Raw genomic sequence first — 57,671 nt, forward strand, 5'->3', positions numbered from 1 at the left:
CCGGACCGAGGCCCCGGCGCTGCCGGGACGGTGGGCTCGCCTGTCCCGATCGGGGGACGAATCCGCCGGTCGCCCGGCATGCGCGGGCATACACTCCGTAGGTAGTTGAAATGTGAGGTATGCCACATGCAAGTACCTTCGGCTTTCGAATACGAGCGCGCCACCGGCATCGAGCACGCCATCGCTCTACTGGACGAACGCGGCGAGGAAGCCCGGGTCGTCGCGGGTGGGCACAGCCTTCTGCCGATGATGAAACTCCGGCTCGCCGCCCCCGAGTGTCTGATCGACATCAACGACCTGGCCGGCGAACTCGGCTACATCACCGTCGAGCCCGACGTCGTGCGGATCGGCGCGCTGGCGCGGCACCGCGAACTCCTCGAATCCGAGGCGCTCGCCGAGATCTTCCCGATCTTCCGGGACGCCGAACGGGTTATCGCCGACCCGGTGGTGCGCAACCGCGGCACGATCGGGGGGTCGCTGTGCCAGGCCGATCCGGCCGAGGACCTGTCCACCGTGTGCCAGGTCCTCGACGCATCGGTCGTGCTGCGCGGTCCGGGCGGCGGCCGGACGCTGACGATGGACGAGTTCCACCTGGGCCCGTACGAGACGACCGCCGCCGCCAACGAACTGCTCGTCGAGGTCCGGCTGCCGCGACGGGGACGTGGGTCGAGCGCCTACGCCAAGGTCGAGCGACGAACGGGGGACTGGGCGATCGCCGCCGCCGGTGCCGCGGTGTGGATGAGCGACGGCGCCATCGACGACGCCCGCGTCGGCCTCACCGCGGTCCGGGCAGATCCGCAGGCCCTGGCCGGCATCTCCGACCGGCTGCGCGGCGCGACGCCGTCCGAGGACCTCTACCGCGAGGCCGGCGAACTCGCCGCCGCCGCGAGCGACCCGGTCGCGGATCAGCGCGGGACTGTCGACTACAAACGCCACCTCGCCGCGGAACTCACGGTGCGGACCCTGCGCCGCGCCGTCGAGCGGCTCACCACCTCCGAAAGGGGTTGACCCGATGCGTGTTTCGATGAGCGTGAACGGGGACGAGGTCAGTGCCGAGGTGGAACCGCGGCTGCTGCTCGTCCACTTCCTGCGCGATCACCTCGGCCTGACCGGCACGCACTGGGGCTGCGACACCAGCAACTGCGGCACGTGCGTCGTCGCCGTCGACGGCGAGCCCGTCAAGTCGTGCACCATGCTCGCCGCGATGGCGAGCGGTCACGACGTGCGCACCGTGGAGGGACTCGAGCGCGACGGTGTGCTCGACCCCGTGCAGGAGGGATTCATGCGCTGCCACGGGTTGCAGTGCGGCTTCTGCACCCCTGGCATGATGATCACCGCCCGGGCCCTGCTCGACCGCAACCCGGACCCCGACGAGCAGACCATCCGCGAGGCGATCTCCGGACAGATCTGCCGCTGTACCGGCTACACCACCATCGTGCGGTCCGTCCGCTGGGCCGCCGAGCACCCCGCCACCGAGAAGGCGCCGTCATGACCGCCGTCGACCCGACCCCCGAGTTGCTCGACACCGTCGACAACGACGAGAAGCCCTGCGGCCACGGCCGCATGCTGCGCAAGGAGGACCCGCGGTTCATCCGCGGACACGGGCGCTTCGTCGACGACGTGCAACTGCCCGGCATGCTGCACCTGGCGATCCTGCGCTCCCCGGTCGCGCACGCGAGGATCCTCGGCATCGACACCAGCGCCGCGCAGGCCCACCCGAAGGTGCGGGCCGTCGTCACCGGCGCCGATCTCGCGGACAAGGGCCTGGCCTGGATGCCGACCCTGTCCAACGACGTCCAGGCCGTCCTCGCCACCGACAAGGTCCGCTTCCAGGGCCAGGAGGTCGCCTTCGTCGTCGCCGAGGACCGGTATTCCGCGCGCGACGCCCTCGAACTCATCGACGTGGAGTACGACATCCTCGATCCGGTCGTCGACGTCCGTCGCGCGCTCGCGCCCGAGGCGCCGGTGATCCGCACCGATCTCGAAGGCAAGACCGACAACCACTGCTTCGACTGGGAAACCGGGGACGCCGCCGCCACCGAAGCGGCGTTCGCGAAGGCCGACGTGATCACCCGGCAGGAGATGGTCTATCCCCGGGTGCACCCGGCTCCGATGGAAACCTGCGGTGCCGTGGCCGATTACGACCGGATCACCGGCAAACTCACGCTGTGGTCGACGAGCCAGGCGCCGCACGCCCACCGCACCCTCTACGCCCTCGTCGCGGGCCTGCCCGAACACAAGATCCGCGTGATCGCCCCGGACATCGGCGGCGGGTTCGGCAACAAGGTGCCCATCTATCCCGGATACGTCTGCGCGATCGTCGCCTCCCTCGTGACCGGTAAGCCGGTCAAGTGGATGGAGGACCGCAGCGAGAACCTGGTGAGCACCGGCTTCGCACGCGACTACGTGATGGTCGGTGAGATCGCCGCGACCCGCGAGGGGAAGATCCTCGCGATCCGCACCCAGGTCCTCGCCGACCACGGTGCGTTCAACGGCACCGCCGCCCCGGTGAAGTACCCGGCCGGTTTCTTCGGGGTGTTCACCGGCAGCTACGACATCGAGGCCGCCTACTGCCACATGACCGCCGTCTACACCAACAAGGCGCCCGGCGGCGTGGCCTATGCGTGCTCGTTCCGCATCACCGAGGCCGTCTACCTCGTCGAACGGCTCGTGGACTGCCTGGCCTACGATCTCGAGCTCGATCCGGTGCAGCTGCGGCTGCAGAATCTGCTTCGCCCCGAACAGTTTCCGTACACCAGCAAGACCGGATGGAAGTACGACTCCGGCGACTATGCGACCACGCTGCGCAAGGCGGCGGAGATGGTCGGGTACGAGGAGTTGCGCCGCGAGCAGGCCGAGCGCCGCGCGCGGGGCGAACTGATGGGCATCGGCGTGGCGTTCTTCACCGAGGCAGTCGGCGCCGGCCCCCGTAAGGACATGGACATCCTCGGTCTCGGCATGGCCGACGGCTGCGAGCTGCGCGTGCACCCCACCGGCAAGGCGGTGGTGCGGCTGTCGGTGCAGACCCAGGGCCAGGGCCACGAAACGACGTTCGCGCAGATCGTCGCCGAGGAACTCGGCATCCCACCCGAGGACATCGACGTGGTGCACGGCGACACCGACAACACCCCGTTCGGTCTCGGCACCTACGGCAGCCGGTCCACCCCGGTCTCCGGCGCGGCCGCCGCCCTCGTCGCGCGCAAGGTCCGCGACAAGGCCCGGATCATCGCCTCCGGCATGCTCGAGGTGTCCGTCGCCGACCTCGACTGGACCAAAGGCTCCTTCCACGTCAAGGGTGATCCGACCGCGTCGGTGACCATCCAGGACATCGCGATGCGGGCGCACGGCGCCGGCGATCTGCCCGAGGGTGTCGAGGGCGGACTCGAGGCCCAGATCTGCTACAACCCCGAGAACCTCACCTACCCGTACGGGGCGTACTTCTGCGTCGTCGACATCGACCCCGGTACGGGCGAGGTGACGGTGCGCCGGTTCCTCGCCGTCGACGACTGCGGCACCCGCATCAACCCGATGATCATCGAGGGTCAGGTCCACGGCGGAATCGTCGACGGCATCGGGATGGCGCTGATGGAGATGATCGAGTTCGACGAGGACGGCAACTGCCTCGGCGGCTCGCTCATGGACTACCTCATCCCCACGGCGATGGAGGTGCCGCACTTCGAGACCGGATTCACCGTCACCCCGTCGCCGCACCACCCGATCGGCGCCAAGGGCATCGGCGAGTCCGCGACGGTCGGCTCGCCGCCCGCCGTGGTCAACGCCGTCGTCGACGCCCTGCGCCCCTTCGGGGTGCGGCACGCCGACATGCCGCTGACTCCGTCGCGGGTGTGGGAGGCGATGCAGGGCCGGCCCACCCCGCCGATCTGACCGACCGGCCCCCGAACCAGGGAGAGTCACATGGACCTGACGGTGCGTGCCGCGGAACTGACCCGCCGGCGCCGGGCGTTCGTCCGTGCCACCGTGGTGCGCGCCCAGCGGCCGACGTCCGCGCGGCCCGGCGACTGCGCGCTGGTACTGGACGACGGCACGATCGAAGGCTTCGTCGGTGGCCAGTGCACCGAGACCTCGGTGCGGGACGCCGCGCGGCAGGCCCTGACCACGGGGGAGAGCACCCTGCTGCGGGTCCTGCCCGGCACCGCGCAGACCTTCCCGGACACACCGGGGGCCGTCGTCGCGGTCAATCCGTGCCTGTCCGGCGGTGCGACGGAAATCTTCCTCGAACCGCAGCTACCCGCCCCGATGCTCGTCGTGTCGGGGTCGACGCCGGTGGCCGAGGCCGTCGCGGACTTCGCCGCGCGGCTCGACTTTGCGGTCGACCGCCTCGAGCCCGGTGCCGCGCCCGCCGACGACGCCGTGGCCGTCGTCGTGGCGAGCCTCGGTGGCGAGGAGCCGGGCGTCATCCGGGCCGCCCTCGACGCGGGGATCGGCTACGTCGGACTCGTCGCCAGCCGCCGGCGCGGCGCCGACGTGCTCGCGCAGGCCGAGGTGCGCCCCGACGAACGAGCGCGCGTGCACACCCCCGCGGGTCTCGACATCGGGGCGCGCACCGCCGCGGAGATCGCGCTGTCGATCGTCGCCGAACTGGTGCAGGCGCTCCGCCGCGAGAAGCTGGGATCGCCCACCGCGCCGGTCGCATCCCCGCGCACCGCGGTGGACCCGGTGTGTGGAATGACCGTCACCGTGACCGCCGAGACCCCGCATCTGTCCGACGCGGGCACGGATGTGTGGTTCTGCTGCCCGGGGTGCCGTCGCGCCTACGAGAAGGAACACGCCACGTGTTCGTGACGGGGCCGGCCCCGGGGGCCCGCCGATGAGCGTGTTCGACGGCGTCGACGACGTCGTCCGCCGGTTCGACGACCGGGACTACCTGCTCGACGAGGGCACCGCCACCGCCCTGTATCTCGCGGTGGAACTCGGCCGGCCGCTGCTGCTCGAAGGCGAACCCGGCGTCGGCAAGACCACGGCCGCCAAGGCTCTCGCCGCCGCCCTCGGCACCGAACTGATCCGGTTGCAGTGCTACGAGGGTCTCGCCGCGAGCGAGGCGCTCTACGACTGGAACTATCAGCGGCAGCTGCTCGCGATCCGGCTCGCGCAAACCCGCGGCGAGACGCTGCGCGAAGCCGACCTCTACACCGAGGAGTTCCTGCTCGAACGGCCGGTCCTGCGCTGCGTGCGCCACCGCGGGCCCACCGTCCCGGTGCTGCTCATCGACGAGATCGACCGGGCCGACGACGAATTCGAGGCGCTGCTGCTCGAGTTCCTCGGCGAGTACTCGGTCACGATCCCCGAACTCGGCACCCTCGCCGCCGCGCAGCCGCCGATCGTCGTGCTCACCTCCAACCGCAGCCGCGACCTGCACGATGCGCTGCGCCGGCGGTGCCTGTACCACTGGATCGACTATCCGGACCGGGACCGCGCCGTGGCGATCCTGCGCCGCACCGTCCCCGCCGCGAACCTCGCCCTGGTCGAATCGGCCGCCGACTTCGTCGCCTCCGTGCGCCGGCTGGACCTGGACAAGGCGCCGGGGATCGCCGAGACCATCGACTGGGTGTCCGCGCTCGTGGCGCTCGGCGTGGCAGACCTGGTCCACCCCGGTGCGGTGGCGACGCTGACCGCGCTCGCCAAGACCCCCGACGACCGGACCACCATCCGCGCCGAATACAAGGAGTTCCGCGCGTGAGCAGCGCGCTGCTGCTGCGCGGCGTCGACCTCGCCGCGTTCACCGTCGCGCTCACCGACCGGTTGCGCCGCGGCGGGGTGCCCGTCGCCCCGACCGCCGCCGCGACCCTGGTGCGGGCGCTGCGCCTGCACCCGCCGCGCACCCGCAGTCGCCTGTACTGGACCGCGCGGGTCGCCCTCGTCGACCGGCAGGACGCGCTCGAGGCGTTCGACGCCGTCTTCGCCGAGGTCTTCGACCAGCAGGTGATCGCCGTCGACCCGCACGCCCGGCGCAGCGGCCCCGACGGGACGACGGGCGCGGGGGAGACCACCGTGCCGGGGCCGCACGCGCCACCCGGGGCGCCGCAGGCCGGTGTGCCGTGGCACACCCGCGGCCCGCGCCGCTCCGGCGACCCCGGCGAGACGGCCCGGCCCGGGCCGTGGGCGCCGAGCCCCGTCGAGATCCGCGCCGACCAGCCGTTCGGCGACCTGCGGCCCGACGACCTGCGCCTCCTGGGCCAGTGGCTCGAGCAGGCCCGCGTGCGCTGGCCGCGGCGCCCCGCCCGCCGCCGCACGCCGCACCACCACGGCCGCCTCGACGTGCGGGCCACCCTCGCCGCCTCCCGGCACACCGGATTCGAACTGGTCCGTCTGCGCCGGGCCCGGCCGATCCGCCGGCCGCGCCGGATCGTGGTGCTGTGCGACGTGAGCCGGTCCATGCACGGCTACGCCGACACCTACCTGCACCTGATGCGGGCCGCGGTGCGCGCCGGCGATGCCGAGGTGTTCGCGTTCTCCACGAGCCTGACCCGGCTCACCGCGACCCTGGCGCACCGCTCCGCCGAGCACGCCGTCGCCCGAGCCAACGACACGGTCGTCGACCGCTACGGCGGAACCCACATCGCTCGCAGCTTCGAGGCGTTGCTCGCCTCCCACCACGGCAACCTGCTGCGCGGCGCTGTCGTGTTCGTCGCCTCCGACGGGTGGGACAGCGACGATCCGCAGGCTCTCGGCCGGGCCGTCGCGCGGATACGTCGCCGCGCCCACCGGCTGATCTGGCTCAACCCGCGCGCCGGCCGGCCCGGCTACCGTCCCGAGACCGGGCCCATGGCGGCCGCGCTGCCGCACTGCGACGCGCTGCTCGCGGCCGACACCCTCGCCGCCCTGCGCGCAGTGTTCGATCTCGACCCGGTCGCCGGGCGGGTGGCGCACGTCTCCGACGGCCCGTCGTAGCGGCGCTCGCCGAGGTCCTACCCTGGTAGGTATGGCATCACCCGAGCTCGCGTCGGCCGCGCCGACCTCCTCACCGCCGGCCGGGCGGCGCAACACGTCGGCACTGTACGTCCTCCTCGGGCTCGTCGCCGCGGTCGTCGCGCCGATCGTGGTCGGCCTGTCCGCCGCGCAGGCACTGGTGCTGCTGGGCATCCCGGACCCGGGACCGCTCACCACCTACGGGCTACCCGCGGTGCGGGCGATCGCGGAGATCGCGGCCGTCGCCGCCGTCGGATCGTTGTTCTTCGCCGCGTTCCTGGTGCCGCCGCAGCGCACCGGGGTGCTGGACGTGGGCGGCTACCGAGCCGTGCGCACCGCGGGCACCGCCGCCCTGATCTGGGCGTTGTGCTCGGCGGTGCTGGTGCCGCTGACCCTGTCCGACACCTCCGGGCAGCCGCTGGCCGAGGCCCTGAAGCCGGAGAACCTGTGGGGCGCGATCGGGCAGGTCGACACCGCGCTCGCGTGGGCGTGGACGGCAGCGCTCGCCCTGATCCTGGCGGTGCTGATCCGCGCCGCCGTGCGCTGGTCGTGGGTACCGTACCTGCTGCTGCTGTCGCTGGTGACCCTGATGCCGCTGGCCCTGACGGGGCACTCGTCGTCGGGCGGGTCGCACGACATGGCCACCAACAGTCTCGTGCTGCACCTGGTCGCGGCGTCGGTGTGGGCGGGTGGCCTGTTCGCCCTGCTCGCCCACGGGTGGCGCCGCGGCGCGCACACCGACCTCGCGGCCCGCCGGTTCTCGTTCGTCGCCGGGCTGGCGTTCGCGGTGATGGCCCTGAGCGGCGTCGTCAACGCCGCGGTGCGGTTGCCCGCGGACGAGTTGCTCACCAGCACCTACGGCCGGCTGATCGTGGCCAAGGCGCTGGCATTGATCGTCCTGGGTGTCCTCGGGTGGATGCAGCGGCGCCGCGCGCTGCCCGCGCTCGAGGCGAATCCCGACGATCGGGGCGCGCTCGTCCGGTTCGCGGCCGTCGAGGCCGTCATCCTCGCCGCCACGGTCGGCCTGGCCGTGGGGCTGGGTCGCACCCCGCCGCCCCCGCCGGCGACGGTGCCGTCGCTGCTCGAGGTGGAGCTCGGCTACAACCTGGACGGCCCCCCGACGCTCGGCACCCTCTTCTTCGGTGCGTGGCGCTTCGACCTGATCTTCGGCACGGCCGCCCTCGTCCTCGCGGTGGCCTACGCGATCGGACTGTGGACGCTGCGCCGCCGCGGCGACAGCTGGCCCGTCGGCCGGTCCATCGCCTGGTTCTCCGGCTGCTTCGTGCTGTTCGCCGCCACGTCGTCGGGCGTGGGCATGTACTCGCCGGCGATGTTCAGCGTGCACATGGGCGCCCACATGGCGATGTCGATGCTGGCGCCCGTGCTGCTCGCCCTCGGCGGGGCGATGACCCTGGCGTTGCGGTCCTTCACCCCGGCGGGCCGCGACGGCTACCCCGGTCCGCGGGAGTGGCTGCTGGCGTTTCTGCACAGCCCGCCGTCGCGGTTCTTCACCCATCCGGTCGTGGCGTCGGTGATGTTCGTCGGCGGCTTCTACGCGCTGTACCTGGGCGGGATCTTCGAGGCCAACGCCGACAGCCACGCCGCGCACGTGCTGATGAACCTGCACTTCCTGATCAGCGGCTACCTGTTCTACTGGGTCGTGATCGGCGTGGACCCGTCGCCGCGGGACGTGACGCCGGTGACGAAGCTGGCGATGGTGTTCGGCTCCCTGCCGTTCCACGCGTTCTTCGGCGTGACGTTGATGAGCATGGGCACGGTGATGGCCGAGTCCTACTACCGCGGGCTCGGCCTGGCCTGGAACAGCGACCTGTTCGCCGACCAGAAGGTGGGGGGCAGCATCGCCTGGTCGGCAGGGGAGATCCCGCTGGTGCTGGTCATGCTGGCGCTGCTGGTGCAGTGGTCGCGCAGCGACGAGCGCACCGCGCGACGGGTGGACCGCGCCGCCGAACGCGACGACGACGCCGATCTCGCCGCCCACAACGCGATGTTCGCCGAGCTGGCCCGCCGGGACCACGAGGGCCGCTAGGTGCGCCGCCGCCGCGCGGCTTCGGTGCGCTGCCGCCGCGCGGCCTCCGTGCGCAGCCGCACGATCACCGCGGACAGCACCGCCACGCCCGCCGCGGCGCCTGCCGTGACGGCGGCCGGGGTGGAGGTGAATCCGGTGTCGCCGCTGCGGGCCACCGCGATCCACACCAGGCCCCACGCCATGGCCCCGGCGACGGCGAGCCGCCCGTGCCCGGCGACGGCCAGGAGTACCGACACCGCGGCGACCGCGACCAGGACGATCACCGCCCAGATGTCGGCGCCCAGCGAGAACGGGTCGACGTCCGCGGCGCGCAGCGCCGCCGCCGTGTTCGCGACGGTGGCCACCGCGACCCAGCCCAGGTACAGGAACATCGTGCCGTCCACGACGACGGCTTCCACGCGGGACGACGGCGCGGTGCGGGTCAGGCCGAGGAAGATCCGAACCAGCACGGCCAGCAGCGCGACGATGACCGCGACGCTGAGCGCGAGCAGTTCGAGCTGCACGACCAGGATCCACGCGGCGTTGAGCAGCATCGACGCGGCGATCCACCAGCCGAGCGCCCGCTGGCGGGGATCGGCGTGGTGCGCCGGCAGCGCCTGCCACACCGCCAGCGCCAGGAGACCCGCGTAGATCACCGACCAGATCGCGAACGCCGGACCGCCCGGCGCCACCGCCGTCGTATCGGCCGACAGCGCCCCGTCGGCCACCTCGGAGATCGGTGTGCCCACCACAGCCCCGGAACCGAGGAAGGACAGAGCGACCGCGGCGATCGCCGACACGGCGACGCCTGCGACGCGGAGCCGGTCGAAGGAGGTGGCCTGAGGTCGCGTCGAGCTCGCCGGGAAAGTCGTCATCTCCGGAAGATGCCCGGCGCCACCGTGTCCGAAACGTCCCGTCTGCCAGGGCGGCGCTGCTAGGTTTGAGCGCCTGTAGGTTCGAGCGCCTGCACCGACGACGGGAGGACGCGATGAGGGGAACCGGGTGGCGGCTGCGGGCACTCGCATGCATCGGGGCCGTGGCTGCCGGGCTGGTCGTGCCCGCGACGGCCGGCGCGCAGCCCGGGCCCGGCACGGTGGTCGCGGTCGAGTCACTGCCCGGTGAGCTGTCGGTGCCGGGAGCGGCCACGGCCGAGCGACTGACCTTCCGCACCCAGTGGCGATCGGGTGCTTCGACGACCGCCTCGGGTGTCCTGTACCTGCCCCCGGGTCAGGCGCCCGACGGTGGCTGGCCGGTCGTGTCGTGGGCCCACGGCACCGTCGGCGTCGGCGACGAGTGCGCCCCGTCGCGCAACCCGCGCACCGACCGCGACCGGACGTACCTCGGGCACTGGCTGTCCCGGGGCTACGCCGTGGTCGCCTCCGACTATCCCGGCTTGGGCAGCGACGGGCTGCACACCTACCTCGACGGGCCGAGCGCCGCGAACAGCGTCGTCGACGTCGTCCGGGCCGCCCGCACCGCCGAGCCGTCGCTGTCGAACCGCTGGATCGTGATCGGCCAGTCGCAGGGCGGCCACGCGGCGCTGCACACCGCGCTCCTGGCGACGTCGCGGGCCCCCGAACTCGACTTCCGCGGCATGATCGCCACCGGCGCGCCGTCGAACCTCGAGACGCTGTTCCCGTTCGGCGGTCCCGGCTTTCCGGACCTAGGCCTCGACGGAACCACCGTGTTCCTGTCCTACGTCCTGGCCGGTCTGCGAGTCGCACGGCCCGACGTGGACGTGAACAGCTACCTCACCCCGGTCGGGCGGGACGTCGTCGACGACGCGGAGCGGCTCTGCTACGCCGAACTCAGCGACCGCGTCGACGGCATCGGAGTGGGGGAGATCCTCGCTCGCCCGCTCAGCGACGACCGCATGCGCGCGGCCCTCGCCGACTACATGGGAGTGCCCACCCGTGGCTACGACCGGCCGCTGTTCCTCGGCCAGGGATTGCGCGATCAGGTCGTGCCGGCGCCGCTGTCGTTCAAGCTCGTCGCCGACCTGTGGTCCGGGGGTACGAACGTCGACTACCGCACCTACCCCAACGGGCATTCCGAGACCATGTTCGACGCACTGCCGGCCACCACGCCGTTAGCGGCGACCCTGTTCGGCGGGTAGAGCCGGCTGCTCGGTGCGGGGCCCGGTGACCGTCGAGGCTGCTGCAGGTCGACGCGAAGACTGTGGTCGTCGGCGGGGCCGAGGCGATCGAGGGCTGTGCGCTGCGCCCTGAGGTCCAGCGTCGGGCGTAGCCGATCAGGACTCAGTCCAGAAGGCGACGAAAGTGCTGTTCACGCCAGCTGTACGAGACTGACGTGCAGGACGGCCAACCAGGACGGTTCGCGACCGGATTCTCCAGGACGCGATCGGATGCTGAGGAGGTGCCGGTGTGCTGTATGCGGATCGTCAAACAGGACTGCTCCAAGAGCTGATTGACTGGAGTGCGTGACCGACAGCGAAGGAACGGCGTCAGCAATGCGAACGACTGTGATTCTCGGTGTGGTGGGCTTGGCGTGCGGGGTGGCCGCCGCCGGAATCCACCTGTGGTGGTGGTCCTCCCAACCCAAGATCGACATCGTCTACGACGGTGCGTACGAGCCTTTGCCGGATGTGCCGATGTCTTCGAGGTACACCTCGTGGCCTCTAGAGACACCCGAGACGGGGCTGTGGCTGTATGTCGCCCTCGTTGTTGTTCCCACGGTGCTTGGAGTGCTCGCCGGCCTCCTCGCTGGGTGGTCCGGGTGGGGGTTGGCTCGCCGCAAGTGTTGAATCGCAGGAGATCGTTCAACCACCGACAATCAGCACGGTGAGTAACGGTTCTTCATCACTCTGCGGTGAATTAATACTACACAGCACAGAGATTTCCGATTGAGTACACGGCTAAACGATTATTTGGGGCATTCACATTCCTCTCCTCCGAAACCGACGGAAGCAGCTCCAATTTCTTTCAGTCGCGCAATGGAAGCCGCCGCAAATTGCTCAGGACTCCTGATATCAATTATGTCGCCCGGCAGAAAAAACCCACCAGAATCCATTTGACTTCGAGAAGGAAGAGGCCAGCGCACCAAATAGCATCGACCATTGCGTTTCCGCTTCAGGACCAATTCAACTTGACCCCCACTGGACAATCTCATCGAGACGGGTTGGATGTCGGCACTGATGGCACTTATTCGCGATACTCCCCCTCTGAGTCCGTCAAAGGCGCGCCGAAAGACGGAATCTCCATCCGGCGGAGAAACGATCATGTCGTGCCAGTATCGCCCTCTGCTGTCGAGGTAAGGGAGATAGAAGGGAACATCCAACGAGCGGTACACTGTCGATAGCCCCCCACAACCGTCCAAAATTTGCAGTATTGAAAACTTCGGCTCCCCGTACGAGAATTTCCACCAGTCGAAGTTCGACGGAGCGTATACTCCCCACCCGGAGCGCGAAAGGAAGTAACACACCTGAACCACGCTGTCCGCACCTTCATTGGGATGATATACATATATCGGCGGGTGAAGGTCGGAAATTATTTTGCGTGCGATAGCGATCGCATTCATCGGCCCAATCTTACCGCCCAAGAAACTAACGAGCAGTAGACGGTTTCCTCTCTCGGGATCAAATCCACCATCATCATCAACGGTTTCCCACCGAGCGGACAATGTAAGAAGCTTACCACCAGATTCCACCCGCCGGATGTCGATTGGGCGTTTTATATTCTCGATCTCCGCCAGAGAAATTGGACTCGTGCGATTACGCCAGATTTCATGCATTAAAATCATCTCCACGCACGTGGGGGTGCGTCTGCATGCGTGCCGCACCCCCACGTGTCATACGAACGGATTCGAATTGCAGTCCAAGCCACGCCCCATCAGTCGGCGAGCCCCTCGTCGTACGCGATGTCGAGCAACGCCGCCGTGACCCATTCAGCACAACGGAGTCCTGCGTCGTCTTCCTGGCCATTGTCATTGTAGTCGCAGTAGACCGTCTGAAGGCCGAGGGGAGTTCCGGCTGGCATCCCACCTTGTGGGTCGTAGTCCGCTCCGCCGGTAGTCGATACCCCCACGACATGGAGTTGCTCAGCTCGGTCGCAGCTCGCATCGGGGGCGTCGTATGCGCATCCCTCCCCGAATGCTGACCATGCATGGTAGTTCCATCCGCTTCCTCCCCACGGACTGGAGACTTGGTTGACGTTGGATGAATTCACACCGCCTTTACGGCGAGTACGGCTTCCTCCTGGTGCCATCCAACTTGCGGACGACCGATCCAATGACGGTTCTGCACTTTGTCGAGTCCGAAACCTTTTCCATCGTTCAGCTCGTCCTGAGAACCGGCCGGAACGCAGTACCACCCGCGGCGGATAGGAATTGGTTGACTTCCTGTCCTACTGTTAACGATCGTATCGAGCACCTCATCGCTGGCATAGTTGGGGAATACCGGGTTTTGTGGGGTTCCTGTACAACTCGCCTGATCCGCTAACGCGTACCCTGGACTTACGATGAATCCGAACGGAATTAGTAGAAGCCCAGCCGCGGCGACCAAAATTTTTCTCATTATTGATCGAGTCCTCTCAGTACCACAGAGTCTTGTAGTCAAATGTTCCGTCCGGATTAATCCTCGATATCACGGATCCTCGCGCCAGCTGTGGCCGGCGCGGGCCAGGTCGAATGCGGTGCGGTGCAGCTGCTCGTCGACGCTCATCGCATGCTCTCCTGTCGGTGTACCCGCCCCTGGCGGGACGGCCTCGGCCGGGCGGTGTCGTCGGGGTCGCCCTACTGCATCATGCGCAAGCGCACAAGCGGGTCGGAACATGCCGGGCGACGGCCGGGGCAGCGAGCGCCCCGGCCGAAGCGAGCACGAGGATCGACGACAGTGCGGCAACCCCACTACAGGAAGGGGGCGGGTCCGATCTCGGCGATGGTGCCACGGACTTTTTCTGCCCTCGCTGCCCCGCTTACCGGTGCATTTCGGTGGTGCCGTCGATCTCAGCCAGTGGTCGGGGGTCTGGTAGGTGAGGTTGCGACCCACCGAGGCCGCTTTCGACCAGGGATCGGTAATGCGGGGAGGTGCTCATCAGATCGGTGTGTTGTCCGCAGGCGGCGATTTTTCCGTCCGCGAGGACGATGATCATGTCGGCGCTGCGTACGGTGGCAAGCCGGTGGGCGACGATGATCACGCTGGTGTGCTCCCGGAGCTCGTCCAGCGCCTCGAGGAGCAGCTTTTCGTTTCGGATGTCGAGGTTGGATGTCGGTTCGTCGAGGAGTGCGAGGGGACGGCCGGACAGGATAGCCCGAGCCAGGGCCAGTCGTTGGCGTTCTCCGCCGGACAAGGTGCTGCCGCGGTCGCCGACCGGAGCGTCGAGCCCGCCGGGAAGTCGGGAGACGAGCAGAGACAGGTTCGTTGCTTCGAGTGCTGACCACAGTTCGTCGTCGGTGGCGTCCGGGCGAGCGAGAAGCAGGTTGTCTTTGATGGTGCCGTGCAGGACGGGAGCGTCCTGTTCGACGATCGTCAGCGCCGATCGGACGTCCGCGGGGCTCAGCGCGGAATACTCGCATCCGTTGAGGCGGATCGATCCGGTTGCCGGCGGGTAGAACTTGCCGATCAGGGAGAGGATGGTGGTCTTCCCGGCGCCGGAAGCACCGACGATGGCCAAGGTGGTGCGGTGGTCGAGGGTGAAGGACACCTCCTCGAGGATTCGGCGATCGCGGTAGGCGAAGGAGACGTGGTCGAATTCGAGAACAGGGGTAAGCGGCCGCGGTGGCGGTGGTGCAGCAGCGGATGCGGCGGGCGGCACGGGTTGGTCTTCGGTGGCGAGCGAGAGCGTCGTATGGACGCGATCGAACGAGCCTAGGGCGATCCGCAGCGAGATCACTCCCTGGAACACGTTCGACAGGGGAAACAGCGCGTACATGGTGAACAGGAACAGGGTCACCAAGGTGCCCAGTTCGAGGGATCCGTTGGCCACGCGGATGCTGCCGATCAGCAGGATCAGCAGGAACGATCCCGATGTGGACAGGCGGATGACGGGGGTGGCCAGCGCGGTCAGCGCCGCCGACCGGATACCGGCGTCGTACGCGGTGTGGGCGGCGACGACGATGGCCGCTTCTTCCCGGCGTTCGGCGCCGAAGATGCGGATCGTGCGGATTGCCGAGATGCAGCGTTCGAGGTTGGCGGCCAGCGACCCCACGGCGGACTGTTTGTCGGCGGCGGCCTGCTGGATTCGGGACAACGCCAGGCTGGCCCCACCGAAGGCGATCGTGGTGATCACGAGTGCGACCGTGAACAGCAGAGGGTCGAGATAGCACATCACTGCTGCCGCGACACCGACAGCCAACCCGCCGGTGGCGACCTCGATCAGGTTCTTCGGCACCTGGCTCAGCAACGCCAGGTCGGTGGTGACCTGAGAGAGCAGGTCGCCGACGCGGGTGGCGTGGACGTGTTCGATCCGCAACGCCAGCACCTGGCGGGCAAAGCGCTCCCGAAGCGCGAGCACGAGCTGTTCCCCGACGCGTTCGAGCAGGTAACGTCCCGCGGACTCGGTGGCGCTTTGCAGGAGAAAGACCGTGACGAGCAGCAGGGAGGGAGCGAGGATCGGGGAGGACGTGGAGATGCTGTCGACGATGTGTCCCGCCAGCAGGGGTTGTGCCAGCCCGAGCACCGTCGCTAACAGCGTGACCGCCGTGGCCACGACCATGCGTCCGCGCCATCGGCCGAGGTAGGACAGTAGTTGGGTGTAGCGGGTGAGCGTCACGAGGACTCCTGGCCGAGATCGCTGGGTGGGGTGGCCGGGGGTGGCACGGTCATGAGGGTGCGATACGAGCTGGGCTGGCCCAGCTCGGCGACCAGACGTCCCTCGGTTTCGAGCCAGGCATGGGCACGGAAGGGTGGCGCGGCGGGGATGCCTGTGCACCAGATCGGCCACGAGCCGTCCGTCCGCAGCAACAGGCACGCAGCGATCGAGCGGGGAAGGCAACCGAACCGGCCCGCACAGGTGGGGTCGTGCTGTACCACTGCCAGGACGGCGCGTTCGGCTTCGTCGTAGCGCGCCGGTCGCGCTCGTCGCGCCAGGAAGGTCAGGACCCGGTGCAGTGTCCAGGGGGTCAGTCGCGCCAGCTGCTTGGCGACGAGCACACTGGCGCCGACCTTGACCTTGGACCGCCACGGGAGTTCGAGCCCGGTGTCGGTGGGGTGCAGGGCCACGTCGGACAGGACGGGGCGGTCCTTATCGAAGGTCATCGTCGATCAGTCCGCTCTGGGCCAGCTGCTGCAGATAGGAAAGCAGGTCCGTGCGAAGGTCGTCCAGCGGCACGTCGTAGCGATCGTGTAGCGCGCGGACGGCACGGTCGGGATCGTTCGTGTCGAGCAGCGCAGTGATCATGTCGGCGCCGATCTCGTTGACTTGGAAGTAGGAGCCGTTCTTCTGGTCGAGCAGGACGGCTCCGTAGTCGGTGCGGGTCATCGATACCGAGTTCCGAAGGTTCATCCGGTCTTGTGCCTCCGTTCCGATGAGCTGTGTCCTGGGCGGGTCGGGGACGAGCTGCGGTTGTCGACGGATCGGAGCCAGGCCTCGCACGCGACGGTCATGGCGAGATCGTTGTTGTCGAACAGTGGCGTGTCGGGTTGCCGGAGCAGGGGATACAGGCGGTGAGGGTCGATGAGGCCGGCCTCGACCAGTTTCGAATCCGCGAAATACGTGCGGATCGCCGAGGCGTTGCGCAGAAGCGCTTGGGCCTTGTCTGCGTTGTGTGCACCTTTCGTGGTGCGGCGCTGGAGGCTGTCCGGCAAGAACTCCTTGAAGGCCTCGAGCAGAAGTGGTTTGTATCGGTACGGATCCAGACGGTGATCGATTCGCACCGAGAGTGCAGCGTTGATGACGCGCTCGTCGAGGAAGGGCGCGACGACGCCGATGCCGCCACGGAAGTGCGCGATGTCAGCGACACCGCGCACCACCCGAGAAATCTCGTAGATCGCGCCGAGTTCCTGGTGTCGGCCGGGGGAAGGAGCGAGAGGGTGCAGCTCGCTCATCACGCGGATGCGCGCTGCGATCGCGTCGGTGACCTCGGCGCTCAGCCAGTGTGGAACGACAGCTTGCCCACCCCAGGACAGCATCGCCGCATGGGGATCCCTCGGGGCCGACGACAGATAGGTCCGGTTCAGCCAGCTCCGGTAGGAGCCGGGCGCAATCAGCTGGCGCGCCAGGTCGGACCCGCGCCAGCGATACATCGACCGGTATGCGCGAAGGCGTCTGAGGGCTGTGAGGGGGTGTGTGACGAGCAGGTCACGACTGAGGGCAGGGTGGGCCAGGAAGAGCTGGTCCCCGCCGTATCCGGTGAAGTGCACTTCCGTCCCGACAGCGCGTGCCAGGTCGGTGACGGCATTGAGCCGACTGTGGCTGCCGATCGCGATGCTCGGCTCGTCGAGCGGATAGCGGGAGGCGTCGTCGAGTTCGTCGTATTCCCAAGGCAGTTGGTCCGGCTGGAGGAAAGTGTGACTGTCGAGCGGCAACCTGGTGGTCAGCTCCCGGGCCCACTGCGCATCGGAGTTGAATTCGTCTCTGCTGACCGCGGTGATCCCGTGCAGCTCGAAGGGCAGCTCCTCGCGATGCTTGTGGATCTGGAGTGTGGCGGTGAGGGTCGAGGAATCGAGTCCGCCGGAGATCTCGCAGGTTGCCCGTGATCTTCCGGAGAGGTGGTCACCGACAGTCTCGAGAGTCGCCGAGGTGACGAGTTCGGCGCCGGCCGCGAGGTCTTGGTCGGGGAAGGGCGGGGTCCACCATCGGTGCAGGCGTGCCGGATCCGGTCCGCCGAGCTGGAGGAAACTGTGAGGAGGGACGGCTGTGATGTTCTCCCAGCAACACAGTTCCGCGAGGGGATGCTGCAGCGGCTCGAGCAGGCGCATCGCCAACGAGATCCGATCGACCGGAAACTCGCCGATGCTCGCAAGCAGGCGGGCTCGGCTGGAAACCATCGTCGCGCCCGCCACATCTGCATAGAAGACCCGGTGCAGCCCGGACGCAGATCCCTGTACCCGGATCCGGCCGTTGATGGAGGCAACAAGCCAGTACGGCCCGGCGAGTTGGCCGAGGTGTGCATCGAGGTGTAACAACGACGGCGCCGTGGCCAAGACATCGGTCAAGACACGCTCCGGGACCGGCGCTGGGCCTATCACGACGAGGGTGTTGCCGCGCATCATCCCTGCACTGAGCCGCAGGTGGCTCGCCTGCACGTAAAGGCGAACGGGGTCGTTGCCGGCCGACAAGTCGAACATTCGTGCCTGAGCGAGGTGCTCACGGACCACGGCCGGCTGATGGTCGCCTCGGATGAGCACGAACGAGTCGACGTCGCTGTCCATGAGCACCTCGCGTGAGTCAGTTGAACTTACCTACCCACTCGACCCACCAGATCCCTCCCCCAGAGGTGATCTGGGAAAAGGCCCCGCGGCTGAGCAGCGTGGGAGCTGTGTACTCCTTCTTGTTCATGGTTCCCTCCCTTCCGAAATCGACATGTCGAGGGCGGACGTCCATGAAAACCGGTCGACTGGAATGCTATTAAGGCGGAAGAGGACTACAGCGCGAATGACATACTGTGAAACTGAAATGTTATGTGGTATATGGGCTTTTCACATCGGACAGGGGTCCCGCTCGGCAGGGCGCTGCGGTGCAGCGCTCCCCGGAGCCGGGGGCCAGAGCCACCTCGCAGCACGTCGGATCGACGACGTTCCTGCAGGTGGGCAATGCGGCCACTCCACCGGATACCACCTCGAGGCGGATCCGGTCGGCGTCGGCGACGGTCGCGGCGACGCCGTACACGAAGGGTTCTCCTGTTTGGTCGTGTACGAAGGCTGCATCGGGGCGTCGAGACAGGTCGGCGATCGGGGCGGGTGCCGGGCGGGAGCGGGATGTGCTGTTTGGGGATCGTCAAACAGCACACCCCGAGCGAAGGTCAGTTGCAGCGCAAGAGGTGTGCCATCGTCGCGAGCAGGTGGCACTTCAATGTCCAACCCCGGCCACCGCGTCTGCTGCCAGTGCAGTCGACGAGGTACCGGGATGAGGGGTGGGGTACCCGAAGCGGCGAGCACCTACGGCCGGATGCGCGAATCGGTCAACGAAGGGCGTGCTCGCAGCCACCCCGGCGCGCACGACAGGTCGAGAGTGCGCTCCGAACTCCTTCGTGATGCTGTTCCAGTCCTTGAGCCTCACCCCCACATTCTCCTGTTTCGCCGTACCTATTCGGAATACTGCGCCAAGCCGCGCCTCTCACGTTCGCATTGCTTCCGGAGTTGCGCTCGATGATCAAAATCGCCTGGCGAAATTTTTAAGAAGTAGCGGCGAAGGAAGAATTTGAGGGGCGCGGACCAATGCTTCCCCGGATTCTTGTACTGCATTGGACAATGGACGTGCGCGAAGATTCTCGTCTTGTCGTTCTGAATTTTTCTCCTTCCAGCGTGAGGACCCGCGTGAAGGCCGTAGTTGTGAATATATGGATTGTCTTCTGACACCACTGCCGCATTAGCCGCAAGGTGATGGTTTGCAGCTCGTTGGAGTGACGTTGCTGTATGACTCGACTTGGCTCCTGCCCAAGTAATACGGGCCAATCCTGGCACTACCGGAGGCTGGGATGAATGCAGGGGATATGGCGTCCATCGTTCATGATGGCTATCATTGCGAGTTTTTCGCGCCAACGCGCTCGCAGCACCGCAAGGATGAACCCGTCGTCAGCGACATCCGCCTCGTATTCGTCGATGGAGCTTTGCGTCACGCCGCTGCGCACATCGGCTGCGAGGAATCCTGCGAGAACCGTCCACGCGACCTCGGGCGGGCGACCGTCCGCAGAAGGCGATCCAGCTTGTTTGACGCTCAAGCGCTGGATGAAGGAAGGGCGGAAGGTCCGCGCCGGAGCCTGCAACGGCAGCATGACCGTTGTCACGAGCGGAGGAGTGCACCAGCGCCCGTCGACGTGGTTCACCAATGCAACCGACCGTGACTCGGAGTTTCGAACTCCCACAGCAGCAATGGTGTCTCGGACCACGAGCAGGTACGGTTCCCAGCTCACCTCGACGTCGTCCGTACGGTTGCGGACCACTGCAAGAGCACTCGCAACGGCCGGATGGTCTTCCCAACTGTCGCTCACACGATTCACCTTAGAACGCTGTTGCCCGGGGCGATATCGAGGTCAAGCAGGAAACGAGTTCGCGGCCAGGAGACATCGAGACTGCGCATGTCCATCAAGTCGTGCTGCCGCGGCGTGGCGGAACCGAGCCGGCTCAGGTGCGAAGAGCTTGACCGGTACTGGCTCGCCGGACGACCGCATGTGTCATGCTCGGTTATGGCCTGGTCGCAGCGGTACCTCCCGCCGGATACCGCCGAGATTGGAGCTCTCGCCCACGGACCTCGCATCCTGGCCAGAGCACCGGGGATCCTTGTTGGGCTTCGCTCGATTGTCGCGTATTCGTCAGGACTGGACCTTGCCGTTGTGGCGGTCGCTGCCGGTCCTCAAGCCGACGCAATGAGGAGCCAGTTTACGGCCCCGGCAGAGATCGATGCCGAAACCGGACAGCCGTACCGCGGCGAACTCCGTCGGGAAATGATGCAATTGCGCGCTCTGGAGGATTCGCGCCTACAGCCGGTCTTGTATCGCAGTACCGAGGGATTCCACCAGAAACCGAATAGTTACCGGCGCGAGTACTTGTACGAGATCAGTGATCTCCCTCATACGACAGAGCTACCGCTGGTTGCTGCGTGGCCTGCAATTGGGCTGGATCCGGTAACAACTTATCTGGAGATTCCTACAGCGGAGGTACTTCAGGCCGCGATTATTTCCCTGCTTTAACTGGTGAACAAACGCAACCGGTGCACAAGAACTATCGACCATTCCGGGTTCACAGCCGGACGTGGGAATTGTCGCTGATACCACGTCCGGCTGCGTGTGCTTTCGTCCAGATCACGTGCGCTCGTCAACAGTAGATCTGGGCATCGCTGTTGACGACCTCCGAGTCCCAGTTTCCATGAAAACCTTGCGCCTCGAACTCCACATGGTACTGGTGGAGCGGTTTGCACGGCGCTGCTACTGCGTACTCGTCGTAGTAGTCGGGGGGCGTGTTGTCGACTGTCTGATTCACCTCTCGGTAGGTGGATCCGTCGTATTCCCACAGCGTAAGGGTCGCTATCCAGACGTCGGGGGGATACGAGCATCCAACCTCAGCGACGATGGTCACCCACAGCGGTCCACCGGGAACGATCGGTTCCGCCGCCCCGGACTTGTACGGGTTCATCTGGCACGAAATGCTGTCCGGAACTGCTTGCTGGCGGCGTGCATCGGGGGCGCTGGGGATCCCTTCCAGGAGATCGATACTCCAGTTCGGATTCCACTCGATCGCGCCTCCTTGGAAGTCTTGTCGCACCCCGCCGTTGAATGGGAATTCATCACCGGTCGGATAGCCGTAGCTACCGGACTCGTACCCTGTCGCCGACCAGGCTTCCAGGATCGGTCCGGTAACCGGATGCGCCCCATGACTCGGGTGCCAGTAGATGACGCCGCGTTCGAAGCGGTCCATCTGACCTTGCCCGTCGGGCAGGCCGATCTGGTCCTGGATGGGATAGCCGAGGAGAGTGCCCCCCGGCGCCAAGCCACCGACCGAGTTGTACTTGTCGCGGAGCGGTCCGTTGCGGATGGCGGAGCCGATGGCGTTCTGGAAGGCGACGTAGATTGCGCCGTCCTGGAATTCCTGGCGGCGGCCGCCATCAGGGAGAACAACCTCATCGGTGGTGGGGTACTTCAGCCAGCCGGCTTCGTAGCCGTGGACGCCCCACCGGTGGAGGAAGCTGTTGACCACCGGGTGTGCGCCGGAGGCGGCGGACCAGTAGATGGGGCCGTTGGCGAAGGTGACGCGTTCGCCGGTGCCGCCGGGGTTGAGGATGTTCCCGCTGGTGGGGTACGACAGGAAACTCGCCGGCCCACCGAGGCTGTTGTACTTGTCCCGGATCGCCCCGCACACCTCGAACCACGAGGGCCAGTAGACCTGGCAGCTCGAAGCGGTCAGGCTGCGGGAGGACCTCAGGCGTGCCTCGGCGATCTCGGCCTTGTCGGCGTCCTCCTTGGTGAACGGGGCCGGGACCTCTTCGCGGTCCGAGCGCATCTGCCCGGGCACCAGCGTGGATTTGGGGTTGTCGGTGGGGTGCCAGTCCGGGTCCGGTTCGGCGCTCTTGGACGAGCGGGCCGGATCGTCCGGCGGCACCGGCTGGTCGGCGGCCGGCGGGGCCGGCCCCAGCTCGGCCGGCAGCGGCGCCACCGTCTCCGCCGGCGGCGCCTGCGCCGGGGCCTGTGCGGGTGCAGGGCCCGCGTCGGTGCGGGAGGTGTCCGGGCGCGGTGTGTCAGGGACCTGCGCGGGCAACGCCTCGGTGGCCGGGGTGAGGGTGGTCCAGTCGGGCACGGCCGGTGGCGTGGTCTCGCACGGCGGGTCCGTCGCCGGCGTCGTGGTGGTCGTGGCCGCGGGTGTGGTGGTAGGGGCTGCGCACGGATCCGCGGCGGCCTCGGGTGCGGCGGCCGGTGCGCGGTCCGGGGTGCTTGCCGGGCCCGACTGCGTCGTGCTTGCCGGGGCCGACTGGGTCGGGGTGGTCGGGGCGGCGGGAGTGGTGGGTTGGGCCAGCACCGCGGTGGGGCCGGTGGCGACCAGCAGGGCGGTCGTGCCGGCGAGCACGCAGCGGGCGGCCCATCGGCGTCGGGGCGGGCGCAGGGCACGGCGACGGAGCGATTCCATTCGAGACCTACCGTCTTTCGCATGAACAAGGTCAGCGGTGGCGCCATCGCTGCCGGAAACCTAACGGGGTCTCCCACCAACCACACTCGTATCCGGTAACACTTCCATCACGGAAACCATCCGCCCGGTATTTTCATAAAAGGGCGGTCGATTCCGACATTTCGGCGCTCCCCCCCCCAAGGCTCGAATAGTCCCTGCCCGCTGGCCGCTCGGCGGGCCGGATCAGACGCCGAGCCGGGTGCTCACCTCGCCGACAGTGCTAGGTGGTGTGCTTGCGCGGCCGCCTTCCGCACTCGACGTCGAGCGCCCGCACACGTGCCCGGCGACGAACACCGCGGTCAGCACGGCGCCCGGGCGGCGTGTGACCGTCCTGCCGCGCCGGCCCAGCCGGCCTGGTGCGGTGACGGAAGCGTGCTCCAGAGCCGGTACCGGCGCGAGTCCCTGACCCCCGAGGACGCCGGTCGGCACCGACCTCGGCGCCGACGCTGTCCCGGTCCGTCCGCGCGGGGCGGACGGACCGGGCGCTCGGGGGTCTCGGCGGAGACGGCGGCGCAAGGTGCGTTTCCCCGCTGCCCGTAGGCTGTCCGGGCGGTCGGACGTGGGGGCCGCTACCGGGATCCGGAGGGAACGGCGCCGCGAGGCGGGCGGGAAGGAGGGGTGGTGGGGACCAAGCAGCACCGGGGCCGGGTCACCCGGTTCCACTTCGTCACCGTCGCGGCCGAGTTGTTCGCCGCCGCCGGGTATCACGGGGTCAGCACGGGCGAGATCGTCGCCGCGGCCGGCTCGAACAAGGGCGCGCTGTACTACCACTTCCGCTCCAAGGACGACCTCGTAGCGGCGATCATCGACGAACAGCACCACCGCTCGATCGCCCTCGTCCAACGGGTCACCGCCACCGACGCCCCACCGCTCGAGCAGATCGTCATGCTCAGCCACGCCCTCGGCGAGCAACTACAGGAGAGCGCGCTGGTGCGGGCCGGGCTACGCCTGTCCACCGAACTCGACCACGTCCCCGTCCACCCGTACCGGGACTGGATCGGCGCCTGCCGGGCGCTGCTCGACCGCGCCGCCGCTGACGGCGATCTTCACGCTGGTCTGGACCTGGATGCGGTGGCCCGGTTCGTGATCGGGGCGTTCACCGGTCTCCAACAGCTGTCCGGGTTGCTCACCGACCGCCGCGACCTGCCGCGGCGGATCGACGAGCTGTGGGCGCTGTTGCTGCCCACGCTCGTCGCCGACCCCGGCCGGCGTGACGCGGTGCGCCGCGCCCGCTGGGCACGCCCGATCCCCGTCGCCTGAACCAGTCCATCGGCGCAGTCCACGGCAACGATCGTCGAACAGCACAGCCGCGACGTAGGCAGCCTGGGCCCGTAGAGCGGTGACCTCGAGAAACCCTGACCGGCCGATCCCACGTTCCCGATGGCCGGCGGAGCGTAGCGTGCGAAACGTGTGATCCGGGGGCCGTAGTTCGGGGAGAGTCAGGACGGAAGGGATCGGACCGATGGCGAAGATGAGCCGCGCCACCACGATCGAGGCGCCCGTGGCGGAGGTGTTCGAGTTCGCGAAGGACGTCGGGAAGTTGTGGGTCTGCTTTCCCGACTGCGCGGTGAGGGACGTCGACCTCACCCCGGACGGGGTCGGGACGAGTGCCGAGTGGTTCGAGAAGCTGCTGGGCCTGCACCTGAAAGGGCGCGTGGAGTACACCGAGGTCGTCCCCGGCGAGCGCATCGTGGCCCGATCCAGCATGGGACCGGTCTGGACCTTCACGTTCGCGCCGCAGGACGGCGCGACGAGCCTGACCTTGGACTGCGAATGGACACTCGACGTGCCGGTCGTCGGGGTGCCCGTCGAGGAGTTGATGTTCAAGTTGAGCGGGGGTGACATCGAACGGATGCTCGCCACCGTGAAGGCACGGGTCGAGGGTGCCAGGACTCCGGCCGCGCCGCCGAGCGCGCGTGCGGCGCAGAGCATCACGATCGATGCCCCCGTCGAGAAGGTGTTCGGGTTCGCGCGCGACATCGGGAAGCTGTGGTCCACTCACCCGAACATGGCGGTCCGGGAGGTCCACTCGACCCCGGACGGTGTCGGGTCGAGCGCCCAGTGGTTCGGAGGACTCCTGGGCCTGCACTTCGAGGGTCACGTCGAGTACGTCGAGGTCGTCCCCGACGAACGCATCGTCGTCCGGTCGACGCCCGGGGCGGGCATCGAGTTCCTGTGGACGTTCACGTTCGCGCCCGCGGACGGCGGCACCGAGGTGAAGCTGGAAGGGACCTCGCACGTCGCCGTCCTCGTCGCCGACGTCCCCCTCGGGGATCATCTCCCGAAATGGACCGAGAGCAGCATGCAGCAGATGCTGGCCCACCTGAAGACCCGGATCGAGCGTGCGGGCTGACCCGAGCCGGACGCGCCGGGTGCCGAGTCACACCCTCACAGGGGCCGGCACGCCATCCCCGAGTGCGCGTCCTCGTCGCGAGGAGACCCGAGGAGATCGGGGGACGAGCCGACTCCGTCGCGAGAGCGGGGTACGCCGGGCACTGTGGGCGGTCTGCGCCTCGTCGGCCGTGTTGTTCCCGGCCGGGCTGTGCCCGCCCGTCGCGATCGCCGAACCGGCGCCCGGGGCGGTGATGTCGGTGGAACCGCTGCCACCCGAGCTGTCCGTGCCGGGCGCTGCGGTCGCCGAGCGGTTCACCTACCGCACCCAGTGGCGCTCCGGTGCCGCCGCCGTCGACACCGGGGTGCTGTTCCTGCCGCCGGGCCCGGCACCCGAGGGCGGCCGGCCGGTGGTGTCGTGGGCCCACGGCACCGTCGGTCTCGGCGACGACTGTGCCCCGTCGCGCAACCCCCGCGTCGACCGGGAGCAGCGGTATCTCGCGCACTGGCTGTCGCAGGGCTACGCCGTGGTGGCCGCCGACTACCCCGGACTCGGCACCGACGGCCTGCACACGTATCTCGACGGGCCCACGGCTGCGAACAGCGTGATCGACGTCGTGCGGGCGGCGCGCACAGTCGAGCCGTCCCTGTCGCCGCGCTGGGTCGTCGTCGGGCAGTCGCAGGGCGGGCACGCGGCACTGCACACCGCGCACCGGGCCACGTCGCGAGCACCGGAGCTCGACTTCCGCGGCGCCGTCGCCACCGGGGCGCCGTCCAACCTCGAACTACTGTTCCCGTTCGGCGTGCCCGGCTTCCCCGACCTCGGGCTGGACGGCCTCGTCCCGTTCAGTGCCTACATCATGGCCGGGCTGCGGGCGGCACGACCCGACCTCGGGGTCGACAGTTACCTCACGCCCGTCGGCCGCGAACTCGTCGACGCCGCCGAGCGCCTCTGCTACAGCGAGCTCGAGGACCGCGCCGCCGGTGTGGCCGTCGGGCAGCTGCTGTCCCGGCCGCTGGGTGACGACCGGATGCGGGCCGCGCTCACGGACTACCTCGGCGTCCCGGCCCGCGGTTACGACCGGCCCCTGTTCCTGGGCCAGGGCCTGGACGACCGGATGGTGCCCGCACCCTTGTCGGTCAAGCTCGTCGCCGACCTGTGGGCCGGCGGCGCCGACGTCGACTACCGCACCTATCCGGCCGACCACTTCGCCACCCTCTTCGAGGCCCTCCCCGACACCACGAGGTTCGTCGCCGCCCGATTCGTCCGGTAACGCCGGACGGTCGGGGACCGACGTGCGAGGTGGTGCCTGCCGACGACCGGCACGCGCGTCGGACGAGCGGAGGATTTCATGGGCCGGACCAGGCGGTGGCGGTGGGCGCTGTGTGCGGTCGGCGCGGTGCTGGCGGGCGGGCTCACCCCGTCCGTCGCCGGGGCCGAACCCGTGGCCGCCGACCCCGGCCCCGGAACGATCGTCTCGGCCGAGCCGTTGCCGCCCGAACTGTCGGTGCCCGGCGCTGCGGTCGCCCAGCGGCTCACGTACCGCACCGAGTGGCGCTCCGGCGCACCGGCCGTGGGCACCGGGGTGCTGTTCCTGCCTCCGGGTCCGGCCCCGGAGGGCGGCCGCCCGGTGATCTCCTACGCCCACGGCACCGTCGGCATCGGCGACGACTGCGCGCCGTCGCGGAATCCGCGTGCCGACGTCGAGCGCCCGTACCTCGAACACTGGCTCGCCCAGGGGTACGCCGTCGTCGCGGCCGACTACCCGGGACTGGGCACCGGCGGCATCCACACCTACCTCGACGGCCAGAGCGCCGCCAACAGCGTCGTCGACATCGTGCGGGCGGGCCGTGCCGCCGAGCCGTCGCTGTCGCCGCGGTGGGTCGTCGTCGGTCAGTCGCAGGGCGGGCACGCGGCGCTGCACACCGCACACCGGGCCTCATCGCGCGCACCGGAGCTCGACTTTCGCGGCACGGTCACCACCGGGGCGCCGTCCAACCTCGAGCGGCTGTTCCCCTTCGGCGGGCCCGGATTCGCCGACCCGGGTTTCGAAGGTCTGGTCGCGTTCAGCTCCTACATCTTCGCCGGACTCCGCGCCGCCCATCCCGACCTCGACGTGAACAGCTACCTGACCCCCACCGGGCGGGAGTTCGTCGATGCGGCCGAACGACTCTGCTACAACGAGCTCGACGCGCTCGCCGGCGACGTCCGGGTCGGCGACCTGGCGGCGCGGCCGCTGTCCGAGGGCCGTTTCCCCGCCGTGTTCGCCGACTACCTGGGCGTCCCGACCAGCGGGTACGACCGCCCGGTGTTCCTCGCCCAGGGCATCCACGACACGATGGTCCCCGCGCCGTTGTCGGCCGGGCTCGCCGCCGACCTGCGGGCGGCGGGTGCCGACCTCGACTACCGGGTGTACGTCGCCGGGCACAACACGACCATGACCCGTTCCCTGCCCGACACCACCCCGTTCGTGGCGCGGCTGTTCGCCCCGTAGCCGGCCCGCTTCCGGGTCTCACCGGACCGGGCCGGTCGTCCGGGATGTGGTGTCCGCGGGTCGGCCCGATACGCTGGACCTATGGCGGAGTTCATTTACACGATGAAGAAGGTGCGCAAGGCGCACGGTGACAAGGTCATTCTCGACGACGTCACCATGAGCTTCTACCCGGGTGCCAAGATCGGTGTGGTCGGACCGAACGGCGCGGGCAAATCGTCCATCCTCAAGATCATGGCCGGGCTGGACCAGCCCAGCAACGGGGAGGCCTTCCTCGATCCCGAAGCCTCCGTCGGCATCCTCCTGCAGGAACCGCCGCTCAACGAGGACAAGACCGTCCGCGGCAACGTGGAGGAGGGCCTCGGCGAGATCAAGGTCAAGCTCGACCGGTTCAACGAGATCGCCGAGCTGATGGCGACCGACTACTCCGACGAGCTCATGGAGGAGATGGGCAAGCTCCAGGAGGAACTCGACCACGCCAACGCCTGGGACATCGACTCGCAGCTCGAGCAGGCGATGGACGCCCTGCGCTGCCCGCCGCCGGACGAGCCGGTCACCCACCTGTCGGGCGGTGAGCGCCGCCGCGTCGCCCTGTGCAAGCTGCTGCTGAGCAAGCCCGACCTGTTGCTGCTCGACGAGCCCACCAACCACCTCGACGCCGAGTCGGTGCTGTGGCTCGAGCAGTTCCTCGCGAGCTACCCCGGTGCCGTCCTCGCCGTCACCCACGACCGGTACTTCCTCGACCACGTCGCGCAGTGGATCTGTGAGGTAGACCGCGGCAAGCTGCACCCGTACGAGGGCAACTACTCCACCTACCTGGAGAAGAAGGCCGAGCGCCTCGAGGTGCAGGGCAAAAAGGACCAGAAGCTGCAGAAGCGCCTGCGTGAGGAGCTCGAGTGGGTCCGGTCCGGCGCCAAGGCCCGCCAGACCAAGAACAAGGCCCGCCTGGCCCGCTACGAGGAGATGGCCGCCGAGGCCGAGAAGTTCCGCAAGCTCGACTTCGAGGAGATCCAGATCCCGACGCCGCCGCGCCTGGGCGACGTCGTGGTCGAGGTCGACCACCTCGACAAGGGGTTCGAAGGCCGCGTGCTGATCAAGGACCTGTCCTTCACGCTGCCGCGCAACGGCATCGTCGGCGTGATCGGCCCCAACGGCGTCGGCAAGACCACTCTGTTCAAGACCATCGTCGGCCTCGAGAAGCCGGACTCCGGCACCGTGAGGGTCGGCGAGACCGTCAAGCTGAGCTACGTCGACCAGTCCCGGGCGAACATCGACCCGAACAAGACGGTGTGGCAGGTCGTGTCCGACGGGCTCGACTACATCGAGGTCGGTCAGAACGAGATGCCCTCACGCGCGTACGTCAGCGCATTCGGCTTCAAGGGCCCGGATCAGCAGAAGAAGGCCGAGGTGCTCTCCGGTGGCGAGCGCAACCGCCTGAACCTGGCGCTGACCCTCAAGGAGGGCGGCAACCTGATCCTGCTCGACGAGCCGACCAACGACCTCGACGTCGAAACCCTGAGCTCGCTCGAGAACGCGCTGCAGAAGTTCCCCGGCTGTGCCGTCGTGATCTCCCACGACCGCTGGTTCCTCGACCGCACCTGCACCCACATCCTCGCGTGGGAAGGCAACGTCGAGGAGGGCAAGTGGTTCTGGTTCGAGGGCAACTTCGAGTCGTACGAGGCCAACAAGGTCGAGCGGCTCGGGGCGGACGCGGCGCGTCCGCACCGCGTCACCCACCGGAAGCTCACTCGTGACTGAGCGGAAGACCTTCACCTGCACGCTGGAGGTGCGCTGGGCCGACTCCGATCGCCTCGGGCACGTCAACAACACGAAGTTCGTGGAGTACATGCAGGAAGCCCGGATCAAGTTCCTGCAGAGCGGCCCGTTCGCGCGCGGCGCCGTGGTGGTGCGGAAGATGGACGTGGAGTTCCTGCGTCCGCTCAAGGACGATTCCGGTCCGATCACCGTCGCCATCTCGGTACTGCATGTGGGCAACAGCTCGTACACCCTGCGGCACGTGATCACCGACGTGCAGGGCAATCCGTGCGGCTCCGGGGACGCGGTGCTCGTCGGGTTCGACCCGCACACCGAGACCGCCCGGCCGCTGTCCGCCGACGAGCGGGCGGTTCTCGAGGAGTACGTCGCCGCGCCGGTCGCCTGACCACCCGGCGCGGGATTCCCCCCTCACACCCGGCGCCGCGGATAGGCTCGCACCAGAGCCTGTCCGCGGCGCTGCCGGTTTCCGGCAGCGAATGAGGGAGTGAGCACCATGGCCGAGTCCGCCCCACCCCACGGGGTTTCGTCGAACCGGCAGCTCGCGGCCTCCGCTCTCGAGGACAGCTACCGGCGTTACGCGGACACCGTCGACACCCCGGAGCGGGCTCTGGCCGCCCACCTGGACCTCGGCCGGGAGCGACGTGACGCCGCGGTCCTGACCCGCGTCTACCGGCCCGGCGACCGATGGGACATCGGCGCCGCCCTGCAGATCGTCACCGACGACATGCCGCTGCTCGTCGAATCCGTCATCGCGCTGCTGACCCGGCTCGGCGTCGCCATCCGCGAACTGGTCCATCCCGTGGTGTCCGTACGGCGCGACGCGGGCGGCGGCCTGCGCGAGATGGTGGCCGACACCACGCCCCCGTCCGGCTTCGTCACCGAGTCGTGGATACACGTCCAGCTGCATCCGGCCACCGCCGAGGCCACCCTCGATGCCGTGGGCACCGAGATTGGGGGTGTGCTCGCCGACGTCCGGCAGGTCGGTGCCGACACCGCCGAGATGCTCGCCCGGGAACGCGATCTCGCCACCGAACTCGACGCGCTCGCCGAGAACCCGCCGCCGCGGCACGCCGCGGAGGATCTTCGGGAGACGTCGGCGCTGCTGCGCTGGCTCGCGCGGGGCAACTACACCGTCCTCGGCTATCGGCGCTACGACGTCGTCGCCGACGCCTCGGGGACGCGCCGTGCCCGCGCCGTGCCGGGCAGCGGACTCGGGGTGCTGCGCTCCGACCTGGCCGCCGACGACGTGATCGACATGTCGGCAACGGTCGAGGCCGCCGACCGTCCGCTGCTGGTGCTCACCCAGGCGTCCCTGCCTGCCACGGTGCACCGCTCGGTGTACCCGTACTTCGTGGGCGTCGCCGTGCTCGACCCCGACGGCCGGGTCGTCGGCGAGCACCGGTTCCTCGGTGTGCTCGCCGTGACCGCGCTGCACGAGAACGTGCTCGACATCCCGGTGCTGGCCCGCCGGGTACGGGAGGTGGTGGCCCTCGCCGGCGTGGAACTGTCGTCGTTCACCGGCCAGGCCATGCTCGAGGTGCTGCAGGCACTACCCCGGGTGGAACTGTTCTCCGCCGACACCGAGACCCTCTACGAGACCGTCACCGCCGTGGTCGCGATGCGCCGGCAACTCCGGCTGTTCGTGCGGGTCGACCCCTACGGCCGCTTCGTCTCGTGCCTGATCTACCTGCCCCGCGACCGCTACAACACCCGCGTGCGGGTCGCGATGCAGCAGATCCTGCTGCGCGAGTACGGCGGCGGTGCCATCCACTACACCGCCCGGGTCACCGAGGGCGACCTGGCGCTGCTGCACGTGACGATCCGGACTCCACCGGGGCAGGCACTGCCGCGGATCGACACCTCCGAGGACAATCGGCTGCGCATCCAGGCCCTGCTCGCCGAGGCCAGCCGCAGCTGGGACGACCACCTCGCCGACCTGGCCGCCACCGACCACACCGTCGATCCCGTGCTCGTGCAGCGCTACGCGGAGGTGCTACCCGACGGCTACAAGGAGGACTTCGACGCGAGCCGGGCGCTGGCCGACATCGCCCGTCTCGAGGCGCTGCGGGACGGCAGCATCGACCTGCTCCTGTACCGGCAACCCGGCGCCGATCCGCGCCGATGGCGTTTCACGCTCTACATCGGCAGCGAGGGCATCACCCTCAGCCAGGTGCTGCCGGTGCTGCAGAGCCTCGGCGTCGAGGTGCTCGACGAGCGCCCGTACCAGATCATCCGCGCCGACCGGATGAGCTGCTGGATCTACGATTTCGGGCTGGTCCTGCCCGTCGACGTCGAACCCGACCCGGGCGTGACCACCCGTTTCACCGCGGCGTTCGCCGCCATGTGGCACGGACTGTCGGAACCGGACCGGTTCAACGAACTCGTCCTGCGGGCCGGAATGGGCTGGCGGCAGGCCATGATGCTGCGCGCCTACGCCAAGTACCTGCGGCAGGCCGGCTTCCCCTACAGCCAGTACCGCATCGAAGGAGTCCTGCTCGCGGACCCGGACACCACCGCGCTGTTCGCCGAACTGTTCGAGGCGATGTTCGACCCGGACGAGGCATCTGCCGACCGCGAGCAGGACGCCGCCGCCGAACTGGTCGGCCGGATCGACGCCGTCGTCGGTCTCGACGCCGACCGGATCCTGCGCGGCATCTTCGGCCTGATCCGGGCGACGTTGCGCACCAACTACTTCGTATCGAGCGACGACGGGGCCGTCCCGCTCTCGCGCCCCGACGCCGCACCCGCCCGGGCCCTGTCGTTCAAACTCGACCCGACCCGCATCGACGAGTTGCCCCAGCCGCGACCGAAGTTCGAGGTGTTCGTCTACGCCCCCGACGTCGAGGGTGTGCACATGCGTTTCGGCGCGGTCGCCCGCGGTGGCCTGCGCTGGTCGGACCGGCGGGAGGACTTCCGCACCGAGATCCTTGGTCTCGCGAAAGCGCAGGCCGTGAAGAACGCCGTCATCGTTCCCGTCGGCGCCAAGGGCGGCTTCGTCGTCAAACGCCCGGTCGCGCCGACCGGCGATGCGGCCGCCGACCGGCAGGCCGTGCGCGCGCAGGGGGAGGCCTGCTACCGGCGGTTCATCGCCGGTCTGCTCGACGTCACCGACAACCTCGACCGAGCGAGAGGCGTGGCCGTCCCGCCGCCGCGGGTCGTCCGCCGCGACGGCGACGACACGTACCTCGTGGTCGCCGCCGACAAGGGCACCGCGACCTTTTCCGACCTCGCCAACGAGGTCGCCCGCGAGTACGGGTTCTGGCTCGGCGACGCCTTCGCCTCCGGCGGATCCGCCGGCTACGACCACAAGGCCATGGGCATCACCGCCCGCGGAGCCTGGGAGAGCGTCAAGCGGCACTTCCGTGAACTGGGCGTCGACACCCAGAGCGAGGACTTCACCGTCGCCGGCATCGGCGACATGAGCGGCGACGTGTTCGGCAACGGAATGCTCCTGAGCACCCACATCCGGTTGGTGGCCGCGTTCGATCATCGGCACATCTTCCTCGACCCCGACCCGGAGCCCGCCGCCTCGTACGCCGAGCGGCGGCGCCTGTACGAGCTGCCCCGCTCGTCGTGGGCCGACTACGACACGGAGCTGATCAGCACCGGTGGCGGGGTGTGGGAGCGTTCCCTGAAATCCGTTTCCCTCAGCGCCGAGGTGCGGAGCGTGCTCGGACTCGACGACGACGTCACCGAGCTTTCACCCCCCGAACTGATCCGCGCGATCCTGCGGGCCCCGGTGGACCTGCTGTGGAACGGAGGCATCGGCACCTACGTCAAGGCCGCCCCCGAAACCGATGCCGATGTGGGCGACAAGAGCAACGACGCGGTCCGCGTCAACGGCGGCACCCTCCGTGCCCGGGTGGTGGGGGAGGGCGGCAACCTCGGCGTCACTCAGCGCGGCCGCATCGAATACGCCCGGGCCGGCGGCAAGATCAACACCGACGCGATCGACAACTCCGCCGGGGTCGACTGCTCCGACCACGAGGTCAACATCAAGATCCTGCTCGACTCGATGGTCACCGCCGGTGCCCTCGACGCCGCCGACCGCAACCCGCTGCTCGAATCCATGACCGACGAGGTCGGTCGAATCGTCCTCGAGGACAACATTTCCCAGAACAACCTGCTCGGCTACTCCCGCACCGGCGCCCCCACCATGCTCGCGGTGCACCAGCGGCTGATCGCCGACCTCGTCGCCGAACGCGGAATCGACCGGTCCCTCGAGGCGCTGCCCGGCGACGCCGAGATCGAGCGGCGTCGCCTCGAAGGAGAGGGACTGACCTCGCCCGAGCTGTCCACCCTGCTCGCCCACGTCAAACTCGCCCTCGCCGACGACCTGCTCGACACCGACCTGCCCGACAGCGAGACCTTCGCCGGACGGCTACCCGGCTACTTCCCGCGGCAACTGCGCGAACCCTTCCGCGCCGGCATCCGCTCCCACCCACTGCGCCGGCAGATCGTCGCGACGATCCTCGCCAACGAAACCGTCGACAACGGCGGGATCAGCTACGTCTACCGGCTCTCCGAGGAGGCCGGAGCATCGAGCACCGACGCCATCCGCGCCTACGCCGCCGTCACCGAGATCTTCGATCTGCCCGGCGTGTGGGCCCGCATCCGCTCTGCCGACACGACCACGGCCGTCGCCGACGACCTGCTGCTCGAATCGCACCGCGTCCTCGACCGGGCGTCGCGGTGGCTGCTGTCGAACCGGCCGCAACCTCTGGCCGTCGGCGCCGAGATCAGCCGGTATCGGGCCATGTTCGCGCGGCTCGCCCCCAGGGTGGGGGAGTGGATGCAGGGGCACCACGTGCAGGACCTGAAGGAACGCGCCGAGCCGCTGCTCGCGCGCGGCGCCCCCGAGGAGCTGACGTGGGACGTGTTCCGTCTCCTCGACCAGTTCCCGCTGCTGGACGTGATCGACATCGCCGACATCGCCGAACGGGACGAGGCCGAGGTCGCCGAGCTGTACTACGCGATGGACGCCCACATGGGAATCGACTGGCTCCTCTCGGCGGTGACGGCCCTCGAACGCGGCGACCGCTGGCACTCGCTGGCGCGGCTCGCCCTGCGCGACGAGCTGTACGGGTCGCTGCGCACGCTCACCCTCGACGTGCTCGCCACGTCCGAACCCGGCGAGAGCACCCGCGAGATGATCGAGGACTGGGAGCTGACCAACGGTTCGCGGCTCGGCCGCGCGAGGTCGGCGCTCGAGGAGATCTTCCTGTCTGGAAACCTGGACCTCGCGACGCTGTCCGTGGCGGCGCGTCAGGTCAGGAGCATGGTGCGCGCCGGCGCACCCGACAGGAGGTAGACCGTTGAAGCACGCCGGGGCCGACCACCGTGGAGCCGTGGGGACCGCGCAGTGAGCGACGCGACCGAGCAGTTCGGGTTCCACACCGCGGTGGAGGTGCGCTGGTCCGACATGGACGCGTTCCAGCACATCAACCACGCGCGCATGGTCACCCTCCTCGAGGAGGCCCGCATCCCGTGGTTGTTCGCCGACGGCCGGCCCACCGTGAACCTGCGGGAAGGCGCCGTGATCGCCGACCTGCACGTGCGGTACCGCGGCCAGTTGCGGCACGAGGACAGCCCCCTGGACGTGCTGATGTGGATCGAGCGGGTGCGGGCGGTCGACTTCACCATCGGCTACGAGGTCCGGCCCGGCGGCGCGCCGGCCGATGCCACGCCCTCCGTCGTCGCCTCGACCCAGATCGCGGCGTTCGACATCGGAACCCAGCGGCTGCGCCGGCTCACCGATCCCGAGCGCGAATACCTGCAACGGTGGCGTCGTGACTGACGCCGTCGGAGCGACCGGGACGACACCCGAACGCTGGTTGCAGGTCCCGGACCCGGCCGATCGTGCCGACCTCGTCGCGTTCCTCACCCGTGCGGTCCGCCTCGACGAGGCCGCCGTGGTGCGGCTGCGGCAACGGCACGACGGCCTCCTCTCGGCGTGGGTGAACACCGGGTTCGACGCCCTCGCGGTCCGGGTGCTGCGCGGCACGGTCGCCCCGCCGGACACGACCGTCGCCGCGGACGGGCTGCGCACCGGCCTGCTCGCCGCCGGCGGCGACGGGGTGGATCCCGGGTGGGCGATGGACTCGGTGTGGCGCGGCGCGCTGCCCCCGGAAACCGGATACGTCCACCTCGACGACGTTCCCGCCCGCATCCTCGTGGACCTCGCGCAGCGCGGCGTCGCGCTCAGTCGCGAGCAGGGACAGGGACCGCCGTCGTCGCTGCTCGCGCAGGAGGTGCTCGAAGTCGCCGGTGGGGGCGAGCGGGCCGGGGTGCCGATGCGGCTGGTGTTCGCGCTCAACGCGATGGGGTTCGTGCCCACGGGCGGTGCCCGCGCGACGGCGGAGATCGACCTGGACCGGATCGATCCGGCCGAGGTGGTGCGCGTGCGGGCGACGGCGACGTGGCTGCGGCTCGACGCCCGTTACGGATCGGTCTACCTCCGTCGCGGGGGTGGTCTCGGCCTCAGCGTGCGCTGACGCCGCCGAGGTTCCGGCCCAGCAGCATCAGCGCCGTGACCACGACCACCGTCCCCGCGAAGGCCACCGGCTCCAGTCGCTCGCCGAGCACCAGCACGCCGAGCACGGCCGCGACCACCGGCTCCGCGAGCGTGAGCGTTGCCGCCGCCGCCGGCGTCAGCCGGCGCAGGCCCCGTGCGAACAGCAGGTAGGCGAGGACCGTGGGGACGAGGGCGAGATAGACGACGGTCGTCGCACCGGCCACGCTGTCGAGCCCGCCCGGCCACCGGGCCGACAGGATCGCCGCCATCGGCACCGCCGCCACCCCGAACATCGCACCCATGGATCCGGCCGGGGTGGCGCCGCGGGCGAGCAGGGCCGCACCCGCGACGGTGTACGTCGCGAAGCCCAGGCCGGCCGCGAGCGCGGGCAGGGCCCCGGCCGCGACGGATCCGGCGCTCCCCGAGGCGCCGTCGCCCGATCCGGCGACGAGGAGGACGAGCCCGACGACCGCGATCGCCGTCGACACCGCCCATACGCGGCCGGGGTGGCGCCGGGACACCAGCCACTGCAGCAGCCCGGCGAACGCCGGCCCGGACCCGAGCGCGATCATGGTGCCTGCGGCGACGCCCGCGGTCTGTACCGCGGTGAAGAATCCCAGTTGATACATCACCACGCCGCCGGCGCCGAGCAGCGTCGGCAGCCGACGTCCCGGCGGGAACAGCGGGCCGCGCGGCCACGCGAACAAGGCGAGCACCGTGCCGGCCAGCACGATGCGGCCCGCCCCGACCGCGACGGCGTCCAGCGGGGCGCCGAGCGCACGTGAACCCAGGGCCTGCGCGGTCCCCGTCGTCCCGAACAGCGCGGACGCCGCCAGCACCAGGGCGACTGCGCCCGCCGGCGTGCGGTGGGCCGTCAGATCAGCCACGCCGCGCAGTTGCCGCGCAGCTGTCCGTCCACGAGCGGCGCGCTGGACAGGATCACCGTGCCCGGCGGCATCTCCACCGGGTGCTCGGTGGTGTTCAGAGCGCAGATCAGCCCACCGGGCCGGCGGAAGGCCAGGCATCCGGGTGGGCTGCCGTACCACTCCACGTCGGGGCCGTCGAACTCCGGCCGTTGCCGCCGCGCCTCGAGCGCCGCCCGGTACAGCGACAGAGTGGACGAGACGTCCTCGAGCTGCGCCTCGACGGTCAGCTCGGACCACGCGTCCGGCTGCGGCAGCCACGTCTGCGCTGCGGTGGTGAAGCCGAACGGCGGCCGGGTGCCCTCCCACGGCATGGGCACCCGGCACCCGTCCCGGCCGCGGTCGGTGTGCCCCGACCGCTCCCACACCGGGTCCTGCAGCACTTCCTCGGGCAGGTCGTCGACGTTGGGCAGACCGAGCTCGGCACCGTTGTAGAGGAAGGCCGCCCCGGGCAGTGCCAGCTCGACGAGGATCATCGCCCGCGCGCGGTCGCGCCCGAGCGGGCCGCCGCCGTAGCGCGTCACCTCGCGCTCGATGTCGTGATTGGACAGCGTCCACGTCGCAATCCCGCCGATGGGTGCGACCGCGGCGAGCGACGTGTCGATCGCCTCCCGGATCCGGGCGGCGTCCCAGCTCGCGAGCGCCAGATGGAAGTTGAACGCCAGGTGCAGTTCGTCGGGGCGCAGGTACTCGGAGAACAGCACATGGTCGTGCACCCAGATCTCGCCGACGGCCACCGCGTCCGGGTACTCGTCGAGCACCGAGCGGATCCGGCGGTGGATGTCGTGGACCTCCGTGTTGTTGAACCGGGGATCGTCGTCGAAGTGCCGCAGCAGCCGGTTCTGTTCCCAGTGGTCGAAGTCGGGGAGCCCGCCGGGTTTGGCCATGCCGTGGGCGACGTCGATGCGGAAACCGTCGACGCCGCGGTCGAGCCAGAAGCGCAGGGTCTTCTCCAGGTCCTCGAACACCTCGTCGTTGTGCCAGTTCAGGTCCGGCTGCTCCGGCGCGAACAGGTGCAGGTACCACTGGCCGGGGGTGCCGTCGGGCTCGGTCACGCGGGACCACGCGGGGCCGCCGAACACACTCGGCCAGTTGTTCGGCGGCAGGTCCCCGTTCGGACCGCGTCCGTCCCGGAAGTGGTATCGGGCCCGCGCGGGGCTGTCGGACGCGGCGGCCAGGGCCTCCCGGAACCAGGGATGTTCGGAGCTCGTGTGGTTGGGCACCAGATCCATCACGACCCGGATCCGGCGTGCGTGGGCGGCCTCGATCAGGGCGTCGAGGGCGGCCAGGTCGCCGAACAGGGGGTCGACGTCGCGTGGATCGGACACGTCGTAGCCGTGGTCGGCCATCGGTGAGCGCATCACCGGGTTCAGCCAGATCGCGTCGACTCCCAGCAGCTCCAGGTATCCGAGCTTGTCGCGGATCCCGTCGAGGTCGCCGACGCCGTCTCCGTCGGAGTCGGCGAACGAGCGGGGGTACACCTGGTAGAAGACGGCGTCCGCCCACCAGCGTTGTTCGGGGGTGCCGGAGGGAGTGCTCACAGCCACCCATAGTGCCAAACCGACAGGTGGGCCACGACTCGAACGTCGCCGCCCCGGTCCGTCGTCAGATCGGCGAGTTCATCATCGAGTCCGCCGCCATCTCCATGTACGCGATCAACTGGCGGCGGTGCGCGTCGTCGAGCGTCTGCGAATCGATCGAGGCGATGGCGGTATGCATGCAGCGCAACCAGGCGTCGCGTTCGAGCGGACCGATCCGGAACGGGTGGTGACGCATTCGCAGCCGCGGGTGCCCGCGCTCGTCCGAGTAGGTGCGTGGTCCGCCCCAGTACTGCTCGAGGAACATCCGCATGCGACGTTCCGCCGGGCCGAGGTCCTCCTCGGGGTACAGCGGGCGGACGATCTCGTCCTTGGCCACTTCCTCGTAGAACCGCGCCGTGAGCTTGTGGAAGGTCTCGGCGCCGCCGACCGCGTCGTAGAAGGTCTGCTCGTCACTCATAGGTTCTGCTCACCGTTCCTCTCGCTCGTCCATTGTGCCGGTTCGGCGGGGACGCGCCGGAACCGCACGTCGCCGGTACCGGATGTTCACCTCCGGGACCCGGAAAGTCCGCAGAATCGGGGTGCGACGTGCGTAGATCCGTGGTCCACTTGTGAGCAGTCTTCCGGAGGTCGTATGAAGCACCGACGCAGCGCACATCGACAACTCCCGCCCGCCGACGCCCTTGTCGGGGCGCCGGGGGCCAACTCCCTGTGTGTCGTACGCGACGACGCCGTCCCCGATTGGGTCAAACGCCGCGTACTTCTGCTCAATGCCACCTACGAACCGCTCACCGCGTTGCCCGCCCGTCGTGCGGTGGTGCTCATGGCCGGCGGTAAGGCCGACACCGTGCACGACGATCCGCTCGGCCCGCTGGTGCGGTCCGCGGAGTGGGCCGTGCAGATCCCGTGGGTGATCCGCCTGCGAACCTTCGTGCACGTGCCGTACCACGCGCGGGTACCGATGACGCGTGCCGCGCTCATGCACCGCGACCGGAATCGGTGCGCCTACTGCGGCGCCAAGGCCGAGACGATCGACCATGTGGTGCCGCGCAGCCGCGGAGGGGACCACTCGTGGGAGAACTGCGTCGCGTGCTGCGCGTCGTGCAACCACCGCAAGGCCGACAAGCTGCTCAGCGAACTCGGCTGGACGCTGCGGGCTGCGCTCGTGCCCCCCAAGGGCCGGCACTGGCGGCTGCTGGCGACGCTGCCCGAGCTGCATCCGACCTGGTTGCCGTACCTCGGTGAGGGCGCGGCCTGACGGACGTCGCCGCAAGTCGGGGCAAGCGCGCCGGGATCGGACATGCTGGGCTACCGTTTGCGGTGTGAGCATTCTCGAGACAACCCTCATATTCGTTGCCATCCCGGTGGCGATCATCGTGATATTCGGGGTCTTCTCCGTCTTCACGAAGCCGATCCCGGGCACGCGGCCCGCCGAGTACAAGCTCGGGGAGAAGTGGGACCACGAGCCGATGCTGTGGAGCGCGGTCGACGAGGTCACCACGCACGACCACCACGGTGGGCATCATGAACTCGTCGCCGGTGCGCCGGTCGACCCGATCGGAGGTAGGGCAAGTGGCAAGTGGTGACGTGATGCACAGCCGGACGGCTGTCGCTCCCGCGGAGCTGCCGTACGGTGCGGCCCTGACGTCGAGTGGCCGGATCTCCCGGACCCGCGTCCTCGACGGCCTGTTCGAGGGTCCGCCGTTCAGCGACCGCGACATGATCGATCTCGACGATGCGCTCACCGAGGCCACCCGGGCGACCAAGGTGCGCTTCAACGTGTACGTCGCGGACGCCGCAGATCCGGCGGTCACGACCGACGCGGTGTTCCCGACCACGCCGGAATCGTCGAACTCGGTGCTCGTCGCCGTGTACCCGAACCAGCGCGCCATCGAGATCCGCAGCGGACGCGGCGTCGCGGACCGCGTCGACAACCGGATCGCGCAGCTCGGCGTGACCGCGGCGATCTCGTCCTTCGGGCAGGGCGACCTGATCGACGGCATCATCAGCGCGATCCGCGTCATGGCGAACGCGATCACCGCGCCGTAGAGCCCTCCCTCGCTGTGGCCGAATGTCACACCGGATCGATTCCATCGACCGGATGTGACATTCGGCCACATGCGTACGGCGGCTAGGACGCGTCGAACGCCCGGGCCTTCAGCGACCGGACGATCCCCGCGCGACCCTCGCTGATCAGCCGGCGCAGGGCCGGCGGGTGATCACCGGCGAGGAACTCGTCGGCCGCCGCCACCGACGACTCGCTGATCGACCACGACGGGTACAGCCCCACGACGACGGTCTGCGCGACCTCGCTGGAGCGACGCTCCCACACGCCCGGCACGTCGGCGAAGTACCGCGCGACGTATCGTTCGAGCAGCTCACCCTGCCCGGCCGGCGCGAAGCCGCCGATGATCGCGCGGGCGGTGATGTTCGGGATCGAATCGTCGCCCACCACCGCGTCCCACACCTGCTCCTTGACGGCCTCCTGCGGCCGCGCCGCCCGCGCGGTGGCAGCCTGGCGCGCACCGGCCGCCGTCGGATCGCGCTCGGCCTCGGCATCGATGAACGGCGACTCGACCCCCTCGGCGTCGATCTCCCCGGCCGCGGCCAGCGCCTGCACGATCCGCCACCGCAGATCCGTGTCGACGACCAGCCCGCCCAGCCCGACGTTCGCCGGATCGGCACCGAGCAGCTCGCCGAGCACTTCGGTGTGCCACGGCGCGAGCCGGGCCGTGGTCAGCGCGTTGACGAACGCGAGCTGATGGTCCGAGCCGGGCTGCGCCTCGCGGGCCAGTTCCAGCAGCCGGTTCGCGTAGTCGTTCCAGCCCCGCTCGGTCGCCCAGCCCGGGTCGGCGTAGCTGCCGAGCGCGGTGTGCGCCTGCATCAACAGGCGCTGCACCACGCCGACCTCCGTCTCGGTCGCGATACCGCGCTGCACCAGCGCCACGAAGTCGCGGGCCTTCATCTCTGCCTGCCGGGTCATCTCCCATGCGGCGGACCATGCCAGGGTGCGCGGCAGCGGCTCGGCGATGTCGCCGATCCGGTCCGTGAGCACCTCGAGCGACCGGGGATCGAGGCGCACCGAGCAGTAGGTGAGGTCGTCGTCGTTGACGAGCACGAGCCGGCCGCGGTCCACTCCGACGAGCTCCGGCACCTCGGTGCGCTCGGTGGCGTCGAGATCGATCTCGACGCGGTGCGTGCGGAGCAGCTTGCCCGAGCCGTCGTCGTCGTAGACCCCGATCGCGAGCCGGTGCACCCGGTGTTCCCCGGCGCCCGGCTCGGCCCCCTCCTGGATCACCGCGAAGCGGGTGAACCGCCCGTCGTCGTCGACGTCGAAGTCGGGGCGCAGGATGTTCAGGCCGGTGGTCTTGAGCCACTGGGCGCCCCATCCCGACAGGTCCCGGCCGGACGACTTCTCCAGCGCCGCCAGCAGGTCGTCGAACGTGGCATTGGCGAACGCGTGCTCGCGGAAGTACTCCCGCAGGCCCGCCAGGAACGGTTCCTCGCCGACGTAGGCGACGAGCTGCTTGAGCACGGACGCGCCCTTGGCGTAGGTGATGCCGTCGAAGTTGACCTCCACCGCCGCGAGGTCGGGGATGTCCGCGGCGATCGGATGGGTCGAGGGCAGCTGGTCCTGGCGGTAGGCCCACGACTTCTCGACGTTCGCGAACGTGGTCCACGCGTTCGTGTACTCGGTGGCCCGCGACTGGCACAGCACCGACGCGAAGGTCGCGAACGACTCGTTGAGCCACAGGTCGTCCCACCAGCGCATGGTCACCAGGTCGCCGAACCACATGTGCGCCATCTCGTGCAGCACCGTCTCGGCGCGGCGTTCGTACGAGTAGCGGGTGACCTTGGAACGGAAGACGTAGTCCTCGAGGAACGTCACCGCGCCGGCGTTCTCCATCGCGCCGGCGTTGAACTCGGGGACGAACAGCTGGTCGTACTTGCCGAACGCGTAGGGCAGGCCGAAGTTCTCGTGGTAGAACGCGAAGCCCTGCTTGGTTTCGGTGAACAGCCGGTCGGCGTCCATGAACTCCGCCAGCGAGGCGCGGCAGTAGATGCCGAGGGGGATGGTGCCGTGTTCGTCGGTGTAGATGTCGGTCCACTGCGCGTACGGCCCGGCGATCAGCGCGACGAGGTAGGTGCTCATCCGCGGGGTGGTACGGAAGACGTGCCGGCCCGGCTCCGCGGCGACGTTGTGCACGGTCTCGGAATTGGAGATCACCGACCAGTCCGCAGGGGCCGTGACCGCGATGTCGAACGTGGCTTTGAGGTCCGGCTGGTCGAAGCACGCGAACATCCGCTTGGCGTCGGCCGTCTCGAACTGCGAGTACAGGTAGACCGCGCCGTCGGTGGGGTCGACGAACCGGTGCAGGCCCTCGCCGGTGTTCGTGTAGAGGCAGTCCGCCTCGACGACGAGCTCGTTGCGCGCGGCCAGTCCGCTCAGCGCGATCCCGTTCTCCTCGGTGTATCCGGAGACGTCGACGGGCGTGCCGTTGAGGGTGGCCGAGTGCACGGACTGCGCGATCAGGTCGACGAAGGTCGACGCGCCGTCCGTCGCGTCGAATGTGACGGTAGTGGTCGAACGGAACGTGGTCGTTCCCGGAGCGCCCGCGCCGTCGGTCAGGTCCAGCTCGATGCGGTAGTTGTCGACGGTCAGGACCGCGGACCGCTCGGCCGCCTGCTCGCGGGTCAGATTCGGTGGTGCCACGGAAAACTCCTTCTCACGACGGGATGCGACTCGGGTGCCATCCCATCATGTGAGGGACCGGTTCACCCGGCGACCTCCGCGAGCGGCACCTGCGGATCGGAGAGCCGGTGCGGGTCGACGGATTCGCCGGAGGAGATCAGCGCGCGGATGTCGTCGCCCGCGTCCCAGATGTTGACGTTCATCCCGGCGCAGACCCGGCCCGCCGCATCGAGCCAGAACGCGAGGAACTGCCGGGAGCCGACGTCGCCGCGGGTGATCACCCGCGCCTCGGCGGGTGCGTGTCCGACGTACTCCATGCCGAGGTCGTACTGGTCGGTGAAGAAGTAGGGCAGGCGGTCGTAGGAGGCGGGCCGGCCCAGCATGGTGGCGGCCGCGACGTCGGGCTGGTTGAGCGCGTTGGCCCAGTGTTCGACCCGGATCCGGGTCCGCAGCAGCGGATGCTCGGCGGCGGCGATGTCGCCGACCGCGACGATGTCGGGATCGCTCGTCGCAAGGGATGCATCGACCGCCACGCCGTCGTTCGCCACGGTCAGTCCCGCATCGCGGGCGAGTTCGACGTTGGGCTGCGCCCCCACGGCGACGAGGACCGCGTCGGCCCGGATGTCGGTGCCGTCGCCGAGGCGCAGCCCGGTGGCGCGGCCGTCGACGGTGAGAATCTCCGACACCGTCGTCGAGAGACGCAGGTCCACCCCGTGGCTCCGGTGCAGGTCCGCGAACACCGCGCCCATCTGCTCGCCGAGAGCGCCGGACAGCGGCTGGGCGGCACTCTCGACGACGGTCACGTCGGCGCCGTGTCCGCGCGCCCCGGCCGCGATCTCGAGTCCGATCCAGCCGGCGCCGACGATGGCCAGGTGCGGCGCCGGACCCGCGTCGCGACGGATCGCGGCGAGCAGCGCGTCGGACTGCTCGACGGTGCGCAACAGGTGCACGCCCGCGGCGTCGATGCCCGGCAGCGGGATATACCGCGGGCGCGAGCCGGTCGCGAGGGCGAGCTTGTCGTAGCGCACGGTGGAACCGTCGGGCAGGGTGACGGTGTGGGCGCCCGGGTCGAGGGCGGTGACGGTCACACCGAGTTCGACCTCGACCCGGTGGTCGCGATACCAGTCACCGTGCTGCACGGTGAACTCCTCGAGCCGCTTCGTGCCGGCGAAGTACTCCTTCGACAGCGGAGGCCGCTCGTAGGGGAGGTGCTCCTCCTCACCCAGGAGAAGGATCCGGCCGGGGAAGTCGCGGGCGCGCAGCTGCTCGGCCGTCTTGGCTCCGGCGAGCCCGCCTCCGACGATGACGAAGAGCTTCTCGTTGGACATCGCGCATCCCCGTTCCGTGCGGCACCGGTCCTTCGACGGTACGTCGGTGGGGGCGCGGGAACCGGCGGTTCGGGAAGAATTCGGCAAGGGCCGGTGTTGAATCGGACCGTAGTCCGAATTTCTGCAGCGAGGAGACCCCGTGAGCGACCCGATCTCGAAGGACACCGCCGACTTCTGGTTCGACCCGTTGTGCCCGTGGTGCTGGATCACCTCGCGCTGGATCCTCGAGGTGGCGCAGGTCCGCGACATCGAGGCGAAGTTCCACGTCATGAGTCTGGCCGTGCTCAACGAGGGCAAGGATGACCTGCCCGAGAACTACCGCGAGCTGATGACGCGGGCCTGGGGTCCGGTGCGCGTGGCGATCGCCGCGGCGCAGAAGTACGGCGACGCGGTCCTCGAACCGCTGTACACCGCGATGGGCACGCAGATCCACAACGAGGGCAACAAGGATCTCCCGGCGGTGATCGCCAAGTCCCTCGCCGACCTGGGCCTGGATCCGGACCTCGCGCGCGCGGCCGACACCGACGCCTACGACGAGGCGCTGCGCGCCAGCCACGCCGCCGGCATGGACGCGGTCGGTCCGGATGTCGGCACGCCGACCATCCATGTCAACGGCGTGGCGTTCTTCGGCCCGGTCCTCTCGCGGATCCCGCGCGGCGAGGAGGCCGGCCGGATGTGGGACGGGGTGGTGGCCATGGCGTCGTACCCGCACTTCTTCGAACTCAAGCGCACTCGCACCGAGGACCCGAGCTTCGAATAGGCGCCTCCGCCGCCTATTCTCGACGCCATGCGCGTTTACCTGGGTGCCGACCACGCCGGCTTCGAACGTAAGAACCAGATCATGGAACACCTCACCGCCAACGGCCACGAGGCCGTCGACTGCGGCGCGTACGAGTACGACGCCGTCGACGACTACCCGGCGTTCTGCATCGAAGCCGCCCGCCGCGTCGTCGCCGACGAAGGCAGCCTCGGCATCGTCCTCGGCGGCAGCGGCAACGGCGAGCAGATCGCGGCGAACAAGGTGCCGGGAGCCCGCTGTGCCCTCGCGTGGAGCGTGGAGACCGCCCAGTTGGCCCGCGAGCACAACAACGCGCAGCTCATCGGCATCGGTGGGCGCATGCACAGCCTCGAGGAGGCGCTGGCCATCGTCGACGCGTTCGTCGCCACCCCGTGGTCGGGGGAGGAACGGCACCAGCGGCGTATCGACATCCTGAGCGAGTACGAGAAGACCGGGCAGGCCCCCGAAGTTCCCGGGGCGCCGTCCTGACGAACGGAGCCTGATCGACCGTGCCGGAGGGACCATCCCTGCACCGGCTCGCCCGGTTGCACCAGCGGCGTTTCGCGGGTGCGCCCCTGCGGGTGTCGAGCCCGCAGGGGCGCTTCGCCGACGATGCGGCGCTCGTCGACGGCCGGGTGCTGCTCCGCGCCGAGGCGCTCGGCAAGCACCTGTGGCACCACTACGACAACGGCCTGACGGTGCACGTGCACCTGGGTCTGTACGGCTCGTTCACGGAGGCGCCGGTCCCGCTGCCGGACCCGGTCGGGCAGGTACGGATGCGCATGGTCGGCGCCGAGTACGGCACCGACCTGCGCGGCCCCACCGCATGCGAGGTCCTCACCCTGGACGAGGTGGCGGCGATCGCCGCGCGGATCGGCCCCGACCCGTTGCGGCGGGATGCCGACCCCGAGCGGGCGTGGGCGCGAATCTGCAAGTCCCGCAGCGCCATCGGCTCGCTGCTCATGGATCAGTCGGTGATCTCTGGGGTGGGTAACATCTACCGGGCGGAAGTCCTGTTCCGGCACGGCATCCATCCGCAGCGCCCGGGCCGTGATCTCACCCGAGCCGAATTCGACGGCATCTGGGACGATCTCGTCGTTCTGATGCGGACGGGGGTGCGACGCGGCGCGATCCACGTCGTGCGACGCGAACACGACCACGGGGCACCGGCCTACGCGAAGGGCCGTCCGCGGACCTACGTCTACCGTCGTGCCGGTGAGCCCTGCCGGTTGTGCACCACACCCGTGCTGCACTCGATCATGCAGGGCCGCAACCTGTTCTGGTGCCCCGCCTGCCAGACGGGCTAGAAGTCGAAACCGCCGAAGTCGCCGCCGGCCCCGAAGTCGCTCCCGCCGTAGTCGCCACCGCCGTAGTCCCCACCGGCGTCGCCGTAGTCGCCACCGCCGTAGTCCCCGCCGTCCTGACCGGCCTCGAGCCCCTGGTCGTATCCGGAGTCGAAGCCCTGCTCGAACGCCTGCGCGTCGTACGGCACCCCGGCCATGCCGGAGAACAACGCCGAGAACAGCAGCATCGATCCGACACCCCACGCCCCCGCGACGAGGGCGGGCTTCCACCAAGGCTCCGAGTACCAGCCCGCCGGTACGGGCCGGCCCGCGACGCGACCGCCCGGAAAGTAGTTCGGGGTACGCGACGACGGGGCGGGGGAGGCCGCCACCTTGCGTCCCTCGAAATCGATCTCGCGATTCTCGGTCACGCGGCCGGCCGTCTGCTGGCCGTCGAGGGTGGGGATTTCGGGACCGGGGTCCATTCCCATCGCGAGGCGAGCGGCGCGGATGTAGTACAGCCCCTCGAGAGCGGTCTGCTTGGCCAGCCGCGCCTGCACCGGCGTTCGGGCCTGCTCGATCTGCGATCCGGCGGCGGTGTAGCGCTCGGACGCATCGGCGAGCGCCTGCTTGGACGCGGCGTCCGTGCCGGTGAGGTTGTAGATCTGTCCGCCGAGCCGCTCGATGGCCTGGCGGGCGTCGGCCTTCGCGTCGTCGAGTTGGTGGGCACCGCGCCCCGACTTGTTCCGCTGCGCCGCGGACACCAGGAACACGACGGCGACGAGGACGGCGACGATCAGCAGGAGTTCCACGGCGGTCCCTTCCGGCGGACTGGACGGTCACCGTCCAGCGTACCGGCGGGCTCAGGCGTCGAGGACGGCGTGGAATCCGTCGCGCATGCAGTCGTCGAACACCTCGAGGTCCGGAACCGCCCCGGTGTCGAGAGTGAACCCGACGCAGCACGTGTGCAGATACGACATCAGGGTGACGTTGAACGCGGAGCCGAGGGTGGGACCGAACGCGTAGTACCGTTCCACCTTCGCGCCGGCCATGTACAGCGGCACCGGCGACCCCGGCACGTTCGAGGCGAGGAAGTCGACGTGCTTGAGCATCTCGCCGACGACAGCCGGGGGGAGCAGATTCAGTGGGGTGGCGAGGGCCTGTGCCATCGGCACCGCGGGCTCGTGCCGCCAGCCTTCGACGATCTTGTTCACCTCCTGCATGAGGGTGAGGGGATCGTCGGAGCGTACGGGCAGCGGGAAACGCGCGAGGTTGATCCGGTTGCCGCCGAGAGTGTCGTGCTCGGTGCGGATGCTCAGCGGCATCGTCACCCGCAGCTCGTCGACGTCGGACCCGTGGCGATGGTGGTACTCGGCGAGGCCCACGAGGACGGCAGTGAGGAAGGCGCTGTTGAGGGTGGCGCCGCCGCGGTGAGCGGCATCGCGCAACCGGTCGAGCGGCACGTCGATCACGTGGAGCCGGCGGCTGAGCGTGCGCTGCGTCATGACGGGGGATTCGAGTCGCAGGATCGGGCGCAGGTAGCGGGCGACGGACGCCGCGACCCCCGCGGCACTACGAGCGGACCCGATCGGGTTCGTCACCACCGCCCGGGTGGTCGGCCAGATCGAGGCCAGCCCGCGTCCCGCCAGACCACGGATCTGAGACCAGTCCCAGCCGATCGCCTCGGCGGCGAGATCCAGGCTGTCCGGCGATTCCGCGGCGGGCGGTTCCGGCGCCGGCTCGTGGGGCGTGCCGTCGCGGTCGAAGTCGACCAGCCGCGCAGTGATCTGCATACCGCCGATTCCGTCGGTGAGGGCGTGGTGCACCTTGATCAGCAGCGCAGCCTGGCCGCCGGCGAGTCCGTCGACCACCGTCATCTCCCACAGCGGCCGGTCCTTGTCGAACGCGGCCATGGCCGTGGTGCGGGCGAACTCGAGGACGTCGTCGAAGTTCGCCGGCCCGGGCAGGGAGACCCGGCGCATATGCCAGGACAGGTCGAAGTTCGCGTCCGCGACCCATCGTGGCGGCGCGAGACCGAAGGGCACCTCGACCACGCGACGGCGGAAGCTGGGCACCTCGCGGGTACCGCGGTCCATCATCTCGCACAGACGGTCCCAGTCGGGCGAGGCGTCGAGCAGCACCACGGCCACGATCGTCGAGCGCAGCGCGGGATCGCGTTCCATGCTCCAGGTGAGGTAGTCCGTCTGCTGCATGTGACGGTCGGCTGCGTTGCTCATCTCGGTAACTTCTCACACGGGCCGCCGGAACAGTCGGGTTTCGCTCCGGCCGCACCTCGGACCGGGACGGCATCACGGCCCGGCGCGGGAATCCGGAGCGGATACTCCGAACTCTAGGCGCCGGGCCGTGGTACCGATAGTGACTTTCGTCCGGATCATGAGGCCGTCAGGCGGCCGAGGTGGCGGCTTCCGTCCGTCGTCCGAGTCGCTGCAGGGGGCAGTGGTCGCTGCGGCTGCACGCGAAGGTGGTACCGGCGGCGACGAGGGTCAGTGCCGCCGCGGTGATGCCGACGAGGGGGTGGATCTCCTGGGCGAGGATGACCGAGGACATGATCAGGACGAACCAGCCGAAGGCCTTGCGCAGCGAGTCCGGGTCGACCATGGAGGTCAGGCGCCCGCCGATGAGGCTGCCGACGACGGCGGCGCCGGTGACCATCGCCGCCAGACGCCAGTCGATCTGCACGGTGGACAGGTAGCCGCCGAGCCCGGCGAAGGACTTCATGGCGATCACGATCAGTGAAGTGCCGACGGCGATGGGCATGGGCAGGCCGCCGAGCAGGGCGAGGGCCGGGACGACGAGGAAGCCGCCGCCGGCGCCGACGAGGCCGGTGACCAGGCCCACGACCACGCCGTCGAGGAGGATCTTGCCGACCGGCATCGAGTGCGTGCCGTCCGGAGCTGCGGTCTTGTTCTTGCGGCCGCGGAGCATTGCGATGGCGGTGGCGATCATCATCGCGGCGAAGGCGAGCAGCAGGATGCTGCCGGGAATGAAGCGCGAGAGCAGGCCGCCGGCGTAGGCACCGGCCATGCCGGCCAGGCCGAACAGGATGCCGGTGCGCCACTGGACGCGGCCTGCCCGCGCGTGGGAGATCGCGCCGACCGCGCTGGTGACGCCTACGACGAGCAGCGAGGTGGCGATGGCCTCCTTGGCGTCCATACCGGCGACGTACGCCAACAGCGGGACGGTGAGGATCGATCCACCGCCGCCGAGCAGTCCGAGGGTGACGCCGACGAGAACCGCCAGTGCAACGGTCAGCGCGATCATGATCAGTTCCTTTCGGCCGGAGCGGTCTTCGAATCGACCAGCTGGGCGACGATGGTCTGCGGATCACACGAGGCGCCGCGGTTGTAGGGCAGCTTGGACAGCAGCATGCCCATCGCGCAGGTGTTGGAGAGCGCGGCGAACGTGAGGCCGCCACCGACACCGGCGGCGAGCCACTTGAGCTTGGGGACCGCGATGCTGCCCAGGACGGAGCTCAGCACGAGGGAGCCGGCGACGAGGCGGACCTGCCGTTCGAGGTCCCAGCGCTCGACGCCGCGGTTGACGGAGAAACCGTTGGCTTCCCAGCCCGTCATGCCGCCCTCGAGGATGTGCACGTTGAACAGCCCGGAGGTGCGGAGGGTCTCTTCGGCCTGGGTGGCGCGCTGGCCCGACCGGCACACGAGGACGACGTTCTCGTCGAGGTGGGCGAGGAACTCGTCGCGGTGTTCGCGCAGCAGGTCCAGGGGGACGTTGTAGGCGCCGGGAATGTGCACGGACTCGAACTCACCGGGCGTGCGGACGTCCACGACGCGGACGTTCTTGCCGGAGTCGAGGAGTTCGCGCAGGGCGGTGGGATCGAGGGTGGCGGGACTCGGCTCGGTCATGGGGACCTTTCGGATCGGTGGCGGGAACGCAGTGGGCGATCGCCGTGGGCAATAAACCCCGGGGGGTATCTCGACGACCATGATAAGCATACGGGAGGGGGTATGTGCAAGGCGTGGGGATGCCCTGGGCCGCCCACATCCCGCGGTCGAGCCTGATACCCCCCGGGGTACTTGACATACCCATGGGGGTATGTGTCAGGATGGGGCCAACGCAGAACGCGACCGGTCTTCGTGACCGAGGAGAGGGAGAACCGAATGATTCTCGAGCAGTACTACATCGAGTGCCTGTCGCACGCGTCGTACCTGATCGGTGACGAGGGCACCGGCCGGGCGGTCGTGGTCGATCCGCGCCGCGATGTCGGCGAGTACCTCGACGACGCCCGTCGGCACGGGCTGACCATCGAGGGTGTGATCAACACCCACTTCCACGCCGATTTCGTCTCCGGGCACCTCGAGTTGGTGGAGGCGACCGGGGCGTGGATCGGGTTCGGCGAGGCCGCCGAGACCGACTACCCGATCCGCCGGCTGCGCGACGGGGAGCACCTGTCCCTCGGGGAGGTGGACCTCGAGATCCTGGCCACCCCGGGGCACACCTGGGAGTCGATCTCGGTGCTGGTGCGTGAGCATCCGGGCGCCACGCCGACGGCGGTGCTGACCGGCGATTCGCTGTTCATCGGGGACGTGGGCCGGCCCGATCTGGTCAACCTGGGGGAGTCGTCGACCGAGGATCTGGCCCGGGCGATGTACCACACGGTGCACGAGAAGCTGCTGACCCTGCCCGATGCGGTCACCGTGATGCCCGCGCACGGCGCCGGCTCGTCGTGCGGGAAGAACCTGTCGGCGGAGCTGACCTCGACGATCGGGGAGCAGCGGGTGAGCAACCCGTCGGTGCAGCCGATGAGCGAGGACGCGTTCGTCGCGCTGGTCACCGAGGGTCAGCCCGCGGCCCCGTCCTACTTCTCGGTCGACGCCGCGATGAACAAGCGGATACACCCGCTTCTGGTGCAGGATCGCGCGATTCCCGAGTTGAGCCCGGAACAGGTCAAGGCCGAGCTTGCCGCCGGGACGCGGGTGCTCGATGCGCGCAGCGTCGACGACTTCGCCGCGGGGCATCTGGCCGGGTCGGTCAACGTCGGGTTCGACGGGCGGTTCGCCGAGACCGGGGGGATGGTCGCCGAGGTGGGGGAGCCGATCGTGTTGATCACCTACCCGGGGCAGGAGCAGGACGCGGCGGTGCGGCTGGCCCGGATCGGGTCGGACAATGCGTTGGGGTATCTGACGGTCGGGTCCGACGGGGTGTTCCCGGCGGAGCTGGCGGAGCTGGTGGTCCCGGCGCCGCGCACCACCGTCGAGCAGCTCGAGGCGTTGCTCGCCGCGGACGCGGTGACGCTGGTCGACATCCGCAATCCCGGGGAGCGGGAGTTCGGGACGATTCCGGGGGCGGTGCCGATTCCGTTGGCGCAGCTGCGGGCGCGACTGGCGCAGGTGCCCACGGGGAAGCCGATCGTGGTGCACTGTGCCGGGGGGTGGCGGTCGAGTGTGGCCGCGTCGCTGCTGCGGGCGCAGGGCTTCGAGAACGTGTCGGACCTGCTCGGCGGGTACAACGCCTGGGCCGACGCCCACGTCCCCGCCTGACCGGCGCCGACGAGAACGAAAGGAACTCTTCTCCGATGGCAACGAAGAATCTCACCCTCGCGGACTTCGAGTCCACGATCCTCGGCAACGACATCGTCCTCGTCGACTTCTGGGCCTCGTGGTGCGGTCCGTGCCGAGCCTTCGCCCCGGTGTTCGAGAAGTCGTCGCAGGGGCACCCGGACATCGTGCACGCCAAGGTCGACACCGAGACCGAGCAGCAGCTCGCCGCGATGGCCGACATCCGCTCGATTCCGACGATCATGGCGTTCCGAGAGGGCGTCCTGGTCTTCGCCCAGCCCGGCGCCCTGCCCGCGGCCGCCCTCGAAGACCTCATCGGGCAGATCGAAGCGCTGGACATGACCGAGGTCCATGCTCGGATCGCCGACCAGAAGGCCGCCGCCGGCGCCTGACCGCCAACCCTTTCACCCCCAGGAGGACCCCCATGTGTTACCCCGTGACCTGCCCGAACTGTGGAAAGACCGGCTGGGACGGCTGCGGCCAGCATGTCGACGCCGTGATGCGTACCGTGCCCGCACCCGAGCGCTGCACCTGCGGCCAGGACACCACCCCCGGTGCGCAGACGCACACCCTCGGTGGGCTCTTCCGCCGCTGACCGCACCTCGACGAGACTGCGCTCCACCGCACTCTCCGCCGCGGCGACACCCCGCCCTGCTCGAGCAGGGCGGGGTGTTCGCGTCGCGCTCCGAGGGCCAATGACCCTTCCGCGGTCCGCGTGCCGATGAAAAACTCGTAGACGCCCACTCGAGAAGGGACGTCCGTGGTGAACAGAGTGATGGGGCCGGTGGACACCATCTGGCTCAACATGGATCGGCCCGAGAACCTCATGATCATCGACTCGCTGATGTTCTTCGAGGGGCCCGTGGACTGGTCGCGCGTGGTGTCCCTCGTGCAACGCCGATTCGTCGACGCCTACCCCGCATTCCGGCAACGCCCGGTGCAACCGCGCACCCACATCGGGTCGCCGCACTGGGAGGACGATCCGGCGTTCGAACTCGACAACCACCTGATCCGGACGACCCTGCCCCGCAGTGACGACGCGACCCTGCAGCAGTACATCGAGCAGCGGATGCCGGTGCCGTTCGATCGTTACCACCCCCTGTGGGAGATGCACCTCATCGACGGATACCGGCACGGAGCCGTCGTCTACACCCGGCTCCACCACTGCATCGCCGACGGCATCGCGCTCAACCAGGTGATGCTCTCGATGACCGGCGAGACTCCGGACAGTGACCTCGACGCCCCCGCGGCCGCCGAGCCCGAGCACCGTGCCGGTCTTCTCGAGGGCGCGGCCAAACTGGCCGGCACCGCGATATCGACCACCGCCGGTGCCGCATCCGGAGTCGCCCATATGCTGTGGGACCTGCCCAAACTGTTCGATCCGCATGTCCTCGGCGACGCCTTCACCCAGATAGAACGCACCGGCGAGATCGCGGACAAGCTCGTGCTCGGACCCAAACCGCACACGCCGCTCAGCGGCCGACCCGGAACGGCCAAGCGCGCGGTGTGGTGCGAGCCCTTTCCGCTCGACGACATCAAGCACATCGGTCACGGGACCGGCACCACCGTCAACGACGTGCTCATGGGTGCCGTCGCCGGCGCACTCGCGACGTACATCCGTGAGCACGGCGGCGAGCCGCAGGACGTACCCACGATGGTGCCCGTCAACGTTCGCCCCCTCGACCAGCCCCTCCCGAAGGAACTCGGGAACCAGTTCGCTCTGGTGCTCTTCAAATACCCGTCGGGGCTGGCGACTCCGCTCGAACGCATCGTCGAGACCCATCGGCGTATGGAGGTCATCAAGCACTCTCCCGAGGTGACACTCACCTTCGGCTTGATCAAGGCGATCGGGCGGACCGGCCCGGAACTGGAGAGGTTCTTCGTGGACTTCTTCTCCGACAAGGCCATCGGAGTCACCACCAACGTTCCCGGCCCGACGAGCGACCGATACCTGGGAGGGACGAAGATCCGCGGTGTGCTCGCCTGGGTGCCCGGCGCAGGTGAGCAGACCCTGGGCGTCTCGATCTTCAGCTACAGCGGAAAGGTCCGGGTCGGATTCAAGGCGGACGCGGACCGGGTGCCCGATCCCGAGAATCTCGTCCGCGCTTTCACCGACGAGATCGACGGGCTGCTGCGGCTCTCGCATGCTGTGTGACGCGCCCTGAATCCGCCGATTCGGCGCCCGCGCCGGGTGTGGATGTCTACCGTCGGCTCATGGGCGAGCACGGGCACTACCAGGAAATCCTCAACGAATTGAATCCGCAGCACCGCGCGCTGCGCGCGGCGATCCCCGAGGTCTATCAGGGTTTCAACGCACTGAGCAAGGCCGCCTTCGCTCCCGGAGCCCTCGATACCAAGACCAAGGAACTGATCGCGCTCGCCATCGGCGTCGTCGACGAATGCGACGGCTGCATCGCCTCCCATGCGCGCAGCGCCGTCCGTGCCGGGGCGAGCAGACAGGAGGCGGCCGAGGCGATCGGCGTCGCATTCCTCATGCAGGGAGGTCCCGCGACGATCTACGGTTCGCGGGCGTACACCGCGTTCTGCGAATTCGCCGACGCCGAGGAACAGCGGGACCGGTGACGGTCCGGTGGAGGGGATGACGGGAATCGAACCCGCGTAGCCAGTTTGGAAGACTGGGGCTCTACCATTGAGCTACATCCCCATGCATGCGATCGACCCGGGTTTCCGGGTCCGCCGCGTGCAGGAACAGACTGTACCCAACCTCGCTTTGGATTTCATAATCGGGGGGCCGTAGGATTCTCCCGCGGGTCCCCGGAAGGTTCCGGGTGCCGGTGTCGACGGGATGTGGCGCAGCTTGGTAGCGCATCCGCTTTGGGAGCGGAGGGTCGCAGGTTCGAATCCTGTCATCCCGACCAGGAGGAACCGGGTGGGACCGCGCACCCGGCGACAGCTTGATCGAACGACACACGAGCACGAACAGAACGACACACGAGCACGACAGAAGGAGCATGTCCGTGAAGAGCACCGTCGAGCAGCTCAGCCCGACGCGAGTCCGTATCAACGTTGAGGTGCCCTTCGAGGAGCTCCAGCCTGATTTCGACCGCGCGTTCAAGGCTCTCGCCAGCCAGGTCCGACTTCCCGGCTTCCGGCCGGGCAAGGCTCCGCGCAAGCTGCTCGAGGCCCGCGTCGGGCGTGGCGCCGTGCTCGAGCAGGTCGTCAACGACGCCATCCCGGCCCGCTACAGCGAGGCCGTGACCGCCAACGAGGTCAAGGTCCTCGGCCAGCCCGAGGTCGACATCACCAAGCTCGAGGACAACGTCGAGCTCGTCTTCACCGCCGAGGTGGACGTCCGGCCGGAGATCACCCTGCCCGACTTCTCCTCCATCGAGGTAACCGTCGATCCCGTGGAGATCACCGACGAGGCCGTCGAGGAGCAGCTGCTGTCCCTGCGTCAGCGCTTCGGCACCCTCACCGGTGTCGAGCGGCCGGTGCAGGACGGTGACTTCGTGTCCATCGATCTGTCCGCGACCGTCGGCGGCGAGGAGGTCCCCGAGGCCTCCACCACCGGTCTGTCCCACGAGGTGGGTTCGGGTCAGCTCATCGACGGCCTCGACGAGGCGCTCGTCGGCATGTCCGCGGGCGAGTCGAAGGAGTTCACCACGACGCTGGTCGCCGGTGACCACGCCGGCGACGAGGCCGTCGTCACCGTCACCGTGAACAGCGTCAAGGAGCGCGAGCTGCCCGCCGAGGACGACGAGTTCGCCCAGCTCGCGAGCGAGTTCGACACCCTCGACGAGCTCAAGGCGGATCTGCGCGAGCGGGTCTCCCGGGTCAAGAAGGTCGAGCAGGCCGGTCAGATCCGCGACAAGGTTCTCGACGTGCTGCTCGAGACCGTCGAGGTGCCGCTGCCCGAGGCCGTCGTCCAGGCCGAGATCGACGGCGCCCTGCACGACGCCATCCACGCGCTCGATCACGACGAGACCAAGCTGAACGAGCTCCTCGAGGAACAGGGCTCGAGCCGCGAGGAGTTCGACAAGGACACCCGTGAGTCGGCCGAGCGTGCCGTGAAGGTGCAGCTGCTGCTCGACGCGATCGCCGAGGCCGAAGGCACCACCGTCGAGCAGGAAGAGCTCACCGAGCGCATCTTCTTCCAGGCGCAGCGCTACGGGATCCCGCCGGAGCAGTTCATCCAGCAGATCGGCCAGGCGAACCAGCTCGGCGCCGTCTACGCAGACGTCCGTCGCGGCAAGGCCCTCGGCAGCGTCGTGGACCGCGCCACCGTCACCGACACCAGTGGCGCCACGGTCGACACCTCCGAGCTGTTCGGCACGAAGAGCAACGACGAGTCCGAGGACGCCGAGGCTTCGGCCGGCGAGGGCGAATCCGAGTAGCCGGTCGAGATCCGTTGCCGCACCGCGCGATTGCACGCGGGGCGTGGCAACGGTCCGCCACCGGGTACACCGAGTGGAAATTTCCGCTTTGAGCGAAGTGGGGCGGCACCGGGCATCCGGTGCCGCCCCACTTCGTTACTGTCAGTGTCAGCAATCCACGATTGACGAGAAGGCAGGTACCGTGACTCCTCAGAATCCGGCGACATCCATCGGTCCCACGATGACCTCGGCCACCGCTGGGCTCAACCTCAGCGACTCGGTCTACGAGCGGCTGCTGCGCGAGCGGATCATCTTCCTCGGTACCCAGGTCGACGACGACATCGCGAACAAGCTCTGCGCGCAGATCCTGCTGCTGTCCGCGGAGGATCCGACTCGCGACATCTCGCTCTACATCAACTCCCCGGGTGGATCCGTCACAGCAGGCATGGCGATCTACGACACCATGAAGTTCGTCGAGTGCGACGTGGCGACCTTCGCGATGGGTCTGGCTGCCTCCATGGGGCAGTTCCTGCTCTCGGCCGGCACGCGGGGCAAGCGGTACGCGCTGCCGCACGCGCGGATCATGATGCACCAGCCGTCCGCCGGCATCGGCGGTACCGCCAGCGACATCGCGATCATGGCGGAACAGTTCGCGCACACCAAGCGGGAGATGGCGGAACTGATCGCCGAGCACACCGGCCAGACCGTCGAGCAGATCACGAAGGACTCGGACCGCGACCGCTGGTTCACCGCCAAGGAAGCGCTCGAGTACGGCTTCGTCGATCACGTCGTCTCGCGGGCGCAGCAGGCCGGCGGCACCGGCAACTAGTTCCGAGCCCCCCGATCCGCTCTACGCCCCACGAATTCCTGGAGAAGCGATGACCAACCTGTTCGATCCGCGCCAGCTCGGCGGCCAAGCTGCTGCCGCCCCGGGGGGCACCGCCCCCGCATCCCCGGCGAGCCGCTACATCCTGCCTTCGTTCATCGAGCATTCGAGTTACGGAGTCAAGGAGTCCAACCCGTACAACAAGCTCTTCGAGGAACGGATCATCTTCCTCGGCGTGCAGGTGGACGACGCGTCCGCAAACGACGTCATGGCTCAGCTGCTGGTGCTCGAGTCGCTGGACCCCGACCGCGACATCACGATGTACATCAACTCGCCCGGCGGCTCCTTCACGTCGCTGATGGCGATCTACGACACCATGCAGTACGTGCGTGCCGACATCACCACCGTCTGCCTCGGCCAGGCCGCATCGGCGGCGGCGGTGCTGCTCGCTGCCGGTACCCCCGGTAAGCGGCTCGCCCTGCCCAACGCCCGCGTGCTCATCCACCAGCCCGCCACCGGCGGCATCCAGGGCCAGGTGTCCGACTTGGAGATCCAGGCAGCGGAGATCGAGCGCATGCGCCGCCTGATGGAGAC

The 57,671-nt window shown here is 69.1% G+C and carries 48 protein-coding genes and 2 tRNA genes (1 of these 50 cut by a window edge); 32 read left to right on the forward strand and 18 right to left on the reverse strand.

The window, feature by feature from the left end:
* The first annotated feature begins 126 nt into the window (after positions 1 to 126).
* Genes AC2IPW_RS09590 through AC2IPW_RS09620 form a run of 7 tightly spaced genes read left to right on the forward strand, consistent with a single transcriptional unit; the run spans position 127 to position 8,974 of the window.
* The gene (locus AC2IPW_RS09590) at positions 127 to 1,008 is read left to right on the forward strand and encodes an FAD binding domain-containing protein (RefSeq protein WP_371383350.1); all 882 of its coding nucleotides are present in this window, start codon (positions 127 to 129) and stop codon (positions 1,006 to 1,008) included.
* Positions 1,009 to 1,012: 4 nt separating this feature from the next.
* The gene (locus tag AC2IPW_RS09595; RefSeq protein WP_059174771.1) at positions 1,013 to 1,492 is read left to right on the forward strand and encodes a (2Fe-2S)-binding protein; all 480 of its coding nucleotides are present in this window, start codon (positions 1,013 to 1,015) and stop codon (positions 1,490 to 1,492) included.
* Positions 1,489 to 3,885, forward strand: coding sequence for an aerobic carbon-monoxide dehydrogenase large subunit (locus AC2IPW_RS09600; RefSeq protein WP_486376760.1), 2,397 nt, complete (start codon positions 1,489 to 1,491; stop codon positions 3,883 to 3,885). The genes AC2IPW_RS09595 and AC2IPW_RS09600 overlap by 4 nt, the downstream gene beginning before the upstream one ends.
* A gap of 30 nt (positions 3,886 to 3,915) precedes the next feature.
* Complete coding sequence (locus AC2IPW_RS09605) at positions 3,916 to 4,803, forward strand: XdhC family protein (RefSeq protein ID WP_486376761.1); 888 nt, start codon at positions 3,916 to 3,918, stop codon at positions 4,801 to 4,803.
* A 25-nt stretch (positions 4,804 to 4,828) separates the two neighbouring features.
* Entirely contained in the window at positions 4,829 to 5,698 is an 870-nt protein-coding gene (locus tag AC2IPW_RS09610; protein WP_486376762.1) for an AAA family ATPase, read from the forward strand.
* Complete coding sequence (locus AC2IPW_RS09615) at positions 5,695 to 6,909, forward strand: VWA domain-containing protein (RefSeq protein WP_486376763.1); 1,215 nt, start codon at positions 5,695 to 5,697, stop codon at positions 6,907 to 6,909. The genes AC2IPW_RS09610 and AC2IPW_RS09615 overlap by 4 nt, the downstream gene beginning before the upstream one ends.
* 31 nt (positions 6,910 to 6,940) lie before the next feature.
* Positions 6,941 to 8,974 carry a bifunctional copper resistance protein CopD/cytochrome c oxidase assembly protein gene (locus AC2IPW_RS09620; protein ID WP_486376764.1) on the forward strand — a complete coding sequence of 678 codons (2,034 nt, stop codon included), beginning with the start codon at positions 6,941 to 6,943 and terminating at the stop codon, positions 8,972 to 8,974.
* On the opposite strand, the gene AC2IPW_RS09625 is transcribed toward AC2IPW_RS09620, so the two are convergent.
* Positions 8,971 to 9,828, reverse strand: a complete 858-nt coding sequence (locus AC2IPW_RS09625; RefSeq protein WP_486376765.1) for a tryptophan-rich sensory protein — start codon at positions 9,826 to 9,828, stop codon at positions 8,971 to 8,973. The two genes, AC2IPW_RS09620 and AC2IPW_RS09625, sit on opposite strands and share 4 nt — an antisense overlap.
* Before the next feature lie 113 nt (positions 9,829 to 9,941).
* On the opposite strand from AC2IPW_RS09625, the gene AC2IPW_RS09630 reads away from it, so the two are divergent.
* Positions 9,942 to 11,069, forward strand: coding sequence for an alpha/beta hydrolase family protein (locus AC2IPW_RS09630; protein WP_416063327.1), 1,128 nt, complete (start codon positions 9,942 to 9,944; stop codon positions 11,067 to 11,069).
* A gap of 2,815 nt (positions 11,070 to 13,884) precedes the next feature.
* Here AC2IPW_RS09630 and AC2IPW_RS09635 read toward each other — a convergent pair.
* From AC2IPW_RS09635 to AC2IPW_RS09665, 7 genes are all read right to left on the reverse strand, one after another.
* A complete protein-coding gene (locus AC2IPW_RS09635; protein WP_486376766.1) occupies positions 13,885 to 15,681 on the reverse strand; it encodes an ABC transporter ATP-binding protein in 1,797 nt (598 codons plus the stop codon).
* Positions 15,678 to 16,166: a lasso peptide biosynthesis B2 protein gene (locus tag AC2IPW_RS09640; RefSeq protein ID WP_486376767.1), complete on the reverse strand. Its 489-nt coding sequence runs from the start codon at positions 16,164 to 16,166 to the stop codon at positions 15,678 to 15,680. Before AC2IPW_RS09640 ends, AC2IPW_RS09635 begins: the two co-directional genes overlap by 4 nt.
* Positions 16,153 to 16,389, reverse strand: coding sequence for a lasso peptide biosynthesis PqqD family chaperone (locus AC2IPW_RS09645; protein ID WP_072636249.1), 237 nt, complete (start codon positions 16,387 to 16,389; stop codon positions 16,153 to 16,155). The genes AC2IPW_RS09640 and AC2IPW_RS09645 overlap by 14 nt, the downstream gene beginning before the upstream one ends.
* A gap of 20 nt (positions 16,390 to 16,409) precedes the next feature.
* Entirely contained in the window at positions 16,410 to 18,281 is a 1,872-nt protein-coding gene (locus AC2IPW_RS09650; RefSeq protein WP_486376768.1) for an asparagine synthase-related protein, read from the reverse strand.
* Between the two features lie 16 nt (positions 18,282 to 18,297).
* Positions 18,298 to 18,408: a lariatin family lasso peptide gene (locus AC2IPW_RS09655; RefSeq protein WP_103079657.1), complete on the reverse strand. Its 111-nt coding sequence runs from the start codon at positions 18,406 to 18,408 to the stop codon at positions 18,298 to 18,300.
* A gap of 1,123 nt (positions 18,409 to 19,531) precedes the next feature.
* Entirely contained in the window at positions 19,532 to 20,059 is a 528-nt protein-coding gene (locus AC2IPW_RS09660) for a hypothetical protein (RefSeq protein WP_152442234.1), read from the reverse strand.
* Between the two features lie 823 nt (positions 20,060 to 20,882).
* Positions 20,883 to 22,358, reverse strand: a complete 1,476-nt coding sequence (locus tag AC2IPW_RS09665) for an LGFP repeat-containing protein (protein ID WP_486376769.1) — start codon at positions 22,356 to 22,358, stop codon at positions 20,883 to 20,885.
* A gap of 987 nt (positions 22,359 to 23,345) precedes the next feature.
* Between AC2IPW_RS09665 and AC2IPW_RS09670 the strand changes: the two genes are divergently transcribed.
* The 9 genes from AC2IPW_RS09670 to AC2IPW_RS09710 all read left to right on the forward strand — a co-directional run bounded on the left by AC2IPW_RS09670 (position 23,346) and on the right by AC2IPW_RS09710 (position 35,817).
* Positions 23,346 to 23,984: a ScbR family autoregulator-binding transcription factor gene (locus AC2IPW_RS09670; RefSeq protein ID WP_416063332.1), complete on the forward strand. Its 639-nt coding sequence runs from the start codon at positions 23,346 to 23,348 to the stop codon at positions 23,982 to 23,984.
* Positions 23,985 to 24,186: 202 nt separating this feature from the next.
* Positions 24,187 to 25,077, forward strand: a complete 891-nt coding sequence (locus AC2IPW_RS09675) for an SRPBCC family protein (RefSeq protein WP_416063333.1) — start codon at positions 24,187 to 24,189, stop codon at positions 25,075 to 25,077.
* Between the two features lie 169 nt (positions 25,078 to 25,246).
* On the forward strand, positions 25,247 to 26,329 hold the full coding sequence (locus AC2IPW_RS09680) for a lipase family protein (RefSeq protein ID WP_289377746.1): 1,083 nt from the start codon (positions 25,247 to 25,249) through the stop codon (positions 26,327 to 26,329).
* A gap of 78 nt (positions 26,330 to 26,407) precedes the next feature.
* Complete coding sequence (locus AC2IPW_RS09685; RefSeq protein ID WP_486376770.1) at positions 26,408 to 27,550, forward strand: lipase family protein; 1,143 nt, start codon at positions 26,408 to 26,410, stop codon at positions 27,548 to 27,550.
* Positions 27,551 to 27,631: 81 nt separating this feature from the next.
* Positions 27,632 to 29,305, forward strand: coding sequence for an energy-dependent translational throttle protein EttA (gene ettA, locus AC2IPW_RS09690; protein WP_486376771.1), 1,674 nt, complete (start codon positions 27,632 to 27,634; stop codon positions 29,303 to 29,305).
* Positions 29,298 to 29,708 (forward strand): acyl-CoA thioesterase, encoded by a 411-nt coding sequence (locus AC2IPW_RS09695; protein ID WP_003937118.1) that lies wholly within the window; start codon positions 29,298 to 29,300, stop codon positions 29,706 to 29,708. The genes ettA and AC2IPW_RS09695 overlap by 8 nt, the downstream gene beginning before the upstream one ends.
* Before the next feature lie 108 nt (positions 29,709 to 29,816).
* A complete protein-coding gene (locus tag AC2IPW_RS09700; protein WP_486376772.1) occupies positions 29,817 to 34,634 on the forward strand; it encodes an NAD-glutamate dehydrogenase in 4,818 nt (1,605 codons plus the stop codon).
* A gap of 51 nt (positions 34,635 to 34,685) precedes the next feature.
* Positions 34,686 to 35,120, forward strand: coding sequence for an acyl-CoA thioesterase (locus tag AC2IPW_RS09705; RefSeq protein ID WP_003937120.1), 435 nt, complete (start codon positions 34,686 to 34,688; stop codon positions 35,118 to 35,120).
* Positions 35,113 to 35,817, forward strand: coding sequence for a DUF8010 domain-containing protein (locus tag AC2IPW_RS09710; RefSeq protein WP_486376773.1), 705 nt, complete (start codon positions 35,113 to 35,115; stop codon positions 35,815 to 35,817). Before AC2IPW_RS09705 ends, AC2IPW_RS09710 begins: the two co-directional genes overlap by 8 nt.
* On the opposite strand, the gene AC2IPW_RS09715 is transcribed toward AC2IPW_RS09710, so the two are convergent.
* From AC2IPW_RS09715 to AC2IPW_RS09725, 3 genes are all read right to left on the reverse strand, one after another.
* Positions 35,804 to 36,724, reverse strand: a complete 921-nt coding sequence (locus AC2IPW_RS09715) for an EamA family transporter (protein ID WP_486376774.1) — start codon at positions 36,722 to 36,724, stop codon at positions 35,804 to 35,806. The two genes, AC2IPW_RS09710 and AC2IPW_RS09715, sit on opposite strands and share 14 nt — an antisense overlap.
* Entirely contained in the window at positions 36,712 to 38,301 is a 1,590-nt protein-coding gene (locus AC2IPW_RS09720) for a glycoside hydrolase family 13 protein (protein WP_486376775.1), read from the reverse strand. Before AC2IPW_RS09720 ends, AC2IPW_RS09715 begins: the two co-directional genes overlap by 13 nt.
* 64 nt (positions 38,302 to 38,365) lie before the next feature.
* Entirely contained in the window at positions 38,366 to 38,758 is a 393-nt protein-coding gene (locus tag AC2IPW_RS09725; protein WP_003937124.1) for a globin, read from the reverse strand.
* Between the two features lie 174 nt (positions 38,759 to 38,932).
* Between AC2IPW_RS09725 and AC2IPW_RS09730 the strand changes: the two genes are divergently transcribed.
* The 3 genes from AC2IPW_RS09730 (at position 38,933) to AC2IPW_RS09740 (ending at position 40,347) form a co-directional block, all read left to right on the forward strand.
* Positions 38,933 to 39,556: an HNH endonuclease gene (locus tag AC2IPW_RS09730; RefSeq protein WP_003937125.1), complete on the forward strand. Its 624-nt coding sequence runs from the start codon at positions 38,933 to 38,935 to the stop codon at positions 39,554 to 39,556.
* 64 nt (positions 39,557 to 39,620) lie between these two features.
* On the forward strand, positions 39,621 to 39,884 hold the full coding sequence (gene ctaJ / locus AC2IPW_RS09735; RefSeq protein WP_486376776.1) for an aa3-type cytochrome oxidase subunit CtaJ: 264 nt from the start codon (positions 39,621 to 39,623) through the stop codon (positions 39,882 to 39,884).
* Positions 39,871 to 40,347, forward strand: coding sequence for a DUF5130 family protein (locus tag AC2IPW_RS09740; protein WP_040782710.1), 477 nt, complete (start codon positions 39,871 to 39,873; stop codon positions 40,345 to 40,347). Before ctaJ ends, AC2IPW_RS09740 begins: the two co-directional genes overlap by 14 nt.
* A gap of 82 nt (positions 40,348 to 40,429) precedes the next feature.
* Here the strand turns inward: AC2IPW_RS09740 and pepN are convergent, their stop codons facing one another.
* Together pepN and AC2IPW_RS09750 are read right to left on the reverse strand one after the other, a co-directional pair.
* Positions 40,430 to 43,012, reverse strand: coding sequence for an aminopeptidase N (gene pepN / locus AC2IPW_RS09745; protein WP_371383335.1), 2,583 nt, complete (start codon positions 43,010 to 43,012; stop codon positions 40,430 to 40,432).
* Positions 43,013 to 43,074: 62 nt separating this feature from the next.
* Entirely contained in the window at positions 43,075 to 44,319 is a 1,245-nt protein-coding gene (locus AC2IPW_RS09750) for an NAD(P)/FAD-dependent oxidoreductase (protein WP_486376777.1), read from the reverse strand.
* A gap of 139 nt (positions 44,320 to 44,458) precedes the next feature.
* Between AC2IPW_RS09750 and AC2IPW_RS09755 the strand changes: the two genes are divergently transcribed.
* From AC2IPW_RS09755 to AC2IPW_RS09765, 3 genes are read left to right on the forward strand one after another with little or no spacing between them, the layout of a single operon-like run.
* A complete protein-coding gene (locus AC2IPW_RS09755) occupies positions 44,459 to 45,079 on the forward strand; it encodes a mycothiol-dependent nitroreductase Rv2466c family protein (RefSeq protein ID WP_289377761.1) in 621 nt (206 codons plus the stop codon).
* Positions 45,080 to 45,106: 27 nt separating this feature from the next.
* Positions 45,107 to 45,586: a ribose-5-phosphate isomerase gene (locus AC2IPW_RS09760; protein WP_003937131.1), complete on the forward strand. Its 480-nt coding sequence runs from the start codon at positions 45,107 to 45,109 to the stop codon at positions 45,584 to 45,586.
* 20 nt (positions 45,587 to 45,606) lie between these two features.
* Positions 45,607 to 46,404, forward strand: coding sequence for an Fpg/Nei family DNA glycosylase (locus tag AC2IPW_RS09765; RefSeq protein ID WP_486376778.1), 798 nt, complete (start codon positions 45,607 to 45,609; stop codon positions 46,402 to 46,404).
* On the opposite strand, the gene AC2IPW_RS09770 is transcribed toward AC2IPW_RS09765, so the two are convergent.
* The 4 genes from AC2IPW_RS09770 to AC2IPW_RS09785 all read right to left on the reverse strand — a co-directional run bounded on the left by AC2IPW_RS09770 (position 46,401) and on the right by AC2IPW_RS09785 (position 50,264).
* Entirely contained in the window at positions 46,401 to 47,192 is a 792-nt protein-coding gene (locus AC2IPW_RS09770; RefSeq protein ID WP_054375160.1) for a hypothetical protein, read from the reverse strand. The two genes, AC2IPW_RS09765 and AC2IPW_RS09770, sit on opposite strands and share 4 nt — an antisense overlap.
* A gap of 51 nt (positions 47,193 to 47,243) precedes the next feature.
* A complete protein-coding gene (locus AC2IPW_RS09775; protein WP_486376779.1) occupies positions 47,244 to 48,617 on the reverse strand; it encodes a wax ester/triacylglycerol synthase domain-containing protein in 1,374 nt (457 codons plus the stop codon).
* A gap of 166 nt (positions 48,618 to 48,783) precedes the next feature.
* Positions 48,784 to 49,662, reverse strand: coding sequence for a sulfite exporter TauE/SafE family protein (locus AC2IPW_RS09780; protein WP_054375158.1), 879 nt, complete (start codon positions 49,660 to 49,662; stop codon positions 48,784 to 48,786).
* Positions 49,663 to 49,664: 2 nt separating this feature from the next.
* Positions 49,665 to 50,264, reverse strand: a complete 600-nt coding sequence (locus AC2IPW_RS09785; protein ID WP_416063338.1) for a rhodanese-like domain-containing protein — start codon at positions 50,262 to 50,264, stop codon at positions 49,665 to 49,667.
* A 255-nt stretch (positions 50,265 to 50,519) separates the two neighbouring features.
* Between AC2IPW_RS09785 and AC2IPW_RS09790 the strand changes: the two genes are divergently transcribed.
* The 5 genes from AC2IPW_RS09790 to AC2IPW_RS09810 all read left to right on the forward strand — a co-directional run bounded on the left by AC2IPW_RS09790 (position 50,520) and on the right by AC2IPW_RS09810 (position 54,500).
* A complete protein-coding gene (locus tag AC2IPW_RS09790) occupies positions 50,520 to 51,899 on the forward strand; it encodes an MBL fold metallo-hydrolase (protein WP_486376780.1) in 1,380 nt (459 codons plus the stop codon).
* A 35-nt stretch (positions 51,900 to 51,934) separates the two neighbouring features.
* Positions 51,935 to 52,309: a thioredoxin gene (gene trxA, locus AC2IPW_RS09795; RefSeq protein ID WP_003938122.1), complete on the forward strand. Its 375-nt coding sequence runs from the start codon at positions 51,935 to 51,937 to the stop codon at positions 52,307 to 52,309.
* Between the two features lie 32 nt (positions 52,310 to 52,341).
* Positions 52,342 to 52,512, forward strand: coding sequence for a hypothetical protein (locus AC2IPW_RS09800; protein WP_003938123.1), 171 nt, complete (start codon positions 52,342 to 52,344; stop codon positions 52,510 to 52,512).
* 168 nt (positions 52,513 to 52,680) lie between these two features.
* A complete protein-coding gene (locus AC2IPW_RS09805) occupies positions 52,681 to 54,072 on the forward strand; it encodes a wax ester/triacylglycerol synthase family O-acyltransferase (protein WP_486376781.1) in 1,392 nt (463 codons plus the stop codon).
* A gap of 59 nt (positions 54,073 to 54,131) precedes the next feature.
* The gene (locus tag AC2IPW_RS09810) at positions 54,132 to 54,500 is read left to right on the forward strand and encodes a carboxymuconolactone decarboxylase family protein (RefSeq protein ID WP_003938125.1); all 369 of its coding nucleotides are present in this window, start codon (positions 54,132 to 54,134) and stop codon (positions 54,498 to 54,500) included.
* Positions 54,501 to 54,508: 8 nt separating this feature from the next.
* On the opposite strand, the gene AC2IPW_RS09815 is transcribed toward AC2IPW_RS09810, so the two are convergent.
* Positions 54,509 to 54,582 (reverse strand) — tRNA-Gly (locus AC2IPW_RS09815).
* A 137-nt stretch (positions 54,583 to 54,719) separates the two neighbouring features.
* On the opposite strand from AC2IPW_RS09815, the gene AC2IPW_RS09820 reads away from it, so the two are divergent.
* The 4 genes from AC2IPW_RS09820 to AC2IPW_RS09835 all read left to right on the forward strand — a co-directional run.
* Positions 54,720 to 54,796, forward strand: a tRNA-Pro gene (locus tag AC2IPW_RS09820).
* A 99-nt stretch (positions 54,797 to 54,895) separates the two neighbouring features.
* A complete protein-coding gene (gene tig / locus AC2IPW_RS09825; RefSeq protein WP_416063341.1) occupies positions 54,896 to 56,272 on the forward strand; it encodes a trigger factor in 1,377 nt (458 codons plus the stop codon).
* A gap of 181 nt (positions 56,273 to 56,453) precedes the next feature.
* Positions 56,454 to 57,080 carry an ATP-dependent Clp protease proteolytic subunit gene (locus AC2IPW_RS09830; RefSeq protein ID WP_003938127.1) on the forward strand — a complete coding sequence of 209 codons (627 nt, stop codon included), beginning with the start codon at positions 56,454 to 56,456 and terminating at the stop codon, positions 57,078 to 57,080.
* A 49-nt stretch (positions 57,081 to 57,129) separates the two neighbouring features.
* Positions 57,130 to 57,671: the 5' portion of an ATP-dependent Clp protease proteolytic subunit gene (locus AC2IPW_RS09835; protein WP_003938128.1), read on the forward strand. It continues 145 nt past the right edge of the window; 542 of the gene's 687 nt are visible here — the first part of the coding sequence; it begins with the start codon at positions 57,130 to 57,132; the stop codon falls past the right edge of the window.

This window comes from Rhodococcus sp. NS-SX18 (assembly GCF_057367935.1).

What these genes read in the sequence shown, in the direction of transcription:
- AC2IPW_RS09590 (WP_371383350.1), top strand. Translation starts at nt 127, where the DNA reads ATGCAAGTACCTTCGGCTTTCGAATACGAGCGCGCCACCGGCATCGAG.
- AC2IPW_RS09595 (WP_059174771.1), top strand. Translation starts at nt 1,013, where the DNA reads ATGCGTGTTTCGATGAGCGTGAACGGGGACGAGGTCAGTGCCGAGGTG.
- AC2IPW_RS09600 (WP_486376760.1), top strand. Translation starts at nt 1,489, where the DNA reads ATGACCGCCGTCGACCCGACCCCCGAGTTGCTCGACACCGTCGACAAC.
- AC2IPW_RS09605 (WP_486376761.1), top strand. Translation starts at nt 3,916, where the DNA reads ATGGACCTGACGGTGCGTGCCGCGGAACTGACCCGCCGGCGCCGGGCG.
- AC2IPW_RS09610 (WP_486376762.1), top strand. Translation starts at nt 4,829, where the DNA reads ATGAGCGTGTTCGACGGCGTCGACGACGTCGTCCGCCGGTTCGACGAC.
- AC2IPW_RS09620 (WP_486376764.1), top strand. Translation starts at nt 6,941, where the DNA reads ATGGCATCACCCGAGCTCGCGTCGGCCGCGCCGACCTCCTCACCGCCG.
- AC2IPW_RS09625 (WP_486376765.1), bottom strand. Translation starts at nt 9,828, where the DNA reads ATGACGACTTTCCCGGCGAGCTCGACGCGACCTCAGGCCACCTCCTTC.
- AC2IPW_RS09630 (WP_416063327.1), top strand. Translation starts at nt 9,942, where the DNA reads ATGAGGGGAACCGGGTGGCGGCTGCGGGCACTCGCATGCATCGGGGCC.
- AC2IPW_RS09640 (WP_486376767.1), bottom strand. Translation starts at nt 16,166, where the DNA reads ATGACCTTCGATAAGGACCGCCCCGTCCTGTCCGACGTGGCCCTGCAC.
- AC2IPW_RS09645 (WP_072636249.1), bottom strand. Translation starts at nt 16,389, where the DNA reads ATGACCCGCACCGACTACGGAGCCGTCCTGCTCGACCAGAAGAACGGC.
- AC2IPW_RS09650 (WP_486376768.1), bottom strand. Translation starts at nt 18,281, where the DNA reads ATGGACAGCGACGTCGACTCGTTCGTGCTCATCCGAGGCGACCATCAG.
- AC2IPW_RS09655 (WP_103079657.1), bottom strand. Translation starts at nt 18,408, where the DNA reads ATGAACAAGAAGGAGTACACAGCTCCCACGCTGCTCAGCCGCGGGGCC.
- AC2IPW_RS09675 (WP_416063333.1), top strand. Translation starts at nt 24,187, where the DNA reads ATGGCGAAGATGAGCCGCGCCACCACGATCGAGGCGCCCGTGGCGGAG.
- AC2IPW_RS09685 (WP_486376770.1), top strand. Translation starts at nt 26,408, where the DNA reads ATGGGCCGGACCAGGCGGTGGCGGTGGGCGCTGTGTGCGGTCGGCGCG.
- ettA (WP_486376771.1), top strand. Translation starts at nt 27,632, where the DNA reads ATGGCGGAGTTCATTTACACGATGAAGAAGGTGCGCAAGGCGCACGGT.
- AC2IPW_RS09700 (WP_486376772.1), top strand. Translation starts at nt 29,817, where the DNA reads ATGGCCGAGTCCGCCCCACCCCACGGGGTTTCGTCGAACCGGCAGCTC.
- AC2IPW_RS09725 (WP_003937124.1), bottom strand. Translation starts at nt 38,758, where the DNA reads ATGAGTGACGAGCAGACCTTCTACGACGCGGTCGGCGGCGCCGAGACC.
- AC2IPW_RS09730 (WP_003937125.1), top strand. Translation starts at nt 38,933, where the DNA reads ATGAAGCACCGACGCAGCGCACATCGACAACTCCCGCCCGCCGACGCC.
- AC2IPW_RS09750 (WP_486376777.1), bottom strand. Translation starts at nt 44,319, where the DNA reads ATGTCCAACGAGAAGCTCTTCGTCATCGTCGGAGGCGGGCTCGCCGGA.
- AC2IPW_RS09760 (WP_003937131.1), top strand. Translation starts at nt 45,107, where the DNA reads ATGCGCGTTTACCTGGGTGCCGACCACGCCGGCTTCGAACGTAAGAAC.
- AC2IPW_RS09775 (WP_486376779.1), bottom strand. Translation starts at nt 48,617, where the DNA reads ATGAGCAACGCAGCCGACCGTCACATGCAGCAGACGGACTACCTCACC.
- AC2IPW_RS09780 (WP_054375158.1), bottom strand. Translation starts at nt 49,662, where the DNA reads ATGATCGCGCTGACCGTTGCACTGGCGGTTCTCGTCGGCGTCACCCTC.
- AC2IPW_RS09785 (WP_416063338.1), bottom strand. Translation starts at nt 50,264, where the DNA reads ATGACCGAGCCGAGTCCCGCCACCCTCGATCCCACCGCCCTGCGCGAA.
- AC2IPW_RS09790 (WP_486376780.1), top strand. Translation starts at nt 50,520, where the DNA reads ATGATTCTCGAGCAGTACTACATCGAGTGCCTGTCGCACGCGTCGTAC.
- trxA (WP_003938122.1), top strand. Translation starts at nt 51,935, where the DNA reads ATGGCAACGAAGAATCTCACCCTCGCGGACTTCGAGTCCACGATCCTC.
- AC2IPW_RS09800 (WP_003938123.1), top strand. Translation starts at nt 52,342, where the DNA reads ATGTGTTACCCCGTGACCTGCCCGAACTGTGGAAAGACCGGCTGGGAC.
- AC2IPW_RS09810 (WP_003938125.1), top strand. Translation starts at nt 54,132, where the DNA reads ATGGGCGAGCACGGGCACTACCAGGAAATCCTCAACGAATTGAATCCG.